General features: G+C 50.8%; 36 protein-coding genes (1 of these 36 only partly in view). 2 read left to right on the top strand and 34 right to left on the bottom strand.

Annotated elements, in window-relative coordinates:
- Positions 1 to 17 precede the first annotated feature (17 nt).
- The 3 genes from VGN67_RS05285 to VGN67_RS05295 form a co-directional block, all read right to left on the bottom strand.
- Positions 18 to 383 carry a hypothetical protein gene (locus VGN67_RS05285; protein WP_327485734.1) on the bottom strand — a complete coding sequence of 122 codons (366 nt, stop codon included), beginning with the start codon at positions 381 to 383 and terminating at the stop codon, positions 18 to 20.
- A gap of 40 nt (positions 384 to 423) precedes the next feature.
- Complete coding sequence (locus VGN67_RS05290; protein ID WP_327485735.1) at positions 424 to 684, bottom strand: Kazal-type serine protease inhibitor domain-containing protein; 261 nt, start codon at positions 682 to 684, stop codon at positions 424 to 426.
- A gap of 202 nt (positions 685 to 886) precedes the next feature.
- The gene (locus tag VGN67_RS05295) at positions 887 to 1321 is read right to left on the bottom strand and encodes a CBS domain-containing protein (protein WP_327485736.1); all 435 of its coding nucleotides are present in this window, start codon (positions 1319 to 1321) and stop codon (positions 887 to 889) included.
- Between the two features lie 142 nt (positions 1322 to 1463).
- On the opposite strand from VGN67_RS05295, the gene VGN67_RS05300 reads away from it, so the two are divergent.
- Complete coding sequence (locus VGN67_RS05300) at positions 1464 to 1679, top strand: hypothetical protein (RefSeq protein WP_327485737.1); 216 nt, start codon at positions 1464 to 1466, stop codon at positions 1677 to 1679.
- 65 nt (positions 1680 to 1744) lie between these two features.
- Here the strand turns inward: VGN67_RS05300 and VGN67_RS05305 are convergent, their stop codons facing one another.
- The 21 genes from VGN67_RS05305 to VGN67_RS05405 form a co-directional block, all read right to left on the bottom strand.
- A complete protein-coding gene (locus VGN67_RS05305) occupies positions 1745 to 2749 on the bottom strand; it encodes an FAD:protein FMN transferase (protein ID WP_327485738.1) in 1005 nt (334 codons plus the stop codon).
- Complete coding sequence (nqrF, locus tag VGN67_RS05310; RefSeq protein ID WP_327485739.1) at positions 2749 to 4053, bottom strand: NADH:ubiquinone reductase (Na(+)-transporting) subunit F; 1305 nt, start codon at positions 4051 to 4053, stop codon at positions 2749 to 2751. Before nqrF ends, VGN67_RS05305 begins: the two co-directional genes overlap by 1 nt.
- 6 nt (positions 4054 to 4059) lie before the next feature.
- Positions 4060 to 4674, bottom strand: a complete 615-nt coding sequence (gene nqrE / locus VGN67_RS05315; RefSeq protein ID WP_327485740.1) for an NADH:ubiquinone reductase (Na(+)-transporting) subunit E — start codon at positions 4672 to 4674, stop codon at positions 4060 to 4062.
- 111 nt (positions 4675 to 4785) lie between these two features.
- On the bottom strand, positions 4786 to 5493 hold the full coding sequence (locus VGN67_RS05320; protein WP_327485741.1) for an NADH:ubiquinone reductase (Na(+)-transporting) subunit D: 708 nt from the start codon (positions 5491 to 5493) through the stop codon (positions 4786 to 4788).
- A gap of 42 nt (positions 5494 to 5535) precedes the next feature.
- Complete coding sequence (nqrC, locus tag VGN67_RS05325) at positions 5536 to 6273, bottom strand: NADH:ubiquinone reductase (Na(+)-transporting) subunit C (protein WP_327485742.1); 738 nt, start codon at positions 6271 to 6273, stop codon at positions 5536 to 5538.
- Positions 6266 to 7423 carry an NADH:ubiquinone reductase (Na(+)-transporting) subunit B gene (locus VGN67_RS05330; protein ID WP_327485743.1) on the bottom strand — a complete coding sequence of 386 codons (1158 nt, stop codon included), beginning with the start codon at positions 7421 to 7423 and terminating at the stop codon, positions 6266 to 6268. The genes nqrC and VGN67_RS05330 overlap by 8 nt, the downstream gene beginning before the upstream one ends.
- Before the next feature lie 193 nt (positions 7424 to 7616).
- Positions 7617 to 8972, bottom strand: coding sequence for a Na(+)-translocating NADH-quinone reductase subunit A (locus VGN67_RS05335; protein ID WP_327485744.1), 1356 nt, complete (start codon positions 8970 to 8972; stop codon positions 7617 to 7619).
- A gap of 376 nt (positions 8973 to 9348) precedes the next feature.
- Positions 9349 to 9636, bottom strand: a complete 288-nt coding sequence (locus VGN67_RS05340) for a hypothetical protein (protein WP_327485745.1) — start codon at positions 9634 to 9636, stop codon at positions 9349 to 9351.
- 122 nt (positions 9637 to 9758) lie between these two features.
- Complete coding sequence (locus VGN67_RS05345; RefSeq protein WP_327485746.1) at positions 9759 to 12191, bottom strand: ABC transporter permease; 2433 nt, start codon at positions 12189 to 12191, stop codon at positions 9759 to 9761.
- 71 nt (positions 12192 to 12262) lie between these two features.
- Positions 12263 to 12499 carry a hypothetical protein gene (locus tag VGN67_RS05350; RefSeq protein WP_327485747.1) on the bottom strand — a complete coding sequence of 79 codons (237 nt, stop codon included), beginning with the start codon at positions 12497 to 12499 and terminating at the stop codon, positions 12263 to 12265.
- 138 nt (positions 12500 to 12637) lie between these two features.
- Positions 12638 to 14971, bottom strand: coding sequence for an ABC transporter permease (locus tag VGN67_RS05355; RefSeq protein WP_327485748.1), 2334 nt, complete (start codon positions 14969 to 14971; stop codon positions 12638 to 12640).
- Between the two features lie 137 nt (positions 14972 to 15108).
- Entirely contained in the window at positions 15109 to 15576 is a 468-nt protein-coding gene (locus VGN67_RS05360; RefSeq protein WP_327485749.1) for a nuclear transport factor 2 family protein, read from the bottom strand.
- A gap of 32 nt (positions 15577 to 15608) precedes the next feature.
- Positions 15609 to 17996 (bottom strand): ABC transporter permease, encoded by a 2388-nt coding sequence (locus tag VGN67_RS05365; RefSeq protein WP_327485750.1) that lies wholly within the window; start codon positions 17994 to 17996, stop codon positions 15609 to 15611.
- Between the two features lie 44 nt (positions 17997 to 18040).
- Entirely contained in the window at positions 18041 to 20485 is a 2445-nt protein-coding gene (locus VGN67_RS05370) for an ABC transporter permease (protein ID WP_327485751.1), read from the bottom strand.
- 183 nt (positions 20486 to 20668) lie between these two features.
- The gene (locus VGN67_RS05375) at positions 20669 to 23071 is read right to left on the bottom strand and encodes an ABC transporter permease (protein ID WP_327485752.1); all 2403 of its coding nucleotides are present in this window, start codon (positions 23069 to 23071) and stop codon (positions 20669 to 20671) included.
- Positions 23072 to 23190: 119 nt separating this feature from the next.
- A complete protein-coding gene (locus VGN67_RS05380; protein ID WP_327485753.1) occupies positions 23191 to 25638 on the bottom strand; it encodes an ABC transporter permease in 2448 nt (815 codons plus the stop codon).
- Between the two features lie 227 nt (positions 25639 to 25865).
- Positions 25866 to 28292, bottom strand: a complete 2427-nt coding sequence (locus VGN67_RS05385; RefSeq protein ID WP_327485754.1) for an ABC transporter permease — start codon at positions 28290 to 28292, stop codon at positions 25866 to 25868.
- A 339-nt stretch (positions 28293 to 28631) separates the two neighbouring features.
- Positions 28632 to 31058 (bottom strand): ABC transporter permease, encoded by a 2427-nt coding sequence (locus VGN67_RS05390; RefSeq protein ID WP_327485755.1) that lies wholly within the window; start codon positions 31056 to 31058, stop codon positions 28632 to 28634.
- A 98-nt stretch (positions 31059 to 31156) separates the two neighbouring features.
- Complete coding sequence (locus VGN67_RS05395) at positions 31157 to 31759, bottom strand: hypothetical protein (RefSeq protein ID WP_327485756.1); 603 nt, start codon at positions 31757 to 31759, stop codon at positions 31157 to 31159.
- Positions 31760 to 31776: 17 nt separating this feature from the next.
- Positions 31777 to 34191, bottom strand: a complete 2415-nt coding sequence (locus VGN67_RS05400; protein WP_327485757.1) for an ABC transporter permease — start codon at positions 34189 to 34191, stop codon at positions 31777 to 31779.
- A gap of 120 nt (positions 34192 to 34311) precedes the next feature.
- The gene (locus VGN67_RS05405) at positions 34312 to 36687 is read right to left on the bottom strand and encodes an ABC transporter permease (protein ID WP_327485758.1); all 2376 of its coding nucleotides are present in this window, start codon (positions 36685 to 36687) and stop codon (positions 34312 to 34314) included.
- A gap of 361 nt (positions 36688 to 37048) precedes the next feature.
- On the opposite strand from VGN67_RS05405, the gene VGN67_RS05410 reads away from it, so the two are divergent.
- The gene (locus VGN67_RS05410; protein WP_327485759.1) at positions 37049 to 38698 is read left to right on the top strand and encodes a hypothetical protein; all 1650 of its coding nucleotides are present in this window, start codon (positions 37049 to 37051) and stop codon (positions 38696 to 38698) included.
- Between the two features lie 17 nt (positions 38699 to 38715).
- Here VGN67_RS05410 and VGN67_RS05415 read toward each other — a convergent pair whose 3' ends face one another.
- From VGN67_RS05415 to VGN67_RS05460, 10 genes are all read right to left on the bottom strand, one after another.
- Positions 38716 to 41148 carry an ABC transporter permease gene (locus VGN67_RS05415; RefSeq protein WP_327485760.1) on the bottom strand — a complete coding sequence of 811 codons (2433 nt, stop codon included), beginning with the start codon at positions 41146 to 41148 and terminating at the stop codon, positions 38716 to 38718.
- A gap of 217 nt (positions 41149 to 41365) precedes the next feature.
- Complete coding sequence (locus VGN67_RS05420; RefSeq protein ID WP_327485761.1) at positions 41366 to 43720, bottom strand: ABC transporter permease; 2355 nt, start codon at positions 43718 to 43720, stop codon at positions 41366 to 41368.
- Between the two features lie 208 nt (positions 43721 to 43928).
- A complete protein-coding gene (locus tag VGN67_RS05425) occupies positions 43929 to 46358 on the bottom strand; it encodes an ABC transporter permease (RefSeq protein WP_327485762.1) in 2430 nt (809 codons plus the stop codon).
- A 256-nt stretch (positions 46359 to 46614) separates the two neighbouring features.
- A complete protein-coding gene (locus VGN67_RS05430) occupies positions 46615 to 49032 on the bottom strand; it encodes an ABC transporter permease (RefSeq protein WP_327485763.1) in 2418 nt (805 codons plus the stop codon).
- A gap of 60 nt (positions 49033 to 49092) precedes the next feature.
- Positions 49093 to 51462: an ABC transporter permease gene (locus VGN67_RS05435; protein ID WP_327485764.1), complete on the bottom strand. Its 2370-nt coding sequence runs from the start codon at positions 51460 to 51462 to the stop codon at positions 49093 to 49095.
- A gap of 227 nt (positions 51463 to 51689) precedes the next feature.
- Complete coding sequence (locus VGN67_RS05440) at positions 51690 to 54161, bottom strand: outer membrane beta-barrel family protein (RefSeq protein WP_327485765.1); 2472 nt, start codon at positions 54159 to 54161, stop codon at positions 51690 to 51692.
- Positions 54162 to 54313: 152 nt separating this feature from the next.
- On the bottom strand, positions 54314 to 54466 hold the full coding sequence (locus VGN67_RS05445; RefSeq protein ID WP_327485766.1) for a hypothetical protein: 153 nt from the start codon (positions 54464 to 54466) through the stop codon (positions 54314 to 54316).
- Positions 54467 to 54558: 92 nt separating this feature from the next.
- Complete coding sequence (locus VGN67_RS05450) at positions 54559 to 55953, bottom strand: serine hydrolase (RefSeq protein ID WP_327485767.1); 1395 nt, start codon at positions 55951 to 55953, stop codon at positions 54559 to 54561.
- 273 nt (positions 55954 to 56226) lie between these two features.
- The gene (locus VGN67_RS05455) at positions 56227 to 57099 is read right to left on the bottom strand and encodes a DUF4097 family beta strand repeat-containing protein (RefSeq protein WP_327485768.1); all 873 of its coding nucleotides are present in this window, start codon (positions 57097 to 57099) and stop codon (positions 56227 to 56229) included.
- A gap of 42 nt (positions 57100 to 57141) precedes the next feature.
- Positions 57142 to 57671 carry the 3' portion of a DUF4097 family beta strand repeat-containing protein gene (locus VGN67_RS05460; protein ID WP_327485769.1) on the bottom strand. 349 nt of this gene lie beyond the right edge of the window, so 530 of the gene's 879 nt are visible here — the last part of the coding sequence; its start codon lies beyond the right edge, outside the window — the gene reads right to left on this strand; the stop codon is at positions 57142 to 57144.

Genomic DNA, 57671 nt, shown 5'->3' on the forward strand with positions numbered 1-57671 from the left:
ACGAACAGTAGTTTCTGCTATTTCTTTTTGATTTCAAGTACTTCAATTTCGGTAAATTCACCCGTTTTTCCCCAGCCGCACTGTACCTTTTGGGTGCCACTGGTGGCGCGGTACTTAATGGTAATGGGCGTAAAGCTGTAGCTGTTCTGGGTTTTCCATTCCGGCACCGCCGCTTTCACTTTACTTTCCGTAGCTTTGGTGGGTACGTAATTTTGAAAATTGGCTTCTTTACCCGGCTGTACTTCAATGTGCCAGTCGCAACCGTCGGCCGCCAGGTTACTAACAATGGTAGCTTCCGTTTCTACCACATTTTCTAAGGGTACTTCATTTTCCTGGCAACTTACCCAGGCCAGCAAACCAAACATAAGAATTAAGACTTTCATCACGGCTATTATTTAAGAGTCAAACATTAGTAAAACAAAACTAATCGGCGGCGGCGCAGGCCCCTTTGGTAAAGCGGGTAATACCTACGGCCAGGGCCTCACAATCGTTTGAATAGGTTTTTCCGTTGCACCCACACACCGGAGCATATATCTGATAACAGATTTCGTCGCCCCGCGGCTTTTCCTGACAATCTGCCACCACCTCCTCTTGTTGACAGCCCAGGAAACTGCCAACCAGCATTAGTACCAATACGCTTATTCTCGAAAACGGCTTCATAGTTTCACCTCCTTTCATTTTCATAGGTTAACCTCCTTTTATTTCTGATTTCTCTAAAGATTCTTGCCAGCTCCCATTGGTTGGAATAGCTGCTAAAAATTTTAAACCAGAAAAGTGGGAAAAGTGGCTTACAAAACAGACCATAGCCAAAAAGGTCACCTGCCGATTAGATGACCTAAATGGAATCAGATACTGAAAGGGAGAAGTAGAGTAATTACGATAAGTCTCAGGCGTGGGTAATGTACTGCTCCAGAAACTGTATGTGCTGCCGCTGTTCGTACATAATGGAGTTAACTATGTCGCCAATGCTCAGTACGCCTACTACCTTTTCCTGATCGACCACGGGCAGGTGCCGGATCTTTTTTTCGCTGAACATTTTCATACACTCCTGAATACCCATGTCGGCCGACACGGTAAATACGTGCGCCGTCATAACCTCGCTGATGGGCGTGCTTTTGGCTTTGCGCCCCTGAATGATTCCTTTGCGGGCGTAGTCGCGCTCGGAAAAAATACCCGCCAGTCTTTCACCGTCCAGTACCACCACGGCCCCGATGTTTTTCTCGGACATGAACAGCAGGGTATCAATGACCGAAGTTTCCGGCGCTACGCTCCATACGACGGAGGTAGGCTTGTCATCCAATAATTTTTTTACTGAAATCATAACAGTTTCATTTTGAGAAGGTAAGGGAGAAGAAGAATCTGCCGAATATAGGCAATGGCTACATATAATCCAAATAGTTATAGGATAATTATTAAATTTTTATTTAAGGCAAATAGCTTTATATTTACTAAAAAAGAAAGCTATGGTTCCTGTCCTCATTGTATCGGTGGTGCTGGTGCTGATCGGATTTTTCCTGTTCAGTCTGCGCCTGCTCTTTGTCAAGAATGGGGAGTTCAGGGGTACCTGCGCCAACAACAATCCCTACCTCCGGAAAGATGGCGCTGCCTGCGGGGTATGCGGGCGAAAAGCGGGGGAAGCCTGCGAGAAGCAGGAGGATCTGGTGAAAAGCGAAGAGTGAAAAGCGAAGGCTGCACTGTCTCATTTTCCTCATCCCTCGTCCGAAGCCAATTCAGCATTCTACACTCACTCCTTCTCCTCCACGAATCCCGGCGTACTGTAGGTCTGTAAGGTACCTTCATCTCCTTCGTAAATTCCGTAAAGTTCCAGATTACGCGCTTTGGCAATCGGCAGGGCTTTTTCCAGTCCCATCACCAGAAAGGCCGTAGCGTAGGCGTCGGCGGTCATGCAGTCGTCGGCAATAACCGAGATACTTAATAAGCGGTGGGTAATGGGGTAGCCCGTGTGCGGGTCAATAGCGTGGCTGTACCGGCGGCCGTCGCGCTCAACGAACTTGCGGTAGCTGCCCGAAGTAGCCAGTGCACGCCCGCTGAGGGGTACTACCGTCTGTAGAGGACGACCCGCCTCGCCCTTATCGGTGGGCTTGTCGATGCCGATGTGCCAGGTTTCGCCGCGTTCGTTCTCACCCTCGGCCCGTACTTCACCCCCCACCTCGACCAGGTAGTTTTTGATGCCTTTGCTTTTGAAAAACCCGGCGATAACGTCTACCGTATAGCCCTGGGCGATGGCGTTGAAATCAATTTCTATTCCGGAAATATCTTTCAGCAACCTGCCCTCTTCCAGCCGTGTCCTCTGGTATCCTACCCATCGGAGCAGACTATCTACCCGGGCCGAGTCGGGTTGGGGCAGGCCTTTTTTGTAGCTAAATCCCCACGCTTTTACCAGCGGCCCCACGGTAGGGTCGAAGTACCCTTCGGTGTCGGCTGCTACTTCCTGCGCCCGCCGGAACACAGTTGTAAAATGCGGATCAGCGCGTACATAGGAGCGGTTGGCATTGAAGCCACTAATGACGGAAGTACTATCCCAGAGCGACATACTGTGGTCAATCACCCGAAAAAGGCTGTCCACAGCATGCGAATAGTCTCTGGCTAACGAATCGTTATAAACGATCCGGAAGGTAGTACCCTGGGCCTGCCCTTCGAGGTGCGTATAGTTCTTCCGGGTAGACTGGCACCCTGCCAGCAACCCCGCCCAGATTACTATTATAACACAGATAAACTTTAACTTCATTAACCACCAAAATCATCAAAGGCCACGTTCTCGGAAGGGATACCCCAGTCGTCCGCCATTTTGAGTACTGACTGGTTCATCATGGGCGGACCGCAGAAGTACACTTCCAGGTCTTCGGGGGCCGGATGCTTCGCCAGGAATTCTTTGATAACCACATTGTGCACAAACCCGATAAAGCCGTCGCCTTCCGGATCATCAATATCTTTTTTGACGGTCCAGTTATCTTCCGGCAAGGGGCCGTCCAGCGCTACTACAAACTTGAAATTAGGAAATTCTTTTTCAATCTGCCGAAACTCATCAATGTAGAACAGCTCTTTACGGGTACGGCCGCCGTAAAAGAACGTTACCTTCCGTTTGGTCCGGAGCGTATGGAACAGGTGGAACAAGTGCGAGCGCATGGGTGCCATACCCGCGCCTCCGCCCACGTACAGCATTTCGCGGTCGGTTTCTTTGATAAAAAATTCACCGTAGGGTCCCGAAATCGTTACCTTGTCGCCGGGTTTCAGATTGAAAATATAGGAGGAAGCTACCCCCGGGTTTACGTCCATCCACCCATTGCGGGCGCGGTCGAAGGGCGGCGTGGCAATCCGGACGGTCAGCTTTACGATGTTGCCTTCGGCGGGGTGGTTGGCCATGGAGTAGGCCCGGAAGAGCGGTTCGTCGTTGACCATGCGGAGGGGCCACAAGCCAAATTTGTCCCAGTCTTCCTTGAACTTCGTGGGCGAATCGTGGTAGAGCGGGTGGGCCGTAATGTCCATATTTTTGTAATCCACGGCCGTTTCCGGAACGTCAATCTGAATATAGCCGCCGGCTTCAAAGTCCAGGTGTTCGCCCTCGGGCAGCTTTACCTCAAATTCTTTGATGAAAGTAGCCACGTTGTAGTTGGAGGAAACGGTACATTCCAGTTTTTTTACTCCGAATACTTCATCCGGTACCCTGATGGTCATATCGTCCTTCACCTTTACCTGACAGGCCAGCCGGATATGGTCCTGAACCTGCCGCCGGTTGAGGTGGTTGGTTTCGGTGGGAAGTACCTCCCCGCCTCCTTCGTAAATCTGGCACTTGCACATGGCGCAGGTACCTCCCCCACCGCAGGCCGAAGCCAGGAATATTTTCTGGTCGGCCAGGGTAGACAGCAGCGTCGCACCGGGCTTGACGATGATAGGCGTTTCCTGATTTCCGTTAATGACAATAGCCACGTCCCCCTGAGGTAGCAGCCGTTCCTTGGCCACCAGAATCATAAAGGCCAGAACCAGAATGATGAGGATAAATACGATAACACTGGATGAAAGAACTGGTAGCATAGGGGATCAAAGTTGAATTCCGGAAAAACTTAAGAAAGCCATACCCATCAGCGCCGTAATAATCATGGCGATACCCAGCCCCTGCAGGGGCTCCGGAATGTTGGAATAGCGAAGCCGCTCCCGGATACCCGCCAGCAGTACAATGGCCAGAAAAAACCCGATACCGGCCCCGAGCGAAAACACGGTCGTTTCCAGGAAGGTATACTGCCGCTCCTGCATAAACAGCGAAGTACCCAGGATGGAGCAGTTAACGGTAATGAGCGGGAGAAAAATACCCAGCGACGCGTACAGGACCGGCACAAACTTCTCCACGGACATCTCGACCAGTTGCACGGCACCCGCGATGGTAGATATAAACAGGATAAAGGCCAGGAAGGTCAGGTCGACTGAGGCCAGCGACGGATGTACCCACGCCAGGGCACCTTCACCCAACATATAAGTCAGGATAAGGTAGTTGAGCGGGGTAGTCAGCAGCATCACGAAAATAACCGCCAGCCCCAGCCCGAAGGCGGTTTTGATTTTTTTGGATACGGCCAGGAACGAACACATCCCCAGAAAAAAGGCGAAGATGACATTCTCAATAAAAATAGCCCGGATGAAAATATTGATTAGCTCTTTCATAGTAGCTGTTAGAAGTTAGCCAGGTAGCCCATAGCTTAGTTGAAAATTTGACAAACTGAGCAGCTACTCTGCCCAGGTACTTACCAGCAATCAGGCAATAGTAGTAGCCTGTCAGGACACATTCACGAGCTTGGGTTTTCGGCTGCGCTGCCACCAGATATAGATCCCGATCACAAACAGCGCCGCCGGGGGCAGTACCATCAGGCCGTTGTTGACGTAGCCCATATCGTACACCCACTGCGGTATTACCTTGTAGCCAAACAAGGTACCTGCCCCGAATAACTCCCGGAAAAACGCGACCATAATCAGGATTAGTCCGTAGCCAAGGCCGTTGCCGACCCCGTCCAGAAACGAAGGCCAGGGTTTCTGCCCCAGGGCAAAAGCTTCCAGTCGTCCCATTACAATGCAGTTGGTAATGATGAGTCCGACAAATACCGACAACTTTTTACTGATGTCGAACATGAAGGCTTTCAGCAACTGGTCCACAATAGTCACGAGCAACGCCACTACTATTAACTGCACAATTATCCGGATCCGGTTGGGTATGGTACGGCGGAGCAGGGAAATAATGAGATTGGAAAAGGCAACGACAAAAATAACTCCGAGCGTCATGATCAGCGCCGGCTTTACCTGCACCGTTACGGCCAGGGCCGAGCAGATACCCAGTACCTGTACGGTTACCGGATTGGTGTCGTCCAGTGGGTCCCGCAGGGTCTGGATATTTTTTTTGGAAAAAAGCGCCTCTTTCTTCTTCACCGGAACCGCCAGCGGCGGGGCCGCCTCTTCCCTCAGGGTGGTTAGTTCTTCTTCTTCGTTCATAGTCAATTACATAATTAGCTTATACATAACTTACTGACTCTCTTACTTAGGTTGATTGGCACTCACCAGAGCACCGGAACTCTTTATTTTTTCAAAATAGGTCAGGTAGGGAGCCAGTCCATCTTTGATCATCTGGTCTGTGCCGCGCGAGGTAATGGTCCCGCCCGAAATGGCATCTACCCGGTACATTTGGCCGTATTCGAGTTTGTCGGTTTTCTTGATTACGCTCACCGACACAAACTGCCCGTCGTCCGTCATGATCTTTTTACCTCTGAACTGGTCCTGAAAGGCCTTTTCGGAAATCTCAGCGCCCAAACCGGGGGTTTCGCCTTTGTGGTCAAAGAAGGCACCGTAGATGGTATTGAAGTCGCTTTCGAGCGAAAGGTACCCCCAGATAGGCCCCCAAAGCCCCACGCCACGCACCGGAACAATGAAGTACTTCTCCTGGTTTTCGCCGGTATAGATGTACAGCGGCAGCCGGCGTTCTTTCCAGTCTTTATCGTTTTCTTCTTTCATGTCAATGGAAGTAGCCGCTACGTTTTCCAGCTTTTCACCGGAGGCATTAAGTACCAACTCTTCAATGCGGCTTGAATACGTTTGCTCAATCTCCTGCCGCTCCGACAGGTCGAGCCGGACGGCTTTCAGAATATTAGACTTGGTATCCAGCGCGACGTTGATTTCCTGGGCGGGCCGCAGGCCCTCGGCGGTTACGGCCAGAATCACCGCCGTTACTATTGACAGTACGGCGGCATATATAAGGGTATATTGGTTGCTATGCACGTTTGAGGCGTTTTTTGATGTGTTGTTCCACTACTACATGATCGATCAGGGGCGCGAATACATTCATCAGCAGAATAGCCAGCATCACCCCTTCCGGATAAGCTGGATTGAATACCCGCAGTACCACCGTAAATGCTCCGATCAGGATTCCGTATACCCACTTACCCTTTTCGGTATGCGCCGCACTCACGGGATCAGTCGCCATGTACACGGCCCCAAACGCGAAGCCGCCCATGAGCAGGTGGTAATAGGCCGGGGTGTGCATGGCGTGGGTAGGTACATCAACCGGCGCCAGGCCGTTCAGCAGTAGCCCCATCCCCAGTACTCCCAGCACGCAGGATACTATGATTTTCCAGCTCCCTACCCCTGTTACAATGAGCAGTATTGCCCCCAGCAGACAGGCAAAGGCGCTGGTTTCGCCGATGGAGCCCGCCTCAAAGCCCCAGAACATATTCGCCACCGAGGGGGTATTGGCGTAGTTGGTGTCAAAGGCTACCAGGCTGGTAGCGCCGGAGTAGGCGTCAACCAGGGCATAGCCGGGCTCGGGCGAAAGGTCTACCCATACGTCGCCGGTCATGTAGGCCGGGAAGGCAAAAAACAGGAAAGCCCGGGCCAGCAGCGCCGGATTCATGAAATTCATACCCGTACCGCCAAATATTTCCTTGCCCAGTACGGTACAGAAAATAGCCGCCAGGCCTACCATCCAGAGGGGAATGGTGACGGGCAGGGTCAGCGGAATCAGCAGGCCCGTCACCAGGTACCCTTCGCTTACCTGATGCCCCCGCAGCACCGCAAAAATAAATTCAACCCCCAGCCCCACGGCGTAGGATACAATAACAATGGGAAGTACCTTCTGAGCGCCGAAGAGAAAATTGTCCAGAAAGGAAACCTGCATGCCGTAGGCCAGGTAGTGCTGGTTGCCTACGTTCCACATACCGAACAGCAGCGTAGGTATCATGGCCACCACCACTGTAAACATGGTGCGTTTCAGGTCCATGGCGTCGCGGATGTGTACCCCGTTGTCGCTGGTATGACCGGGTACAAACAGGAAGGTTTCCAGAGCATCAAAAGCCGGATGAAGCTTTTCGAGGCGACCACCTTCTTTGAAGTGTGGCTTTACGGTGTCGACTAGGGTACGGATTTGTTTCACGGGCACAGGCAGTCTTTGGGTTTCAAATAGGTCATAGTACCGTCAGGGGACCAATTGTCCCGGCGGGTTACGCGAATTCTGGCAATCTGGTAAGCTATATACCCAGGGTCTTCTCCCGTCAGGGATCAGGCTATGAGTTACCGATTCAGATAATTCCTATCAAAATACTGCTGTACGTTACAATCAGGGTCTGTTACCCTTCGAGGCGGACGTACTCCAGCCCCTCAGCGATGATACGCTGTACATCAATCTTGGAGGTACACACAAATTCGCACAGCGCGAAATCTTCCTCCGATACTTCATAAATCCCCAGCTGCTCCATGCGCTCAATATCGCGGGCCAGAATGGCTTTCAGCAGCATTACGGGCAGGATATCCATGGGTAGTACCTTGTCGTACTGCCCGGTCATCACAAAGGCCCGCTCCTCCCCGTGCATGTTGGTGTCGAGCTCATAATTACGCTTGGGAAACAACCACGATAAGTACGTCCGCGACAGGCTCAGCTTATTGACGCCCGGCAACAGCCATCCCAGAAATTCCGGCTGATCGCCTTCGGGTACCACCGTGATCTGGTTCGCATAATGCGACAGAAAATCTTCGTTTGACGAAGTAGCGCCGGTCAGTATGTTTCCCTGAATGATACGTACGCGCTCTCCTTTCAGGCGATTTTCCAGGATAGCGCTGAGCCGTTGTCCGCTTATTACTCTAAAGTATTGGGGGTCCTCTACACAGCTACCCGTCAGGGCTACTATGCGGTCGGCGCGGTAGCGTCCTTCGCTGAACAGCCGCCCTATGATGACGACATCCTGCGGATGCACGTACCAGGCTACTTCATCTTTACGGATGGGCGACAGGTGGTGAATCTGTACGCCAACGTTGCCGGCCGGGTGCGGCCCCTGGAAGTAATGGATGTTTTCAGAAGGTACGCCGGCCAGTTCTTTTTCCGTCAGCTTTTCGTTGGGCCTCAGGCTCAGGTGCAGCTTGCCGGAAGCCAGCTGCGCCAGCACCGCCAGGCCCGTATTAAAATTATCACTTTCCTGCTGCAGTACGTACCCCAGGTCGGGTGCCAGCGGAGCGGTGTCAAAGCACGAAACAAATATACCTTTCGGATGGCCTTCGGGGCTGGCAATCAGGTCGTAAGGGCGCTGCCGGAGGTAGCTCCAGCAGCCACTTTCCAGCAATCGTTCTATGATGGCTTCACGGGAAAGTTCTATTGGATTAGCGGGAGTAAAATTAACGTAACGACGTTCATCCTGGTCCGGCATAATCCGTATTTCCATGATGCGCCGCTTGGCTCCGCGAACTACTTCCACGACCTCCCCACTTACGGGAGAAACCACCTTTATGGCAGGGTTATTTTTATCAAAAAATACGGGCTGGCCTGCCAATACCTCATCCCCCACCTCCACCATAAGCTTCGGAACAACTGACTTAAAATCAGTTGGTTTGACGGCAATAATAGCTAAGTCTGGCTGTGGTGTGAGGGTATAAGCGGCCTTACCGATAAGATTAATATCGTAGCCTTTTCGTAGGGTAACTGTTTTACTCATAATGCTACAAAATCTTTTAATAATTCAATGATAAGATTTTCTAACCTATTTCCTACTGTATAAATAAAACATTTTTCATTATTTTCAGGTAACCTTTCCGGCAACAGCTACCTATCCCCTTGCTTGCTTCCTATTTCCTTGAAATCAGGCACTTTCATGCTTCTTTCTAAAGTACCATTCGTAAAAAAACCCATAGTTCCAGCCGCATTTTTTCATCCCTACCCTTCCTGTCCCTGTCCGGCTCCTGACAATAAAAAAAGTGCTCATAAATGAGCACTTTTAGAAACAGATAAATAATCCTGCGCGACAAAAAGCTCCAACTGGCCCTTAGGTACTTGCCCCGGTTCCGGTCCCCAGCATAATAGCCGGGAGTTTTTTAAGCCGTTGCCCCCTGCAAATACCGCCGGCTCTCTTTCTTGACAAAGGTAATGGGCACAAATTCATCGGTTGGTGCCCCGATATAGTATACCGTCCAGTCGGGATCGTGGTGCGACAACATCTCGCTGATGCAGTCGGCGCGGTGGCCCTGGGGATTGCTACAGTCGTCCCAGTAAAACAGCTCCACGCGGTAGTGCAGCTGATGCTTCTGACCATTGATCGTAACTTCAACTTCAATCTCCTGCTTGCCTGGAAGCGGAGGAATGGGGATAGCTATGTGGCTCATACGTGTTAATTATTAAAAGGTTAAGTATAAATTAATTTAAAGGTTAAAAGGTGGCCTCCCAGAAGAGCGCCTCCCGGAGGAGCGCCTCCCGGAGGAGCGCTCCGCTTTTCATTTTTAACTTTTCACTCGCTCCGCAGCGACTTCACCGGATTCGTCAGGGCAGCCTTTATACTTTGGAAACTTACCGTCAGCAGCGCAATGGCGGCAGTAAGTACTCCTGCTGCCAGGAACACCCACCAGGACAGGGTAATCCGGTAGGCAAAGTCCTGCAGCCACTGGTCCATCACGTACCAGGCCATTGGTGTAGCTACCACTATGGCTATTAAGACCAATACCAGGAAATCACGGGAAAGCAGGGCTATAATACTCTTTACCGACGCCCCAAGTACCTTCCGGATGCCAATCTCCTTCGTACGTTGCTCGGCTGTAAAGGCAGCCAGACCAAACAATCCAAGACAAGCCACCAGTACCGCCAGTCCCGTAAACAGACTGAACAGCCAGCTAAACCGGCGTTCGGCACGGTACTGCTCGTCGAACTTCTGGTCCAGAAAAAAGTACTCAAAAGGACTGTCGGGATAGAGCTGCTTCCACAGGCTACCAAGCTGGTCGATACTACGGCTATACTGCCGGGTGTCGAGTTTCAGCGAGAAGTAAGACATCTGGCTCGACGGAGCGCACAGGTACAGCGTGGGGCGGGTGGGTTGTTTGAGCGATTCAATGTGGAAATCTTCCACTACCCCCACAATCTGCTTATCATTCTCCCGGCTGGCTTCGCTTCCTCCGAATACCAAAGCCTCGCCCACGGCGGCCTCGGGCGAAGAAAAGCCCATGGCCTTCAGCGCCGCCCGGTTGATGATGTACCGGCTCCGCCACTGAGGACTTTGCCCTCTGAATGACTCTCCGGCCAACCGTTTTACGCCGTAGGTATCCATAAAATGTTCATCCACGTTGACGAAGTAAAAGGTCTGTTTCTGGTCGGTGATATTTTTCTTCCAGTACACCCCTTCGCTGGTACCACCAATCTGGTTGATGCCGTCGCCGGGTACCACCGACGACGTCGCCATCTGTTGCACGCCCGGCAGTTGCTCCGCCTCCGCCCGGAATATATCAAACCGGGTCTGGTAGATAGAGTCCTCACGGTAGTCGTGCAGGGGCGCTTTTACCACCAGCATCTGGTCGGTTGTGAGGCCCAGGTCGTGGTGCTCTATGTAGATTAATTGCCGGTAAATGGTCATCGTCGCTACCAGCATCACGACCGTACACACCAACTGAACCACCACGAGTACCCGCCGCAACGCTACCCCCTGCCCCGAGCGGGCAAAGCTGCCTTGCAGCATAGAGAGCGGCCGGTAGCCCGACAAGACCAGCGCCGGATAGGTACCTGACCCCAGCACGCTCAGCACAAAAAGACTTACAAGTACTCCTGCATAGAATGGGGTTTGGGCAAAGCCACTTCCTGACAGGGGTCGCCCCGTCAGTTCATCGAAGGTCGCCCCGAAGCTTTGCGTGAGCAGAATTGCCCCTCCTACCGCCAGCGCATTAATGAGAAATGCCTCGGCCAGGAACTGCCCGATGAGCTGGCTTCGTCCGGCACCGATGGTTTTGCGCAGACCAACCTCTTTGGCCCGGGTTAGCGAGCGGGCCGTGGTGAGATTGCTGTAGTTAATCCAGGCAATCAGCAGGATGACCACCGCCAGCAATACCAGAAAGTAAACAATACGGGCGCTGCCGTTGGGCTCGTGCTCGTAGGTCAGGTCCGAGTGGAGGTGGATGTTTGTCAGGGGCTGCATCTGGAGCCGAAGACTGCTTTTGCTCAGGTACTTCTCATTGAGTTCAGCCAGTTTAGCCTGTACCCGTTCCGAATTAGCGTCGGGACGGAGTTGAAAGTAGTTATAGTCCCAGTAGTTATCCCAGTTGTCCTCGTGGCCCGCGCTGTAGAGCGTCTGGTACGACAGCAGCATCTCAAACTTGAAGTGCGTGTTGGGTGGCACGTCCTCTACCACGGCCGTTACGGTGTGCAGGCCGGTGAACCAGCCCCCGGCCAGGCGCAGCGTCTGACCCACCGGATTGCGGTTGCCGAAGTACCGCCGGGCCGTTGATTCAGTAAGTAATATGGTATTAGGCTTTGTCAGCGCCCCTTCTGCCCGGCCATAGATAGTCCGGTACGGAAACATCCGCAGGAAGCCTTCGTCTACGGCGTAGGCGCTTTTCTGGAGCAGCGGTGTCGTGCCCCGGAAGGCGGCCAGGTCACGGGCGCTGTAAATACGGGTATAATCCACTACCTCCGGTACCTCAGCCTTTAGGGCTGGCCCGATGGCGCTGTGCGAGTTGGCATCGCGGCTCTCTACGGTACCGTTGGTGTAGTTCTCGGTGTAGATACGCCAGATGTCGTTCGCATAAGGACTTTGCCGGTCGTAGCTCTTCTCAAACCACACGTACTGCATAATCAGCAAACAGGCCGCTAGACCAATAGCCAGCCCCCCCACGGTAATGACCGTGAACCCCCGGTGTCGCCACAGATTTCTAAGCGCTATTTTCAGGTAGTTTGTTAACATGAGCTGTAGGCTGTATGCGTTAGGCTTTATGCTTTTTTGTGTCTCTGCGTTGGGTATTATCCCTCCCCGGGCTACTGCCGGGGCTGCTGTGAAAACTTGGGCGGCGACTGCGCGTTGGTACGGTTGCCGTCCTTGTTCCATACTTTGGCCAGACTAATCAGCGCCGGAAACGGCATTTCCAGCTGTCTGGAGTAACTGTTGTCCGTTTGTGTTTCTGCAGTGGTGCGCTTCCGAAGCCGCGTCCTGTCCCACGAAACCAAACGTAGAACGGAGATAAAAAACTTATAGCTTACACCTCGCCGCACCATTGCAGAAACATTTTGTTAGCAACATGTGCCCTTCTTCTCGCAACTTGTAGCCGGTCGTTACATTGTCGTCATGGTGTCACGGAATAGAATTAATTGTCTCGCCATCGTCACAGCCTGCCAAAGAATGTTCTACCTTTTTTACTCTGCTTTTAAAACTTTCACAGGTTCAATTTGCCCCGCTCGAATGGTTTGGGAGAGGACAGTCAGTAGCCCGACTAGGGCAACCAAACCAAAGCCCAGGCTCAAATTTATAAAACCCAAATCAAGCTCACTGCCCATTTCTTGTCTTAATAAATCACCGCAAAACAAGCCCAATGGAGCGCCAATCAGCCCGGCAATTAGCATAAGTATGCCAAATTTTCTGGTAACTATCCACACCAATTTTAGGTTATTTGCTCCCATTACTTTTCGTATACCCAACTCTTTGGTGCGTGTTTCTACGGAATAACTTGCTATGCCTAAAATACCCAAAGCAGCGATTATCATGACAATCAGGGCAGCGCCTCCAAAAATTTCCATTTCTCCACTGATTTCTCCTGAATAACGGTGCTCTTTTAAGTTATAAAGATTTGCTGTTTTTTCAGGAAAATTATTTTTCCATAAGGACTGAATGGCTTTGGTCACTTCCAAATCTGTATTTGGCTTTATTTTAATGGTCAAGGTGGCTATTTCATTTGGTAAATACCGATACATCAAAGGGGTTACTTGACCAATTGTTTCATTGGGCATAATGCCAATAACTTGTACATAGGCAGAGTCCAGTACTAGATTTTGCCCCACTAAATTCTCCGATTTAGATTCGAATAATTTTGCGGCAGCTTCATTCACCAACACATATTGCTCCGTACTTTGGGGCATATTTTCAGGAAAATTTTGACCGGATTTTAAGCTGATACCTTCCGTTTCAATTGTTTTTGGATCAATACTTACGTAATTTATTTCCAGAGTTTTATCGTTTAATCTTACAGAATCTTTGCCCATTTTAATCGGTTCGTAATACCAGTTAGTTGCCAAAGCCGTTTCTACCTGACTTAACTGACTTATTTCGTTTTGGAGATTGTCATATTTTTCACCTTTTAAATCCAGTGTCAGAACATTGGATGGCACGGTTGAGCTAATGGTTGCATTGTTTTTTATATCATAATCGGCTACTATGACAACCAATATCATAAACAGGATGGTCACTGAAAATTGTACAACAATCAACGCTTTGTAGACTTCAACACCCCGGAACAGCTTTATATTCTTCATTTTACGCAAAGTCTGTATGGGCTGAAACGCTGATAATAGCCATGAAGGAAATGCCCCAGCGACTAAACCTGTGATAACTGCGTAGGTTAAAAGGGCTAAAATTAAGATTGGATCCCAGGAAAACCTCACATCATCCATATCGGGTATATAGTGGGCTAAAATAGTAACACATGGCACTGTAAACAACAAAGCAAATAGGGCAACAATGGTCGATTCCAGTAGAAATTGACCAATAATTTGTCTTCTTTTAGCACCTATCGTTTTGCGAATACCTACTTCCTGCGCCCGGGAGAAGGCACGCGCCAATGCCAAACTGATGTAGTTGAAAGCAGCAAAAACGGTCAAGGCTAGAATTAATAATAGCTGTGTGTTTATGCCATCCCAATCTGTGCCTGCATTGCGGTCATTTTTAATGTCCTTGTTTCCAGGGGTAATATCTTCTATGGGTTGTGCCAAAAATTGAAGATTGCTCTTATCCAATTTCCGATTATAGTTTTGGAGCGTTGTATTGAGCTGCTTTACATTATCTTCTGATTTTAAACGTGCGTAAATTGCTGAACTCTTGAAGTCTCCCCAATTTTGTGAAATAGTACTAATTGCTCCTTTTTTTTCAAGAATTTCAGCAGAACTGATAGATAACATTGCCTCAATGCGTAGATGTGTTTCCAAAGGCGGGTCCTGGATAATTCCCTCAACGGTATAAGAACCTAAATTTTCAAATTGAACAGTTTGTCCTAAAACATTGGTGCTGCCAAATATTTTTTCTGCTGTTTTTTCATTTAAAAAAAGAGAAGTGTTGTTATTGGTAAGGCTTTGTGCATTACCTGACAATAATTTAAAGCCAAAAACTTCAAAAAAAGAAGGCTCTGAAAATTTTATGTCAACAGGTACATCACCCTTGTCTGTTTGCAAGTTATATTTTCCTGCCAGACGAACTTTTACCGTTTGTTCAACCAGAGAGATGCTTTCGATTTGAGTCGCCAATGGCAATGGAGCTGTTGCCCATTTGGTTTGCTCACCCTCATTTGTTTCCTGCGTTAGTATTCGCACTATTTGATTTAATTTTGGATGAAAATGGTCTGTATCAAAAGTGGCTTGTAGGCCTGTAAAAAGAATAACACCTACCGCCATACTCAATGACAAGCTCAGTATATTGACTACTGAAAAAAGTTTGTTTTTCCAGAGTATCCGTGAAGCGATTTTTAGATTGTTCTTTATCATGGCTGCGTTAGGTGGTTAGGCGTTAGCTATTAGCTGTTAGCTGTTAGTTCTTTTTTCTGATATCTTGGGCCCAAGTTTCTTCACCGTGACCTGTATCCCTACGAGTCACGGTGAAGAAACGCAGGGTTTTTGCGTCTCTACTGCCGGGGCTGCTGCGTAAACTTGGGCGGCGACTGCCACAGCACATTTACAATGTACCAGGTACCATTCTCCTTCATGAGGTGGATGTAGTCAATGCCCCACACGGCCTTTACCCTGGCTGATGCCGTCTTGTCGGCTATCTCGAATACTTCCACCTCCCGCGGCGACTGCGCGTTGGTACGGTTGCCGTCTTTGTTCCACACTTTGGCCAGGCTAATCAGCGCCGGAAACGGCATTTCCAGCTGTCTGGAGTAATTATTTTCCTTCGTGCTATACGAGAAGCCCCGCTTCTGCAGGCTCGGGTGAATACTCTGGTACGCCAGCGTGGTGTCTACTTTATAAAAAGCATCAATATAGTTGAAGCAGGCCTGCTTGACGGCCACCAGGTCTTCGGTTTGGTTGTTTTGAGCATAAGCAGCGGAAAAGGCCGCGGCAAACAGGATAGTTGTCAGTAGTTTTTTCATGGCAAGTGATATAGATAAGTTCATGACTAAAATTATTCTGAACGTAAATTATTGACTGGATTAGCGGTAGCGGCCCGATATACTCTTGACCCAATGATCAGGCTGCCACTGAGCAGGACAATCAGGAAGGTGGCAATGTATGCTTCGGGACCAATGTCCGGATGGTACTTGTAGATGAAATTAAAAATAAGTTTGCTGGTAAAGAGGTATCCCAGCGATGAACCCAGCACAAACGCCACCAGCAGGATTCGCCCGAACTCCCGGTTGATTAGTACCACAATCTGCCATACCGACGCGCCCAGTATCTTTCGCATACCAATTTCTTTGCTCCGCTTGTCAATATTCAAGGAAATCAGGGCGAACAAACCCGAAGCAGACAGCAGTAAGGTGACAATCGCCAGGAAAAAGGCAATTGATTTAAAGCCCTGCGTCAGCCGTACTTCCTTCTCAATCATTTCGGATTGTAAGAAACCCTTGTAGGGTACATTGGGTACGGCCTTGCGCCAGGCTGCCTGCAAAAAGCTGGCAACCTGAGGCAGTTCCTTCTCGTTGGACCGCACCACCATCAGCTTATACTCCTCGGGCCGGGCCAGACGTAGTACACAGGGAGGTACCAGCCCGTGCAAACCGTATTCTTTGTAGTCTTTCACTACTCCCACTATGTTGTAGTAGGTACTGTCCAACTGGATACGCTGCCCTAGTGGCTGCGTCAGGTTCAGTTGTTTCAGAAAGGTTTCGTTCACCAGAATGGACTCCTCCGCATCGGCTCCGGATTCGTAGAAGTGACGGCCCTGCGCCAGGCGTACACCCATGCTGTTCAGGTACGCTTCGCCCCCCACATGGGCGACCTGGGCTTGTATGTGCCGGTCCGGCAGAGCGGCCTTAGCGGTATACGAGCCATCGCCAATCTGGTGGGTGGTTCCGGCTACACCGGCTACCTGCGGGTGGTGCAAAATCGCCTGTCGGAAAGCTGTATACTCCTGCGGGCTGTTGACTTCAACCACGGCTACCTCCTGGATAGCGTACCCAAAATCCACTTCCTTTTGAAAGGATGCATTTTGGGTCATGACAATACCGACAATCAGCGCAAAACAGGAAAGACCAAACTGGGCAATTAGCAGGAAGCGGGAGAATCGGTTGGTCGAGCCAAAAGTTGTTTTTCCTTTAAGAATCTTGACCGGTTGGAAAGAACTGATGTAGAGGGCGGGATAGAGGCCCGAAAATACAGCACTGACAAGGGGCAACAGCAGCAGAAACAGCCACAGCTTATAGTTATGGCTAAAGTCCATGGTCAGATTTAGCTCAGTGGCCTGATTCAGAACCGGCAGTAGCATCCCAACGAAAAGCAGGGCTATCAGGGATGCCAGCACACACAGAATGATATTTTCGGTCAGGAATTGCCGAATGAGCTGTACTTTAAGGCCACCCACTACTTTACGAATTCCTATTTCCTTTAACCGGCCACTGGAAAACGCGATGGAGATATTGGTAAAATTAAAGCAGGTAATAAGCAGGATAAACAATGACATCAGCGCCGGTACAATCACCAGTACTCCGCGGGGATTGGTCGTGAGTTGTCGGCCATGTACATAGCCCGGCATATCTACATCCGAACTGGTAGCCAGTTCCCGAAACGGCTGCAGATAAAAGTTAGCCACCTGCCAGTCGGACCGGTTTCGGTTATGGATAGCGACGTAGGGCTGCGTAGCCGCCATACTCTTATGGGCAATCTGCTCGTCTTTTACCTCCACAAACGTAGTAATCAGCGTCGGATTGGCCCAATCGTTAGGATCGCCCCCTGCGGACCTCAGTCCGTTCTCAAATGAAGTAATCAGGTCAAACTGAATGCTGGAATTATCCGGAATCTTCTGAGCCACGGCTGCCACCGTATATACTCTTTCGCTCTGGTCGGACTGTACCACCGTCAGTGATTTCCCGACCGGTACCTGACCAGGAAAGTACTTAGCGGCCAGCGTTTCACTGATGACTACCTGGTTGGGCAGGCCAAAGCCGGAAAGATTACCAGACTTGAGCGGAAAGGTAAAAAACTCAAACAGAGCCTTGTCGCTGTAATGGATGCGCTCTTCAAAGGTATGCTCTCCCCGCTTTACTATGACGCTAGCACTATGTAGTCGGGCAATCCGGTCAATACCAGCTAAGTTCTTCTGCACGGCCTCGCCCAGGGGCACCGGCGAAACGCCCCAGGGCTGCTGATTTCCTTCAACTATCCGGGTGCTGTTGAGCCGGTATATCCTCTCGGTCCGCTCATGATTCCGGTTAAATTCAGCGCGGTAGTTGTAGTTGAGGTACGCCAGCAGACAGCAGGCGATGGCAAAGCCCATCCCGACCAGGTTGACGACAACATATATCTTGTTACGCCAAAGAATGCGGAATGCAATTTTTAAGTAGGTCGTTAGCATGGGCTTTTCAGGATATTATATAGTGTTATTTATACGCTTTTTTATTACTCAGACCGCAAACTCTTCACCGGATTCATCAGCGCGGCCTTAATACTCTGATAGCTCACCGTGGCCAAAGAAATGACAATGGCTGTCAAGCCCGCCAAAGCAAACACCCACCACGAAATAGTGATATGGTAGGCAAAATCGGCCAGCCATTGTTCCATGAAGTACCAGGCAATCGGACTGGCGATTACCAAAGCAATCAACACTAGCAGCACGAAGTCTTTGGACAACATCCCGGCGATACTGGCAATACTCGCCCCCAGTACCTTGCGGACGCCGATTTCCTTAGTTCGCTGGAAAGCCGTAAGCGTGGCCAGACCAAACAATCCCAGACAGCTGATGAGGATGGCGATGCCCGTGGAGAGATTGATGATCTGAGTCATCCGGCGCTCGGATTCATAGTACTGCGCGATCATGTCGTCGTAGAACTTGTACTCGAAGGGCGCATCGGGGTAGGTCTGCTTCCACAAGGCTTCCATTTTTCGGATACCCGCCTGCCAGTCGGACGGTTTGTTGGAAGCTAGCTTTATGTTGAAGGAGGCTCCGATATCTTTTTGAGTATAAAATGCCAGCGGGTCGATTTTTCGGTCAAAAGTGGACGAATGAAAATCGGCCATGACTCCCACAATTGGGGTAGGTATAGAACTTCCGATAAATTTACCCACCGCATCCTGCGGGGTTCGAAAACCAAATTCCCGCATAGCCGTTTCGTTAATGATATATTCCCGCACGGTGTCGCTGGGTAGGATATTTCGGCCGGCCAAGAGTTGTATACCGTACGTCTGCAGGAAATCGACATCCCCAATTTTGAGATACACATTGCGCTCTACCTTGCCTTTAGAGCCTTCGTAAATCATCGTCGAACTAGCAAAACCTTGGCTGAACGGTGCGTTGCCCAGGCTCACTTTACCTACCTCAGGAAGGTTTTTGATCTCCTCCTTTAGAACAAAATGCTTGTTGCGGTAGGCTTCTTTTTCTGCCAATTCATAAGGAACGCGAAAGGTAAGCACGGCTTCCCGATCGAAGCCCAGGTCCGACTCAAGTACAAAATGCAGTTGCTGGTTCACAACAATAGCTCCGATTACAAAGGCTTGTGCAATCACAAACTGAAAAACAATCAAACTTTTGCGCAGTGAAAAGCTGTTTTTGCCGATTCTTACGTCGGCCTGTCCGCGTAGCACCTGAGTGGGCTGAAAACGGGTAATGAGCAAGCTTGGATACCAGCCCGCCAGGATGCTTACCGCGACAATTAACAATGCCATAAAAAATAGCGTTTGCCCGATGTTGGGATAAAGATCCATTCCTTCCGGAAACAAATCACCCAGGCTGTTGCGGAAGGTCATCGTCCAGACATACGCGAAGCCACAAGCCAGGAGCGTAGTCAGCAACGTCTCGCCCAGAAAATGCCCTACCAAGCCACTCCGCGAGCTACCCAGGGTTTTACGGATGCCGATTTCGCGGGCCCGCTGTGGAATTTGCGCCGTAGTGAGGTTGATGTAATTGACTACCGCTAACGCCAGCAGGAATGCCGCCAGCCCCATGAGGGCAATTAGTACTTTTTTGTCAACTACCCGGTTCTGAGCTTCATAAAACGTGTTAAAATGCTCTTCCGCCAAGGGAATTAGTTCATACGTTGCCGATGTTCCGCCTGATTTTTCGATTATTGCTTTGGCTTTTTTAGAAACCAATGCGTTAATCTTAGCGGCTAATCTTGTTGCGTCAGTACTCTGGGCTCGCAACACATATACCTGGTCATTGGAGCCTGTACCGGACCAGCCTTCTTCAAAATCCCTACTCCATTGCCCTTGCTGGATAGTAGGCAACGATAGAAACTCCTTGCCCGTAAACGAAGTCGAGCGCCCCAAATCCGCCACTACGCCCGTTACTTTCACTGCCAGCGTGTCCCAGTACAAAATCGTTTTACCCAGCATCTGCTCGGGCGTAAGGCTGGGGAAATATTTTTCGGCACTTGATTGGGTAAGTACTACTTCATTGGGTTCTGTTAAGTTTTTGGCAGGTGTCCCCGCCAGCCATTCATAGGGCACCAGTTGAAAGTACTCGGCGTTGGTAGCCAGCACCCCTTCTACGCCCGAAAATAGTAGGGGCTTACCTGAAGGCTGTGGCACCTGTAAACTCTGCACCCATTGGCCGTACAGTCCGACAACCATGTCCACGCCGCCGATTTCCTGCCGAATGGCAGCGGCCATCGGCTTGGGTACCCCCGCATTGCCGCTTTCCTTACCATCGAACGAAAAACGCGAAACGACTTTATAAATCCGGTCACGGTGGGGCTGGTCGGCATCGAAGCTGAACTCGTAGTTGACCAGTTGGAAAATCATCCAGCAAGCCGCCAAACCAATGGAAAGGCCCAGCACGTTGAGCGCAGTGAACAGACGGTTGCGCCACAGTTGTCGGAAGGCGAGTTTGAGGTAGTTGGGGAGCATGGTTTTCTATTGATTTGAGTTTCGGGTTAATGGGCAACGGGTAATCGCAAAACGGCATTTTATATAAACTTTATGGATCATTCTTGATAAAGAGAAAATCGGGAAACGTCGTTTGTCCGGTTGACGCCTCGGGGTACCCCGCGCTAACGTTTTGACCCAAAATGAACTGGCGTATATCGGGTGTCATTCGCTTCTTAACGATTTCACCGGATTCATCAAGGCGGCTTTGATGCTTTGCGAACTAACCGTCGCTAGCGCAATCAGTACCGTAAAAAGAGCGGCACCCAGTAGCAGCCCTGCACTCAGGTCTACGTGCAATGGGTACAGGTCGAGCCAGCGGTTCAGCGACCACCAGGCCACCGGCAGAGCGATGAGCAAAGCCAGGACAATCAGCCACAACAGGTCGCGGGAAAGCAGCGTCGCTATTTCGGCTACCGAAGCTCCCATGACTTTACGAACCCCGATTTCCTTGGTACGTCGCTCAGCAGAAAAGGTAGCGATGCCGAATAAGCCGAGACACGAGATAAACAGGCATATACCCGCGGCCAGGGTAATAATCTCCCGCAGGCGCGTTTCCAGCTCGTACTGCCGGGCCAGCACCGAATCCAGGTACTGGTAGTGGTAGTAGTGGTTGGGTACTATAGACCGGTATGTCCGGTCCAGCAGGGCTATTGTCTGAGCCTGGTTTTCGGGTTTGATTTTGACCCATACTTCACCAAAGGTCATATCGGCGTCGCCTACAAATACCTGTGGCTTTATCTTTTCGTGCAGCGATGAGAAATGGTAATCCCGCACCACCCCAACAACCGTATAGCTTTTGTTGCTGCGCTCGGGGAAAAAGACCTGCTGCCCCAGTGGGTTTTGCCAGCCCGCTTCCCGCACAAAAGCTTCGTTGACCAGCGCGTTGTGGAGGGTATCGGAGGCGTAGGTATTAGAAAAATTACGCCCCTGGGCCAGCTTTATCCCCAACGTAGGCAGGTAGTTTTCGTCAATACGTACGCAGTTGATGTCCAGCTCTTTGTCATTGCCCCGCACACTGGTGTAGTTATCGAGGTAGTCTTTGGTGGCTACACCTTCAATACCGGGTTGATTGGCGAGCTTTTGTCTGAAAAGCCGGGCGGACTGGTCGTTGCCGGGGCGCAGTGCAGGTAGTTCTATACGAACCAGGTTTTCGGGATTGTACCCCAGGTCTTTGGTCGTGAGGAAATCAAACTGGGCAAACACCGTGATTGTCGCGGCAATGAGAAAAACCGACAAGGCAAACTGCACCACGATCAGCCCCTGGCTAAGGTAGTTTTTGCCCCCAAACCCAACGCGGCCGTACAAGACCCGCGCCGGATTAAACCGCGCCAGCACAAAGGCCGGGTAGGAGCCCGCCAGCAGGGTTATGACCACCAAGAGCCCCGCGTATACCAGTACTAGTTGGGCGTCGAACAGGTACGACAGACTAAGGCTTGTGCCAGAAAGGGCATTGAAGTAGGGTAAAACGAGCTGAGCCGCTACCACCGCCAGTGCAAAGGCGAAGAGACTTAACAGCAGTGATTCAGCCAGAAACTGAACCATAAGCTGCCCCCGCTTCCCCCCGATTACCTTCCGGACGCCTACCTCCCGGGCGCGTCGCAGCGAGCGGGCCACGGTCAGATTGACAAAGTTGATGCAGGCAATAAGGAGAATAAATGCGGCTATGCCTCCCAGCAGGTACAGAATCATGGGGCTGGTGGGCATGGCCAGTTCGTTGCCCCCTCCGTAGTCCAGCGTGAGGTGGATGTCGGTCAGTGGCTGGAGGCCAAACTTCCGCTGCTCCTGGTAACCGCGCGCTTCGGCGGCCTTAGCTACCTGCTCCCGCCCCAAAACGGCAAACACCCGGGCCATTTTTTTCTCTACTACTGCCGGGGAGGCGTCGGGGCGTAACACAAAAAAGGTAGCAAGGTACTGGTTAAGCCAGTCCTGATCTTTGAACTTGCTTTCGTGATGCTTGTACGACAGCAGCATTTCAAACTGCAGCGAAGAGTTAGGGACCGGATTACGCGCTACGCCTGTCACCACAAAAGGCTCAAATTGCCCGTTCATTTCCAGACCGAGGGTCTGCCCGAGTACGTGGGTACTGCCAAAGTACTTCATAGCCCCCGCTTCCGTCAGAACAAGGGAGTTAACCCCAGCCAGGGCCGACCGGGAAGTACCTTCCAGGAGAGGGAGCGAAAAGGTTTCAAAGAAGTTATCATCGACGTAATGGGCATCCTGATAAAAACCTTCGTTGTCCCGCCGGACGTTGAAAAACACACCCTGCATTCTGGTTACCGACTCAATCTCGGGAATGGCCGAAGCAAACTCTGGTCCCTGGATGGCTCCGGTGTTGCCCGTCCGGCTCCTGATTTCGGTACCCTCAGCATTGGTGGTAGTATTGGTCAGTCGGTAAATCCGGTCGGCCTTATCATGAAAATTGTCGAAGGTCAGTTCATTCTTGAGGTACAGTGTAATGACCAGCGTACACATAATCCCCAGGCTTAATCCGGCCAGATTAAGCAAGCTGTACACCCGCTGATTAACAGTATTCCGCCAGGCTATCTTAAGATAATTTCTGAGCATGGGTGCTTTAGGTGGTTAGGCTATTAGCTGTTAGCCATTAGCTTTTATGGTTTGTAGAGACGCAAGATATTGCGTCTCTACGTCTGGATTTCTTCTTATACTATATCCTCAATTCTCTCTTACTCCGAGCGTAGCGACTTCACCGGGTTCATCAGCGCGGCCTTGATACTTTGAAAGCTGATGGTGATAAAGGCAATGACTACCGCCAGCAGGCCCGATACCACAAATACCCACCACGGAATATGGATCTTGTACGCGAAGTCAGCCAGCCACTGATTCATGGCGTACCAGGCAATGGGCGAAGCAATGACGATGGCAATGAGTACCAGTTTGAGAAAGTCTTTTGAAAGCAGTAGTACAATGCTGCTCACCGAAGCTCCCATAACCTTCCGCACACCTATTTCCTTGGTCCGTTGTTGTGCCGCGAATGCCGCCAACCCGAACAGGCCCAGACAGGAAATCAGGATAGAAATAAGGGTGAAGTAGCTGACGATACTCGAGGTACGGGCTTCGGCCTCGTAGTTCTTCTGAAAATCCTCATTCAGGAAGGTATATTCAAAGGGCTCATCGGGCCGCAGGGTTTTCCATTTCTGCTCCATAAACCCGAGCACGTTCTGCATGTTATCGGTATTGACGTGCACAATGAGGTAGTTGAATCCGGCCTGGTTTTTCAGCAGGAACGCGTAGGGCTGGATGGTCTGGTGCAGGTTTTCGTAATGAAAATCTTTCACCACCCCCACAATCTCAAACGGATAACTGACGCCTTCCCAGTCGAAGCTCAGCCGCTGGCCAATGGCCTTATCCGCCGGAATTTGAAATTCCTTCAACAGTGCTTCGTTCACCACCATCCGGTCGTTGGTATCGCCCGGAAACCCGCGGGAGAACATCCGCCCCTGCTTCAGCTCAAATCCCATCGTCTGCATGTATTCGTAGTCGACGCGGTTGATTTTGATGTCGTGTCCCTGGTCTTGTGACTGGTCGGGGCGGTGCATCACCAGGTCGGACCCATTGAAGATGCCGGGGTAGGACTGCGCACCTCCTGCTGCTACGACCTGGTTGCTGGAGAGTATTTCGTTTCGGAAGGCGGTGTAAGCAGCACGTGATTCACCTGACCGGAAAGGAATGGCTATCTGCTGGTCCTGTGTAAAGCCCAGTGAGGTATTGCGCAGGTACTTCATCTGCTCCTGAATAACGAACGTAGCCAGTACCAACCCCACCGACACCACAAACTGGAATACCACCAGGCTGCGACGCAAGGCCACCGCCGAAAGGGTATTGGTAAACTTACCTTTGAGTACAAGTGCCGGGTTGAACAGCGACAAATAGAAGGCCGGATAGCTACCCGCTACGAATCCCGTCAGCAGGGCCAGCCCCAGGAACGTCAGCAGGATAGACGGCTCGAGGAGTTCAGTAAAATAGAGCTGTTTGCTGGTCAGTTGGTTAAAAACCGGCAGCAGCAGTACCACCAGTACCAGGGCTATCACCAGCGCCAGCAGCGTTAGTACCATCGACTCACCCAGGAATTGCCGCACCAGCGCAAACTTCTGAGCCCCCATCACCTTACGTACTCCTACTTCCGCCGCCCGCCGGGCCGAGCGCGCCGTGGACAGATTCATAAAGTTGATACAGGCAATCAAGAGCGTAAAAATGGCGATGGAAGCCAGTATGTACAGGTAGGTAGTAGTATTAGTGGGAGTAACGACACTCTGAAACTGGTCGTACAGGTGCAGGTCTTTTATTGATATCAATTGCAAATCCACATCAAAGCCATACTGCTTCAGGTCGGCCCGGGCGTACTTCTCCACAAAGGCCGGTAGCTTCTGCATCAGTTGTCCGGGCTCGGTACCCGGCCGCAACCGCAGGTAGGTAAAGAACATGTTGTTATTGGCAAAATCCAGCCGCCCCTCCCGCAGGAAATTACCAATGCCGCCAGCGTAGATGGGGACAAAGAACCGACCGTCAATATGGGAATGAGCGCTGGCATCGCGGTACACGCCGGTCACTTTGAAATCTTCGCCTAAGCCCAGATCACCACTGATGCGGACCATTTTGTCAAGTGCCGGACTGTTCCCAAACAATTTCTGAGCTACCTCCTCCGACAGTACTACCGAGTTGCGGTCAGCCAGCGCATTGGCAGCACTACCTTCCACAAACTCATAGGAGAACATGTTGAAAAAATTGGAGTCAACCTGATAGCCTTTGCTCTCGTAAAACGAAAGTACCTGTTTTCCCTGCTCGCGTACCTGGATCAGAGCTTTGTTTTCGGGAGCAAACAGGCGGGTACTTTCCTCAATCTCGGGGTACTCCGACTTCAGCGTCGGGGCGTACGGGGCCGGAGAGGTAGCGAACTCCCTACCCGCCGACTGCCCAATCACCGATTTGAGGCCCAGCAGGTACAGGTTGTCGGCATGCTCGTGGTGCTTGTCGTACGATAGTTCGCTTCGGATGTACAGCAGCAGGAGCATACAGCAGGTCAGCCCCACCGACAGCCCCAGAATATTGATGGCAGAGAAAGTCTTGTTACGGATAATATTCCGCCAGGCGATTTTGAGGTAGTTCTTGATCATGGCATTTTTCTTAAAGGATAAAAGGTGAGAAAGCAGGAAGGGAGGAAGGGTACTTTTGGAGGTAGCTGATGCTTTCTCCCTTATGTAATTCACTTATTTCTGACTCTATATTCTTTTATATATTTCATCTTTTGTCAATGTTTCTGTACCGGGAGGCAGCTTTCAACGACTAAATACTTCTTATTTAACTTCACTTTCCTCCCTTTCTCCTTTCATTCTTTCCTGCATCACTCCGAGCGCAGCGACCTGACCGGGTTCATTAAGGCGGCTTTGATACTCTGAAAGCTCACGGTTAGTACGGCGATGGCGATGGCCAGCAGGGCCGCCAGGGCAAATACCCACCATTCAATCGCTACCCGGTTGGCAAAGTTCTGTAGCCACTGCTCCATCGCGTACCACGCTATGGGCGAAGCAATTAGGATAGCCACCACGACCAGCTTCAGAAAATCTTTGGAAAGTAACGCCACAATACCACCCACACTGGCTCCCAATACTTTACGGACTCCAATCTCGCGGGTACGTTGCTCTACCGTAAAGGTTACCAATCCGAAAAGCCCCATACAACCAATCAGAATAGCCCACAGGGACGCTGTGGTAAACAGGTTCCCGAATTGCTGCTCGGAAGTATACTGCTTGTTGAAATTGTCGTCTACAAAAAAGAACTCGAAAGGATTACCCGGAAAAGTAGTTTTATACAGCCGCTCCACGGCCGCTATTTTGTCGGGTACTTCACCCGCGGTGAGCCGGAGGGTATAAAAGGCGTTGTTTTGCTGCGGATAAAAGATAATGGGGTCAATGGCCCGTTGCACGCCCGTGTGGTGGTAGTCCTGCACTACCCCGATAATTTCAAGCTGCCGCTCGTCCCACATGATGCGCGTACGAACCGCCTCTTCGGGTGTTGCAAAGCCCAGCTGCCCGATGGCGCGCTCGTTCATAAGTACCTTGCTGTTCTCATTCCAGGGTACTTTACATTCTTCGGGCGTAAAGTTACGACCGGCCTTCAGCGTCATACCGTAGGTAGCCAGGTAGCGGTCGTCCACAATGGCGAAGGAGTAGGCTTTGAACTCGTCGCCCGGTCTAAAGTCAGGTCTGGTAAATCCATTGGTAATAAAATTAAACCAGCCGCTGGGTACGCTGCCCGATACACAGTAGTCGCTGATAAAGCTCTGCTGGGTTATTTCATTGATAAAACCCGTTTGCCGGTTGCCGTAGGTACTGTCCTTGCCTACGTCCGGGCCCTTCACTACCAGGAGCTGAGCGGTGTCTATGCCCAGATTCTTATTTTTCATGTAGCGTAGCTGGCTGTAAATCACAATGGTGGCCAGTATCATTACAATAGAAATGGTGAATTGCACTACCACCAATGACTTACGCAGAAGTACCCCGTTCGCTGAGGTAGTCAGCTTCCCTTTCAGCGTTTCGACTGGACTGTAACCCGACAAACGGAACGCGGTAAAGGCGCCGGCCGCCAAAGAACCCAGTACCAGTACCGCCAGGCCGGTAGCCCAGGCCGACGTATAGCCCAGCATGGCCAGGGAAAGTTCCTGGCCAATCAGCTCATTAAAAAGGGGCTGGAGCAGCTGAATCAAGACTAATGCCGCTCCCAGAGCCAATACCGTAATCAGAATTGATTCGCCCAGAAACTGACTGATGAGCATCTGCCGGGTGGCCCCTATTACCTTCCTGACACCTACTTCCCCGGCCCGCTTAAGCGCGTGCGCCGTGGAGAGATTGATGTAGTTGAACCAGGCAATCAGAATAATCAGGACGGCAATTATCCCCAGCATGTACACGTACTTCAGATTGCCGGTGGTATGGTAGGTATCCGAGAGCGACTCGGCCAGATGCGTATAGGCGAATGGTTGCAGCACAAATCGGGCACCATCGTTTTCCTTACTCAGTTCGTTACGAAATTTGGTGATTCTTTTTGCAAATGATTGGGGATTAACGCCCTCATTCAGCAAAAAGAAAGTGTTGATATACTGCGAATCATTATCCAGCGCCTCCCAGTCGTCTCCCTGCGCGTAGCCTTTGCTTTTCAGCGTGGCCAGCGAAAACACCATGTCGTAGCGGATGTCCGAGTTCAGCGGGATGTCTTTATAAATACCTTCTACCGTAAAAGCAGCCGACCCAAACTGATTGGATAACATCAGGGCTTCTCCCAGGGGATTCTGGTTACCGAAGTACTTTCGGGCGGCCGATTCGGACATAAACACCACATGCGGCCTGGCCAGCGCTTTAGCCTGACCGGCCAGAAGAGGAAAGCTAAAAAATCCGAAAAAATTCTCCTCCACAAAGCCAATGTTCTTCTCCCGGAAGGGTTCCTCATTGCTGTGGGCGGTTTTTACTACGCCCTGCGATACCCCAAACTCAAAGCGGCAGTAGTCCCGGACTTCCGGAAAACGCTCCTTGATGCGGGGTGCCCAGCCCGGCTCAATCTCCGGCCAGGTTTGCCCTTTTACGTCCTCATTCAGCAGCCGCACCATGTGGGGCAACTCTTTGTGAAACTGGTCGAAGCTCCGCTCGAAGCTGACGTATTCAAGAATCAAAAGAAAAGCTGTAATGCCCAGAGCCAGCCCTGACACATTTATAAAGCTATATACCTTGTTGCGAACGAGGTTCCGCCAGGCGATTTTGAAGTAGTTTTGGAACATGACAGTATCCGGGATAGTAGTCTGTGGAGAATATAGTTTTACTCTCTATTCTTTCCATATGATAACAAGGTCGTGCCAGCAACTAAAAGCAACTGATTAACAATATGTTATACCTATGTAACCAAACAAAACTGTTCGAAAACGGACAGTTTTGTTCAAGTGCGAACGCTGGCGGATAGCCTCTGCTTTCTGGTTCTACTTATTCCATTTTGGTTTTATGTTCTGTCACATACTTCCCGACATAAGAGAAATAGACTTACCAACTATATACAGGTACCTCTCCCCTTCCTGCTTTTATTCTTTCCTCCCTTCCTCCGCGCGGTGACCACATTTTCTGGCTTACTCCGTTTTCAAGGACCTCACCGGGTCCATCAGGGCAGCTCTCAGGCTTTGCAGACTTACCGTCACGAAGGCCACCAGTACGGCCAGTACCCCCGCCAGCATAAACACCCACCACTGCACGTCAATGCGGTAGGCAAAGTCCTGTAGCCATTTTTCCAGGGCGTACCAGGCCGGCGGCGAGGCAATGACAATACCGATAAGTACCAGTAGCAGAAAGTCCTTCGAAAGCAGCCCCACAATACCCGATACCGAGGCACCCAGTACCTTCCGGATACCGATTTCCTTGGTGCGGCGCGCCACGGCCAGCGTAGCCAGACCGAACAGCCCCAGGCAGGCAATCAGGATAGAAATCAGAGAAGCCACCGTTACGATGCGGCTCAGGCGCGCTTCCGCCTCGTACTGCCGCTGCAGATTATCGTCCAGGAAAGTAAAGTTAAAGGGCTCACCCGGCGCCACCTCTTTCCACGTCTGCTCAAGCCGGGCTACCTGCTCCGAGAGTTGTCCCGGCGCCAGCCGCACCGACAGGTCCAGCGCGGTGGAAGAGCCGAAATTAACATTTTCGGAGTACTTGAAGAGCGAGTCCGGCCGCATTGCCAGCACCAGGGGTTCTACCCGGGAGTGCAGCGAGGCGTAGTGAAAATCTTCGGTGACGCCAATGATGCGGTGGTCGTGGAAGCGGCCGGGTATCTTTTCGTTCAGCGGGTCCTTCAGGCCAAAGTACTTCACAAAAGCCTGGTTGACGATAATGCCCCCGTAGGTATCGGCGGTGTTGGCCGGGTCGAAGTTACGGCCCTGCACCAGCTTTATGCCGTAGGTAGGTACGAACTGCGGATCCACCGCGTTGAACTGAAACTCCCGGTACACCTTCTTGTTGTCGGTAAAGCCCAGCGTGCCCCAGCTACCCCGGGCTTCTTCGGCAAACGGAAAGGCCGAAGCGGCCACACTCCGTACATCTTTCTGACCGGCGAGCGCGTTCTGGTACCTCTCGGCCAGTTGTCGTCCCTCCGGACCTCCTACGCCCACGGGTATAATAACGGTTTGGTCGGACTGGTACCCCAGGGAAGTACCCTGCAGAAAGTCCAGTTGTTGATTAAGTACTATGGTACCTGCAATCAGGAAAATAGACAGGCTGAACTGCACCACCACCAACGCCCGGCGGAACAGGCTGACGTCGCCCTTCAGACTGATTTTGCCTTTCAGTACCTCCACCGGCCGGAACCCCGACAGTACCAGCGACGGGTAGCTTCCCGCCACCAGCCCTACCACCACCACCAGCCCCAGCAGAAACAGCGCCATGGTAGTATCAAAGCGGAAGGTAAGTACCTGATTGGCCAGTGTACTAAAGGTAGGTGTCAGCACAAAGGCCAGCACCACGCCCAGCGTTACCGCAAAAACCGTCATGAGCAAAGCCTCGCTCCAGAATTGGTACATGAGCTGTCCGCGCAGTGCACCCATGGCCTTGCGTACACCTACCTCCTGCGCCCGACTGATCGACCGCCCCAGCGACAGGGTCATGAAATTGATACAGGCAATCAGCAGGATAAATAAAGCGATAATACCCAAAATGTACGAGTAAGCCGGATTACTGGTGGGTTCGATCCCGTCCGTTAGCTCGGTATTGAGGTGAATATCTTCAATAGGCTGTAGGTTAATGATGTAGTTATCGTCCTTATAATTGTCGCCTATCGCCGTCTTCAGCAGAGCCGGAAACTTTGCCTTCAGCTTCTCCGCATCCGCTCCCTCGCGCAGCAACACGTAGGTTTCGGGATCAATCATAAACCAGCTTTTCAGCATACGGTCCGAGCGGTACGGTAGTACATTTTCCATCGGAATGACTATCCCAAAACGAATGCTCGAATGGGTAGGTACATCTTTGGCAACGGCCGTAACGGTATAGGCTTCCATGGCGCTGTCGAGCTGCATGAAAAGCTGCTTACCAATGGGATTTTCGTCACCGAAGTACTTCTTTGCTGTTTCCTCGGTCAATACCACCGAGTACAGGTCCTGCACCGGATTGCCGCCCGTGGAGCTGACCAATTCAAAGTCGAACATCCGGAAGAAGTCTTTGTCTACCTCATGCACCCGCTCGCTCAGTACCTCGCTGCCCTTCTTCACATTGAGGGTACTTGTCCTCACGCGGGTCATGGCTTCTACTTCCGGATAGGTTTCTTTCAGCGTCGGCCCCAGTACATAGGGAGTGACGGTATTGGTAAATATTTCTCCTTTATATACCTCCCTCGTCCAGGAGCGGTACAGGCGGTCGGTTTTGGAATGAAAGCGGTCAAAGCTCCACTCGTGCCGCACGTACATCCCCAGTAGCAAACAGCAGGTAATAGCCAGTGTCAGCCCACCCAGGTTAATGAATGAGTATACTTTATGCTTCGCAAAGTTGCGCAGCGCTATTTTTAAGTAGTTTCTGAACATGGCTGGATTAGGTAATTAGCTATTAGCCATTAGTTTTTAGTTTTTTGATTGGAGATGACATAGGGTACATCTCTAAGCTTTTCCCTCTCAAAGAGGCTCTACATACTTTTCTGGGTCAGGCCAAGGCTCTTTTCGGTTTCCTCGAGGAGCTTTTTGATTTCCCGTTCGGAACGACCTTCGGTGTTGATGGTGCGCTCGAAGATGTGCTCTTCGCCGTCCTCGAAGTACTCATAGCGTACCTTTATGCGCTTTGCCTCGGTATCTTCCTCAATGGATTTCTGGAACGGTACCTGTTTCTCCATGGCCGGAGCAGCAGAAGCGGTAGCTTCACCCGCCGCGGTTGTCCAGGTCGTTGGTGCGTCTTTATGAGCTACGGTACTCTTTGCTTCCGCGCAATCCGCCGATAGAGCGGATTTGGGAGTTTTGGCGGAGCGGGGCGTATTCACCATACTACGTTCTTCCTGCGCCTTCCGGCCCTTCACCGACTCAAGCGTACGCGACACCAGTTCTTCTTTTTCTTCCTTGCTCATGCCGCTTACGTTGAAGGTATTGGCGTAGTGCACCGACCGCCCTTTTTCCTCAATATCCACTTTTATCTTAAGTCGCTTGCCGTCGTCGTGTACCTCTTCGTGAAAAGAGTACTGCTGCGCTACGGCGGTGAGGCTTATCGCCATCAGGAAGAGTGTTGCTACTGTTTTCATAGTATTAGGTTGATTGGTTATTCGGATCGTAATGATTTAACAGGATTCATTAAGGCCGCTTTGACGGCCTGGAAGCTGATGGTAAACAGGGCAATGAGTATGGCCACGATACCGGCCAGGGCGAATACCCACCACTGGATATCGGTACGGTAGGCAAAGTCTTCCAGCCATTTATCCATGGCGTACCAGGCGATGGGGCTGGCAATGACAATGGCGATGAGTACCAGTTTCAGGAAGTCCTTCGAGAGCAGGGTCACCACGTTCCCCACCGAAGCGCCCAGTACCTTGCGGACGCCAATCTCCTTGGTACGCTGCTCGGCCATGAACATGGACAAGCCCAGCAGCCCCAGGCAGGAGATAAATATGGCAATACCGGCAAAGACGCCGAAGAGTACCTGCTGGGTCTGTTCCCGGGCGTAGAGGCGGCCGAAGCGCTGGTCCAGAAACTCGTAGCTGTACGGCCGGTCGGGGAAGTGCTTCTTCCAGGTAGCCTCGATATGGCTCAGCGCCTGCTGCACATTTCCACCGGAAATATGCACGGATGTCCAGTTGAGCCGTTGGGGTTCCAGAAACAGGGCAATGGGTGCTACCGTTTGGTGCAGCGACTCGAAGTGGTAGTCTTTGGTCACGCCAATAATTTGTCCCCTATCACGGCCGTAGCCGAAGCCTTTCCCGACGGCCTCGTTGGGGTCCTTCCAGCCCAGCATTTTCACAGCTGTTTCATTCAGGATAAAACCGGCGGAGTCGTCGGTGGTGAATTGACGGGAGAAGTTACGCCCGGCGGCCATTTGGATCTGGTAAGCCGGAATAAAATCATGGTCTACCGTCAGGGCCTTTATACCTATATCCGCTGGAGCCATGGAGTCGCCCTTCGTAACGTACGCATCCCAGGAGTCAAGCAATCGGCCCGAGGGTATGCGCGACGAGCGGCCTACTTCTATGACTCCGCTGCTTTGCATTAGCTCCTGCCTGATGGTTTCGTAATTGGTACTGGTATCATTTCCCATGCGCAGCAGCACCATCTGATCTTTTGAGTACCCCAGCTTGTAGTCCTGGATGTACCGCATCTGATTGTACACCACCGCCGTACTGATAATGAGCGCCACGGCAATGGCAAACTGCGCTACAACCAGCGTCTGCCGGAGTTTTCCGTTTCGCATGGCCGAGGCTACCTTACCTTTCAGGACACTGGTGGGCTGGAAGGAAGTCAGGAAGAAGGCGGGGTAACTACCCGCGGCCAGGCCGGTCAGGAGGGTAATGGCCAGAATAATAGCCAGGAATACCGGGTCCAGCAGTACCCCGAAGGATAGCTGCTTCTGTGTAAACTCATTCAGTATGGGCAGAAACAGTACCACCAGTCCCAGCGCCAGGATGACCGACACCGTCACCAGCAGCAGCGATTCGCTCAGGAACTGGCTCATGAGCTGGTTGCGCACGGCCCCTACTACCTTGCGCATCCCTACTTCCTTGGCGCGGGAAGAAGAACGGGCCGTGGCCAGATTCATGTAGTTGATGCAGGCAATGAGCAGGATAAACAGCGCAATGGCTGAAAACAGGTACACGTACTTAATATCGCCGTTGGCTTCTATCTCGGAGTCGAGCTGTGAGTGCAGGTGAATATCCGTGAGCTTCATCAGGTTCAGGACAGAGTAGGAAGAAGCTTTGCCCCCATTGTCCTGTGGTAAGTGCCGGTCCTGAAACGCCGGGAAGGCTGCTTCCAGCTTCTGAGGGTCGGTACCTTTGGCTAGCAGCAGGAAAGTTGAGAAAGAATTATTGCCCCAGTTGGTACGCAGCCTTTCGGCACCATAGACACGCTCGTCGTTCAGGGTCGAAAACGACAGCAGAAATTCGGGGTGAAAGTGCGACTGGGCGGGGAATGGTTCAAACACGCCCGTAACGGTAAAGTCAAACTGGTTGTCCAGCCGGATGGTCTTGCCCACGGGGTTTTCCTTGCCAAAGTACTTCTCCGCCATGGGCCGGGAGAACATGATGGAGAAAGGATTTTCCAGCGCCTTATCCGGATTACCACTTAGTACATTAAAGCTAAATACCTTGAAGACATTCGCCTCCGCCATGAAGGCATTCTCTTCGTTGAATACTTTGTCCCCGTGCCGAACCAGCCAGCTCGTTTCCAGCAGCCTGACTACCTCCTCCACCTCGGGGAAGTCCTGCTTCACTAGCGGCCCAAAGGGCGGCGCGGCGTGTCCCAGCCGCAGCGACTCGGTACCATCCTTGGACAGGAACGTCCGCGACAGGCGGTAGATTTGGTCGGCGTTGGCATGGTGGCGGTCGTAGCTCAGCTCATCCTTGACGTATAGGGCCAGGAGCAGAAAACAGGCCAGGCCAATGGCTACGCCTATGATGTTGATAAAGCTGAACGCTTTGTGCTTTACCAGGTTTCTGAGGGCGATTTTGAAGTAGTTCTTTATCATGGCTTTGTTAGGTTGTTAGCTATCAGGAATTAGCTATTAGCTTTATATAATTTTCAGAAATATAGAAAGCTAACTTTTTGTATATAAGTCAATTATACATTATTAATTCTTAATTATACATTACTCGCTCCGTAAGCTTTCGGTTGGATTGGACAGGGCGGCCCGGTAGGTTTTAAACCCAATGGTCGCACTACCTAATACCAGCAGTACCCCTACGCACAACCCCAGGGTTTCGAAACCAATAGAGACGTGGTAGGCAAAATTGATCAGGAAGGCGTAGCCCGCCAGGTATCCCAGCGGCAGGGCTATCAGAGCCGCAATGCCCAGCAGTTTCACAAAGTCACGGGAGAGTAGCCATACTAGCTGAATGACCTCCGCGCCCATTACTTTCCGTACGCCTACTTCCTTGGTGCGGGTCTGGGTGTTGTAGGTGACCATGCCCAGCAACCCCAGGCAGGCAATGGAAAAGGCGAGCCCAATCAGCAGGAGCATAAAATTGGTGTCTGCCGTATGCGAGTGCCGCTGGTACAGGAAGTCGTCGTACCACTGTCCTTCGAAGGGCGCGTAGGGTGCCAGCCGCTTCCATATCTGCTGTACATCGGCCAGTACTGCGGCTTCGGTTCCGGGTGTTACCCGTATAGTGAGGTAGCGGTATTGGCTGGGTTGATTGAGCAGAACCAGTGGCTTGATATCCCATTTAAAAGTGGTAAACCGGAAGTCTTTGACTACCCCGGCTACCTGTACTTCGGTGCTGTCGTTCAGGCGGAGCTGCTGGCCCACGGCTTCGGCCGCCGTACCCAGGTGGAAGGCCTTGACGGCTTGTTCGTTAATTAGTATAAAGTGGGAAACCGAATCCTGACCGGAAAGAGTTGAAGTACCCGATGGAAGGCCCTGACCGGCTATAATGTCCAGGTCGAAAGTAGAAGCAAACTGCGGATCCACCGAAAACAGGAACGTGGCAGCCGAGTCACTGCCAATCCGGACCAGGCCGTAGCCCCCTCCATTATGGCCAAAAAGATCCGAAGTGGCCGCTACCTGCTCTACTCCCGCCAGCCCATCCAGCTCATTGATCAGGCGGTGGGCAGGTACTTCGTTCAGGGGAATATTCAGGATGCCTTCCCGGCGGAAGCCGTAGTCAGCCGTAGCCATGTAGTTCATTTGCCGCACCATGGACAACAGGCCAATCATAGCAATGAGTGAAATGGCAAACTGTACTACAATTAATGATTTACGCAACGAGATGCCCCGGATTACCCGTAGCCCGGTCTGACTTCGGAGTACCTGGGCGGGCTCAAACGCGGACAGTACCCGCGCCGGAATCAGCCCCGCCAGCAGACCGGCTATGATACTGAACAAGACAAATACGGCCCATAAAGTCCAGTCCCACTCGACGCCTCCCACCAGCCATTGCTGCACAAAAGCCATGGGTTTGACCAGTTCCAGCATAACGATAGCCAGCCCCAGGGCCAGCAGCGACAGCACTACCGACTCGGCCATAAACTGACCTACTACCTGCCAGCGTACCGCACCGGATACTTTACGAATACCTACTTCACGGGCCCGGCTCAGCGAGCGGGCCAGGGTAAGGTTAATGTAGTTGAATGCGGCCAGCAGCAGGGTAATCAGGCCTACGCTCATTTCAACCAGCAATCCTCCGATTTGAGGTTCGTAGGTACCATGTACCAGGTCTTCGTAGGAAGGAGAAAAATCAGCCAGTCGCTGAGCCCGGAAACTATACCCCTTCTCCGCTGAAAAAGCCAGCCCCTTGGTCACGCGGCTTTGTACGATAGGTAGTACCTTATTCAGCGTTTCGGCCGTAGTACCCGGTTTTAGCAGTACGTAGGTATAGCCGGTTTGGTACTGCCGCCAGTCTTCAAAAGCAGCCCGGTGTTCTGCCTTGTAAGGCGTCTGTAGCGACAGCAGCATATCGAACCGCAGATGCGAGCGGGCGGACTGCTCGGCTAATACCCCCGTGACGGTAAAGATACCGAGGTCTTTGTCCTCTACGGTTTTACCAATGGGGTTAGTAGTACCAAAGAACTTTTCGGCCGTTTCACGGGTGAGTACTACTGTGTTGGGTTCGGTAGCGGGCTGCCCCTGCGCCAGTTTGTACCCAAATATCTGAAAGAAAGCCGGGTCCACGGCGAAGCACAGCAGGGAAAGCTGCTTGTGATTACCCGAAAACTCCCCGTAGGTCTTCACAACCCGGGCCGCCTCTTCCACAAAGGTATATTCCAGCTCTAAAAGCGCCCCCAGCGGCATGGGCGAGGTGGCGTATTTGGTTACATCGTTATTCTTACCTACTACATCGGTTAGTATCCGGTACGTACGTTCCCGGTTCGTATGGAAATTATCGTGGTCAAAGGCTCCCTTTATATGCGCGATGGCCAACAGACATACCGTTAAGCCCGACGCCAGACCAAATACATTGATAAGCGAAAACAACCGGTGTTTCCACAGGTTCCGCCAGGCTATTTTGAAATAGTTGGTTATCATGCTCGTATATAGTTCGGGTCCGGAGTTCCCTGAGAAATCTGATACTAGCCCAGGCGTCCGTACGCGAAGTATTAAAAAGCTATGCCAAAATTATAACTATCTGGCTATTAGTTAATTAATTAAGTTTATTTATAAATAAATGTTCATTATCGGACAGTTTAAAGCCATTTGCGGACAGTCCTATAATGAGCTGCCGGTAGATACGCATTTTCAAAATGAATCGCTTTCTATTCAGACAAAGTACCCCCCTCCTTTGCCGTTGGATAAATTTCTACTTCTCTCCTTTTATTTGGACCTGATACTCAGTAGATTTACTGAGTATCAATTGCTTGCTTGATCCAGATTTTAAATCCTGTATCCCATGAGCTATAAACAACTACTCTGGTTAGGCCTGGTCTGGCTGATTGCCGGCCTGACCATAGCGTGTCAGCCCCAACAAAAAACGGGTGACAGCACGTCCATTGCCCAGATTATTTGCCGTACCGAGCCCATTGATCAGGCCTGGTACGCTTCCGGTAATAAAGCGCCTCTTTTTGATAGTTTAGGAGATCTGCATTTTTCCATCAGTACTCAAAATCCGGAAGTACAGCGCTACTTTGATCAGGGAATGATGCTGGCCGTTGGTTTCAATCATGCCGAGGCAGCACGTTCGTTTCATGAGGCAGCCCGGCTGGACTCAACCTGCGCCATGGCTCATTGGGGCTTTGCCTACGTGCTGGGCCCGAACTACAACGCCGGCATGGAGCCCGATAACTACCAACGAGCTTACGCTGCCGTACAACGGGCCCTAAAACATTCGTCAACCGCCACGGAAAAGGAGAAAGCCCTGATCATGGCACTGGCTAAACGCTACCCCGCTCAACCCATCGAAGACCGCACACCCTATGATGAAGCCTATTCCAAAGCATTGAGAGAAGTTTATACACGCTACCCGGACGACGTGACGATTGGAGCGCTCTTTGTCGAATCCATTATGGATATGCACCCCTGGGACCTGTGGGGCAAAGACGGCAGCCCCCAGCCCTGGACTCCTGAAATTGTCTCCACACTGGAAAAGATGATCGGGCAAAATCCCGACCACATCGCCCCGCACCACTTTTACATTCATGCTGTAGAGGCCTCTACCACCCCGGAACGGGGCCTGAAAAGTGCCTCGGTACTTGGTCGGCTAGCTCCGGGAGCCAGCCACCTGGTACACATGCCCTCGCATATATACATTCGTACGGGAGATTATCATGAAGGTACCCAAGCCAATCAGCAGGCCGTATTGGCCGATAGCTCGTACCTTACTTCCTGTCACGCACAGGGGGCATTTCCACTGGCCTACTTTCCTCATAATTACCATTTCATGGCAGCCACTGCCACCATGGAAGGCGATAGTCAGGCAGCTATGCTGGCAGCCCGTAAAGTAGCCGAATTTACCAATAAAAAACTCCTGGGCGAGCCCGGATGGGGTACGCTCCAGCACTACTATACGATCCCCTATCACGTAGCGCTCAAATTTTCATTGTGGGATGAAGTTCTTCGCATGGCCCAGGCCGATACGCTACGCCTGAAATACCCGGTTGCTATCCGCCATTATGCCCGTGGCCTGGCTCTACTGGAAAAAGGACAGACAGATCAGGCCAAAGCAGCACTGACACAGCTCGAAAAATTAACGGCTGACCCGGAAATAGCCTCCCTGACTATTTGGGATATTAATACAATGACCTCCATTCTGGATATTGCCCGTAGGGTACTAAAAGCCGAAATCATGGCCCGCGAGGGGCGCTATGATACCAGTATCAGCCTGCTTCGCGAGGCGGTAGCACTGGAAGACCAGTTGAATTACAACGAGCCACCCGATTGGTTCTTTTCGGTGCGTCATGCCCTGGGAAACGTTCTGCTGAAAGCCAACCGACAGGCCGAAGCCGAAGCAGTTTACAAGAAAGATCTGGAAATATTCCCCCGCAATGTGTGGGCATTGAAGGGCCTTCAGGCAGCCCGCAAAGATCGTATTACCAGGCGCTGACGGCAAGGCAGGTTTACTCACTCCGTTTTCAATGACTTCACCGGATTGACCAGGGCGGCCTTAACCGCCTGAAAACTGACCGTCAGGAACGCTACCGTCAGAGCCAGCAGGGCGGCTACCACAAACACCCACCACTCAATACCAACCTGGTACTTAAAGTCTTCCATCCAGGCCTGCATCAGGTACCAGGCTACGGGCGTGGCAATGACAATGGCGATGACAACCAGTTTCAGAAAATCATTGGATAGCAGCGTTACCAGGCTGGGAACCGACGCGCCCAGTACTTTGCGGACACCGATTTCTTTGGTACGTTGTTCGGCGGTAAAAGCGGCCAGTCCGAACAGGCCCAGGCAGGCTATGAATACCGTAAGTCCCGCAAAGGTGCGGTACAGCAGCCCCATCTGCGTTTCGGCCCGGTAGTAGTTTTGGATGCTCTCTTCGTAAAAAGTACCATTGAAGGGTACTTCAGGAAAAACTTTCTCATAGGTTGCTTTCACCTGGTCTACCGTCTGGGACAGGTTTTTGGACTGGATCTTGATCCCTCCCGCCCAGTAGAATTTCTCATCGGTAGTAATCAAGATAGGATCAATGTCTTCCTTGGCCGAACTGGTATGAAAATTCTTTACCACCCCCACAATGGGAGCCGGTTTCCAGTTACCTACCCGCATCTCTTTACCAATGACCGAGCCGGGATCTTTGATACCCAGTTTTTTGAGGAGCGTTTCGTTCACTACAAACTTTCTGAGGGTATCGCTGGCCGCGTAGGGCCCGCCCGCCAGGAACTGGAGACCGTAGGTAGCAAAGTAATCGCCGTCGGCCATTTTCATAGAAATACTAAAATCCTCATCCTCCGAAATCTTCGTGAAGGCAAAATTACTCTGCCATTTATTTCCCGAAGAGGGCTGATCGGACGAAAAGGACACCGAACTAACGCCCGGTATCTGTACTACTTCGTTACGTAACGACTGGTACCGCTGGCGGTACTCGGTATCCATGGTAAAATTGTACACGCCTTCCTTTACAAAGCCCAGGTCCAGTTTACTGAGGTACTCCATCTGCCGCAGGTTGATCACCGTACCAATGATGAGTACCAGGGCCGTGGCAAACTGGAAAACGATTAGACTCTGGCGCACCGATAGTCCGCCCATCCAGCTTTTGGAAATGTGTTTACGGAAAATATCGAGCGGCGAAAACGAGGAAAGGATCAGGGAGGGATACACGCCGGAAAGCAAGGTAATGACCAGCAGGAATCCCACTAAGGCCAGCCCGAGCTCGGGAGTGAAATACAGAGCCGGATTGGCCGGTACATTAAATATCTTTTCCAGTAGCGGCAAAGCCGAATACGCTGCCACGATACCCACGACCATCGAAAAAGCCACCACCAGAAAGGTCTCCGTCAGAAACTGTGCGACCAGCTGGCTTTTATGGCTTCCCAGTACTTTACGTACCCCTACTTCTTTGGCGCGTCTGGAGGCCAGCGCGGAGTAAATGTTGATGAAGTTGATGCAGGCCATCAGCAGCAGCAACGCCCCGACCGTGGCTATATTCCAGATGCGCTGCCGGGGTACTACCTTATTCTTATAATTGTCAAGCCGCTCGTCGTGGTGTACATCCGCCAATGGACTTAGGAGGTGGGTCTTGATATCATTATCCTTTCGCTTATCGTAGTGCTTACGCGAGAATTTTTCGAGCAGGGTATTCGCGGTGGCTACCGTGACCTTTTCGGGTAAGAGCACAAATATCTGATCGTTGCTGCTGGTGCTTCCCCAGCTATCAAACTGTCCAAACCCAAACAGTTCCGGCTTGGCCCGCTTGGATTCGTACGAGAGTACCAGGTTGAGCGGAAAGTCCGTCGTGGCGGGAGCATCTTCCAGTACGCCCGCTACGCGCATGGTGATAAGGTTGTTGATTTTCAGGTACTGTCCCACTGCTTTCTGATACTCTTTAAAGTACTTCCCGGCGTACTTCCGCGAAAGCACCACCACATTGGGCTGGGCAAGTACCTGGGGGCTACCCACCAGCCACTTGTAATCAAACATTTCAAAGAACTCCGGACCAACCAGCAGGCCCTCGTCGTCTTCGATGAATTTGGTGCTGACATCCGCGGAGTTGGGGTCACTGCCCAGCACGGTCACCTGCGGATCGAAGGTACCAAACACGGGTACCACTTTTTCAAATTGAGGTATATCCGTTTTCAGGGCAGCTATGGCCGGCAGTGGATTACCCGGTGAGAGGCTCTCCTGCCCACTCGCATACACCTGCTTTCTCACTACCCGATAAATCCGGTCGTAGTCGGTATGGAATTTGTCAAAGCTCAGCTCGTACCGAACCACCATGAACAGCAGCAGCGAGGCCGCCACGCCTACACTGAGTCCCAGTACATTGAGAATCGTAAATCCCCGGTGCCGGGACAGGTTTCTGAGGGCAATTTTGAAGTAGTTCCTGATCATGGGATTGTTAAGGCTGTATGCTTTTGGCTATAGGCTTTTTTATGTCTTTTGTAGAGACGCAAAATTTTGCGTCTCTACGGTAAGGTATCGCTCCTACGGAGCTTGGCGTCATTCTTCTTATTTATTGCTTTCTACTGAGGTTTCGCCCCTAATGGGGCTAATTCCTATGGCTTCTCTATCCCTTTATCATTATTAATTATACATTTTACGTTATTCATTATTCAGAGCGCAGCGACTTCACCGGATTCATTCGGGCGGCTTTGACAGCCTGAAAACTTACTGTTAGCAGGGCGACAAGTATGGCCAGCAGGCCGGAAAAGAAAAAGACCCAGCCGGGTATTTCGATGCGGTAGGTATAGTTCTGAAGCCAGCCCTGCAGAAAGTACCAGGCTATAGGCGAGGCAACGAGGGAGGCTATCCCGATCAGATATACATATTCTTTAGAAAGCATGATGACGATGCTTGACAGATCAGCGCCCAGTACTTTGCGTACCCCGATTTCCTTGGTCCGGCGCTCAGCCGTATAGGCCGCCAGCCCGAATAAACCGAGGCAGGAAATAAAAATGGTCAGCAGAGCAAAAGCATTGATAAGGTTTCCAATGCGCTCTTCGGTGGCGAATTTTTTGGCATATTCTTCGTCAACAAACTGGTAGGCAAACGGATAGGCCGGTGCCAGACCTTCAACTATCTTTTTGGTACCGGCCAAAGCCTCCTGCATTTTCACACCATCCCGGAAGCGTAGGTTAATGATGTTGCGGCTTTCTTTTTTCAAGAAAACTCCCGTTGGGCGAACATGGTCATAGGGTGAATCCATAAGTACATCTTCGATTACCCCGACTACGTGGTAGTTCTTCCCCCCGTACTCGATTTCTTCGCCTATGGGGTCCGTAAGATTCATTTCCTTTACCGCTGACTCATTCAGCAACACGGCCGAACTGTCGGTCGCGAACTCGCGGGAGAAGTCCCGTCCGGCTTTCAAACGGATACCGAAGGTCTTCAGGTAGTCATAGTCGGAGCTTACTGTTACAAGAGAAGTACTTTTGTCGTCGCCATAGCCCACCCCGTTCGTATTCCTGATTTCGGTCATAGGAGCCTGTGTAGCCGATACTGCACTTATGTAGCCGGAGTTCAGCAATTCATTTCTCAGTACCTCTTCGTTCTGTTTTAGTTCTTCTGTGAAGTCCGCCATGATAAGGTTGTTCCGATCGTACCCCACCGAGCGGTCTTTGGTGTAGTCCAGCTGCTTACTGATAACTACCACGCTAATGATGAGCAATATCGAAATTGTAAACTGCAACCCAACCAGTACCTTGCGGGGAATACTGGCATTTTTGCCCAATCGGACCGTACCTTTTAAAACCCTGACCGGCTGGAAAGACGACAGGTAAAAAGCCGGATAAAAGCCCGCCGCCATGCCGGTAATCAGGGTAATACCCAGTCCGATGAGCCAGTACACGGGACTGGTATAAGGAATCTGGATGCTCTTATCCGTAAGCTCATTAAACCACGGAAGAATTAAACTCACCAGCATAACCGCCAGTACAAAAGCGAAGAACGCCAGCCAGTTTGATTCGCCCAGAAAATGCAAAATCAACCGTCCACGCGATGAACCGATCGCTTTCCGGATACCCACTTCTTTGGCGCGTTTTTCAGACCTTGCCGTAGCCAGATTCATGAAATTGATGCAGGCAATGAGCAGTACAAACCCGGCTACCCACAAAAAGATACGGACATAGTCGATCAGACCTCCGGCTATTTTTCCATTCTCAAAGGTATTGCGCAAATGCCAGTCGGGCATGGCGTGCAGCATCAGGGTTTGTTTGACCGTTTCGTCGTGGGAAGTCAGGAAATGCTCAATTTTGGCCTCCGTTTGCGCTGCTGTTACGTTGGGTTGGAGCTGGATATAAGTTCTGACTACATTATTACCCCAAACGTTATCCAGCGTCAGAAACCAGGGGTCCATAACAGCTTTGAGGCTATATGGAAACAGACAATCAAACTGGAATGATGAATTAGCCGGTATCCCGGCCAGTACACCCGTTACTTTTACATCCACCTCGTTGTTGAACCGGATGATTTGCCCCACTGCGTTCTCTTTTCCGAACAGAGCTTCCGCCGTTTTTTGACTTAATACAACGGAACGAGGATCGGATAAAACCGAGCTGGTTGAGCCTTCGGTTAAGGCGAAGGTGAATATGTTCAGAAAGTCAGGGTCAGCAAAAATCACTTCCCGGTACACCATCTTCTCCCCCGCGGTCAGTAGTCGGGCATCGTCCCGATCTACCCGAGTGGCGTATTCAATATCAGGATAGGTTTGCTTTAAGGCGGTTGCCAGCGGATAAGGAGTGTTCTGACTTACAAAGATCTGCCCGTCCCGCTCCGAGTTCCGATTAACCTGATAGATAGATCTAAAATTTTCATGAAACTGGTCGTAAGTCAACTCATCATACGCCCACAGGGCCGCCAGAAAACTACAGGCCATACCCAGCGCTAACCCAACTATGTTCAGGGTTGTGTATCCTTTATTCTTCCAAAGGCTTCTAAAGGCTATTCTAAAATAGTATTTAAACATGGCTGTTTTCTTTTTAAAGGAGGAAAGAATGAAGGGAGAAAAGGCACTTTTGGAGGTAGCTGACACTATCAACATTATGTATTTTCCTCTTTTCTAACCTTCTATTATTTCCAATTATTTAATTTATCTCTTATCAGTGTTTCCGCACCAGGAGGGGACGGCAACGACTAACTGATTTTACTTTTCTGCTTTCATTCCTTTCATTCCATTACTCCGACTTTAACGACTTCACCGGATTCATAAGAGCTGCTTTGATACTCTGAAAACTGACGGTGAACAGCGCGATACCTACGGCCAGCATACCGGCTACTACGAATACCCACCACTGAATATCTACCTTGTAGGCAAAGTCACCCAGCCACTTGTCCATGGCGTACCAGGCAATAGGTGAGGCTATGACGATGGCGATAAGTACCAGTTTCAGGAAGTCACGCGAGAGCATGGTTACGATATCTCCTATAGAGGCACCAAGTACCTTACGCACTCCGATTTCCTTGGTACGGCGCTCGGCGGTAAAGGCCGCCAGGCCGAACAGACCCAGACAGCCTATAAGGATGGAGAGCAAGGCGAACGTGACGAAGATTTGTCCGACGCGATTTTCGGCGCGGTACTCACTGTCAAAATCATCGTTCATAAAGCGGTACTCAAACGGCTGCCCCGGAGCCATCCGCTTCCAGAGTTGCTCAACCCTAGCCATACTGGCCATTACATCGTCTGTTTTTAGTTTCAGAGCGATAATACCCGGACTACGGCCCAATACCATACTCACCGGCCCTATATTCTTCCGCAGGGACTCGTAGTGGAAGTTCTTTATTACGCCTACAATGGTATAGGCTACTCGATCTTCCGGATTGGGCCCGTTGAGGGTCATTACCTTTTTTCCGATGGGGTTGTCCGTAAAGCCCAGCAGCTTTACCGCCGACTCATTGACCAGCATCCCGAGTGAATCTGACGGAAAGTCCCGGCTAAAATCACGCCCCGCTACTATCTCAAGGTTCAGGGTCGTGACGTAGTCGTGGTCGACGGGCCAGTTCTGCATGGTCATGCCTTTGTCCTCCTGTTGCCCTTCCGGGTAGAAGGTGTTGTCGCTGCGGGAGGAGGGCGTAGGCATATTATACGAAATAGTGCTACTCTCTACCTGCGGCAGGTTAAGTACCTCCTGTTTGAAGGCCTCCGTCTGGGTCCCGAGGGCATAGGCGTTGTCAATCAGCAGGACCTGATCTTTATTGAATCCCAGTGCTTTGGTCTGGATGTAGTTGAGCTGCCGGAAAATAACGATGGTACCGATAATCAGCATCACCGATATCATGAACTGGAACACCACCAGCGTATTACGTAGCTGGCCGCCCCGGCCCTCTGCGGCCAGGGTACCTTTAAGTACTTTGATCGTCTTAAAACCAGACAGGAAGAAAGCCGGATAACTACCCGCCAGCATACCTACAGCAGTACCGGTCACTCCTAATATGACCCAGAAGGACAGGCTCATGGTAGGTACTTGCAGCTGCTTGCTGGCCAGCTGGTTAAACAGCGGCATAGCCAGGTAGGCAATAATCAGCGCCAGCCCCAGCGAAATAAAGCTCAGCAGCAGGGCCTCCGTCAGGAACTGCGCTACCAACGAAGAGCGCTCCGACCCCAGGGCCTTGCGTACCCCTACCTCCCGCGCCCGGTTAGACGAGCGGGCCGTAGCCAGATTCATGAAGTTGACACAGGCAATCAGCAGCAGGAACAGGGCTACTACCCCAAATATGTACACGTACTGTAAATTACTATTTACGCTCAACTCCGCCATTCGGTCGGAGTGCAGGTGAATGTCAGTAATGGATATAAGTGAATAGCGGATGTAGTTGCCGGACTTTTTCAAATCATCCAGCGTAGCCCCTAGGAAGCCCTTTACCCACGGACCAACATACTTCTCTAAAATAGTCTCAAAGTTCTTTTCAAACTGAGCCGCCTCTACCCCCTCCCGCAGTACCAGGTAGGTAACGAAGTTATGGCCGCCCCAGTTGTTCTGCCGGCTTTCGGCTCGCGAAGCCATCGACAGCAACATATTAAGCTCCGACAGGTGGGAATTGGCCGGTATATTGGCCATGACGCCTGTCACACGGTATGAATGCTCATTATCCAGTAGAAGTGTCTTTCCAAGGGGGCTTTCGCTGCCAAAGTACTTCTTTGCAGCCCGCTCCGAAATCACGAGTGTATTAGGTTCGGTCAGGGCCGTTTTAGGATCACCAGCCACCATGGGTATTGAGAATACGTCGAAGAAGGTAGAGTCCGCAAACGTTACTTTATCTTCCTTGATGTTTTCGGCTTTCTCAGCACGTCTGACCAGATAGCTTCCGTTCTCACGCAGGCGCGTAGCGGCCTCTACCTGCGGGTAGTCTTTCTGTAAGGTAAAAGCCATCGGATCGGAGGCTACGGCCAGCTTCATCTCCGGTCCGCCAAAGCGTATATCCGCATCCACGCGGTAAATGCGGTCGGCTTTGTCATAAAAACGGTCGTAGCTCAGCTCGTCCATGACGTACAGGGTAATGAGCAGGCAACTTGCCAACCCGAGCGACAGTCCGAAGATGTTCAGAAAAGAGTAGAACCGGTGCTTCCGCAGGTTCCGCCAGGCTATTTTGAGGTAGTTTTGGAGCATAGCTTTAAAAGGGAAAAGGATAAAAGGAGGAAAGTTGGGAATACAGATTAATTCCTTTCGGGACGTTTTTCATTTCCGACCTTTATTACCTATTATACCCTTCACAGCCTACCAACCCTATGCCAGCCAAGTATAGTATCTGACAATCAGACTATTATGACAGCGTACTTGAACAAAACTGTCCGAAATCGGACAGTTTTGTTCAAGTACGGACGCTGGGAGCAAAACCTGCTTAGCTTAGTACCTGGTCAGGCCGCTACTCCGACCGTAAACTCTTCACCGGATTCATAAGGGCAGCTTTGATACTCTGGAAGCTTACCGTCAGCAGGGCAATGCCTATGGCTGTGGCACCCGCCAGAACAAAGGTCCACCAGGGCACCCCAATGTGGTAGGCAAAGTCGAGTAGCCAGCGGTTCATGGCAAACCAGGCAATGGGTGAGGCTATGATGATGGCTACCAGTACAAGTTTCAGAAAATCCCGGGAAAGCAGTTCTACCAGGCTAGGAACGCTGGCTCCCAGTACCTTCCGGATGCCAATTTCCTTGGTACGTTGCTTGGCCATGAATGTTGTCAGCGCAAACAAACCCAGACAGGCAATAAAAATAGCCAGACAGGCGAAAAGCGTACACACGCGCCCAAATTGTTGCTCCGCTTTGTACTGCTCGTTGAAAAAAGAATCCAGGAAAAAATAATCAAAAGGATTGCCAGGGAAAAATTCCGCGTAGGTAGCCTTGACTTTCGCCAGCTGCTGGTCCAGCTGATCGTAAGAATTCAGTTGTAACGAAAAGTAGTTGGCATTATCGGGCAGGAGCCGTATCATCATAGGCGAGTGGCCTTTTTGCAAACCCTGCTGGTGGTAGTCCTTCACTACGCCCACCACCGTGAGGGTATCCCAAGTCCGGATTTTCTTACCCAGCGCCTCTTCCGGATTGTTGAAATTTAATAGTTTCGCGGCAGTTTCGTTCAGCAACACGCCCTTACGGTCTTCCCCAAACGACCGGGAAAAATTCCGGCCAGCCGCCATTTCAATTCCATAGGCTTCAACAAAATCATAATCGTAGGAAGTGAAATAGAAAATATTGCCGGGCGCGTCGGGCAGATCCAGCCGCCGGGCGCCGTTGGTCCACAAAATCTCGATACCCGGCACATAGGCCGAGCCGGTGGCTTTTTGCACCACGTTGGTGCGCACCAGTTCCTGCTTGAAGGCATTTGCCCGGGCTTCATAGGTAGAATCGCGAATCCCAGCTCCGCGTACAATCAGTTTTTGCGCTATCTGGAAGCCCAAATCCTGCTCCTGCATGTACTGCAGCTGCCGGTATACGGTAAGGGTTCCTATGATGAGAATGACCGACGCTGCAAACTGGAAAACGATCAGGCTTTGCCGTAACGATGCCCCACCCACCAAGCTTCTGAGACGGGATAACGGGCGAGTGGCCACGGTGCCGTTTCCTTTCAGCACCGCAATCGGCTGAAAACCCGACAAAAGAAAGGCCGGATACAATCCCGTCAGGAAAGTACCCAGCGAAAAAACGGCCACGGCTGGTAGCCACAGATCGTGCTGGAACCATTGCTGCAACGATAAGGGACGCCCCGTCAGTTGATTGAAATAAGGCGCACTGACCAGAACAATAACCACGGCCAGTACCGCCGCCAGCAGGTTAAGAAGAAACGATTCCAGCAAAAACTGACGGATCAGCTGTGGTCGCTCGGCTCCAACCACCTTCCGGACCCCTACTTCTTTGGCGCGATCCATCGACCGGGCTGTGGCCAGATTGATGTAGTTGATCCAGGCAATGACCAGGATGAACAGCGCAATAATGGATAGCACCGTTACGGCTTTTCCGTTTCCGTTAGCCTCTGCTTCCTGATTGAGTTGCGAGCTCAGGTGAATATCCCGGACGGGTTGCAGCAGAAGCTCATCGCGATTGCCGGGCGTTTTGAACCGATCGGGATTATACTGCCTGACCAGATTCAAGATCTTGGCCTGAAACTGATCCACCTTAGTACCCGGCCGGAGTTTGACGTAAGTGAAGAAGTCGTACCATCCCCAGCTGGTCTGGGCATCCGGCTCGGTACGGTACGAAAAAAGCAGGTCGAGTTCGAGGTGGGAGTTTTTAGGATAGTCTGCAAATATCCCTTTTACCAGGTACGGTTCCTGGCCCAGCTTAATGGTTTTGCCAAGGGGATCTTCTTTGCCAAAGTACCGGCTGGCCACGGTTTCTGACAACACCACCGTATTTTTTTCCGTAAGGGCGTTTTTAGGATCGCCACTCAGGAAATCTATTTTGAAAAAATCGAATACCGAATTGTCGGCAAAGTAAAAGTTGTCTTCCCGGAAGTTGATGTTATTATAGGTAATTACCTCGCTGTTGGCATCGTACAGCCGGGCTGTTTCCACTACTTCTGGAAAATCCTTTTTCAAGGTAGGGGCAATGGCCGGATAGGACGTCGCCGACCGAAACGCCAGTTTGCCGTTCTGGTAGCTGTCCAACTCAATGCGATAGATATTGTCGATATCAGGATGAAAGGCGTCGTAACTCCGCTCGAACGTAACATATTGCAAAATGAGCAGACAGGCAGCAATCCCAATGGCCAGTCCCAGCGTGTTGATTAAGAAGAAGGGCTTGTTACGAAGCAGGTTCCGTACCGCGATTTTAAGGTTGTTCCTGAGCATGATAGTAAAGGTTTTTAAGCGCAGACCACCCATTCAAACGCTGTCTGCATTAGGTTATAACTACTCGCTCCGCAGCGACCTCACCGGATTCATCAGCGCGGCTTTGATACTCTGGAAGCTGATGGTCAACAGGGCAATGCCCATAGCCAGCAGACCGGCTCCTGCCAGCATCCACCACTCTATGGCTATTTTATATTCATAGTTGGCCAGCCACTGGTTCATGAAGTACCAGGCGATGGGGCAGGCCAGGACAATGGCGACTAAAACCAGTTTCAGGAAATCGCGGGAGAGCAGTACCACCACGCTACCCAGGCTGGCCCCCAGTACCTTCCGGACGCCAATCTCCCGGGTACGTTGCTCGGCCATGAAGGCCGACAGTCCCAATAAGCCCAGGCAGGAAATAAAAATGGCCAGGAAGGCAAAGTAGTTAGCCAGACTACCCAGTACCGTTTCGGTACGGTACAGGTGCTGGTAGGCTTCATCGGCAAAACGGTAGGAAAACGGAAACTCCGGATTCAGCTGCCGGGTCAGGGCTTCCAGACTGGCCAGGGCTTCCTTCGTCTGGCCGGGTCCGGTGCGTACCAGTATGTTTTTACGGTCCGGGTCAGGGTCCAGCCGGGCAATCATCGGTTCGATTTGTTGGTGCAGTGAGCCGGTATGGTAGTCCTCAATGACACCCACGATGGTACCCGGCTTACCCCACATGGTCAGGGGCTTACCTAGGGGATCGTCGTAGCCAATGCGGCGGGCGGCGGTTTCATTAATCAGAAAATTAGTCGAATCCTGCCCGAATTCCTTTGAAAAGTCCCGGCCTGTTACCTTTACTTTCAGGGTTTTGGTAAAATCGTAGTCCACCGTCGAAAACATGAACTCTATGCTGGCGTTGGGGTCTTTGCCCGGCCACTGCACATTGCCCGTACTGCCGTAGCGTTCGGTGGGGGTACCATTCATGTAGGTTACACTCTGAATACCCGGCCTGGCGAGGAGCTCCTGCTTAAAAGTCTCGTACTTGCCGACCAGTTCGCCCTCGGCGGATAGGTAGATCAGGTTCTCCCGGTCGTAGCCCAGGTTTTTGGTCTGGATGTAGTCCATCTGGCGGTACACGACCAGCGTACCTACTATGAGCAACACCGACAACATAAACTGAACAACCACCAGCCCCTGTCGGAACTGCCGGGCCCCGGAGCCAAACCGTACGGTGCCTTTGAGTACCCGAAGCGGATGGAGCGACGACAGGAACAAGGCCGGATAGCTACCCGCTACCAGCCCCGTAAGGAGCGTTATGCCCAGCAGTAGCAGCCAAAAACGCGACTGCGTTACCTGTAGCAGAATTTGTTTCTCGGTCAGATTGTTAAAAGTGGGCAGCAGCAGCCACACCACCACCAGGGCCACTGTCAGCGCCAGAAAGGTCAACAGCAGGGCTTCACCGATAAACTGCCCTACCAGCAGGCTGCGCACCGCCCCTACTACCTTGCGTACACCGACCTCCCGCGCCCGCTTGACCGAACGGGCCGTGGCCAGATTCATAAAGTTGATGCAGGCAATCAGCAGGATAAATACGGCAACGATACTGAACAGCCGTACGTACTCGATACGGCCTCCGTCCTGAAATCCATGCTTAAAGTTAGAGTAGAGGTAGGCGTCCTGGTAGGGTTGCAGAAACAGTTGAATGTCGAAGGTACCTGCCTTGAGCTCAGGATTATATTTTTTCAAAAATGGTTTTAACCTGGCCTCCAGCTGGCTGACATCGGCTTCTGCATGGAGCTGAATCCGGGTCTGAGGCGCGTTGTTCCCCCAATCCTTCACCCATTCGTTCCGTTTGAGGAAGTCCTGCCAGTTGAGCAGGTAGTCGTAGGCTTCGGAGCTATTGGCCGGCATGTTTTCGAAAACAGCCGTCACCTGATAGTCGGCTTTGCTGTCGATGCGTATACTTTGGCCAATGGCCGCAGCCGGACTACCGTAGAAATGCTCGGCCATTTTGCGGGAGATAGCAATCCCGTTAGGAGCCGTCAGCGCCGATCCGGCGGTCCCTTCCAGCAGCGGGAAGCTGTACATGCTGAACCAGTCAGCGCCCGCAAAGCGTCCTTTTTCCTTATTTACCTTGTTTTTTACGGCAAAGGTGTGCTGCTCCTCCCACGATAGTGCGGCGGCGTGCTTCACCTCCGGAAATTCCTTTTTCAGCTCGTCGGCCAGCAATCCCGGCGTACCAGTACCCGCTTCCACCCGTCCGTCATACATCTGCCGCTCCATGACATTGTACAGGTAGGGGCCGTTGGCGTGGTAGGCATCCACGTTCAGCTCATCCTGTATCCAGAGGAATATGAGCAGACTGCTCGCCATGCCCAGAGCCAGTCCCAGCACGTTAATAGTAGAGAATGTTTTATTGCGGACGATGTTTCGCCAGGCAATTTTGAAGTAATTCTGTATCATGGCTTTTTTGGTTAAAGGAGAATTGGAGGAAAGGTAAGAAGGGAGGAAAGGGTAATTCGAACAAAAAAACTTTTCTGCTTTCCTTGTTCCTTTAACCTACTACACACCGTTCGCTGTACCAACCTCGTGCCAGCACCTACTACCATTTGATAATCAGATATTTATATAGCCTTATAACACAAAAACTGTCCGAAATCGGACAGTTTTTGTACGGCTGCGAACAGAGACTACGTACGGTTCATTTCTTCCAAACTGTTGTTTCTCCGCTTTATATCCACCTTCTGGCCTCTGCTGAAATTGTAGCGGAGGGTAGCACCCACGCTGCGCCAGCGGAAGTACTGGTCAAACTCGTTGACGTTGCCGCCGATGTCGGTGGTCCAGTAGTAGCGAAAGCCCCTAAACAAGTCGTTGGCGTTGAGCGTCAGGTCCAGCTTTTTCTTCATGAAGCTCCGCTTGAAGGCCACGTCTACCCGGTGCATGGGCGCCATGTGGTACAGGCCCGAAGCCGCCGGACCACGGTACAGCAGGTTCAGCTCCATGCGCACCTCCAGCGGCAACTGGATAGTATGGTTGGACTGCAGCATGAAGAATACCTGGTCGTTCACCAGCGGCCCCTCGGTAGACATCATTGAAAACTTGCTGTACGAAAGTACCGACGTATTCTGCGTATCCCACCACTTCGCAATTTTGAGCGGGGCTACCGCGGTAAATCCGATGTCATACCCGTTGTTGACATTGCCCGTGGTATAAATAGTGGTGGCGTTGGCAACATCCAGAATGGGTATTTCGGCCATGACATCGCGGTTGTAGTTGTAAAAGAAGTTCAGGTTATAGATTTTCTTAAACGTCTGATTGAGGCCAAACGATTGGGTATACTGCGGCCGCAGGTACGGGTTTCCCTCAGTGTAGGTATACGGGTCGCGGTACGAGCGGAAGGGGTTGAGGTTGCCGTAGTTGGGGCGCGTCAGGCGGCGGCTGTAGCTGTAGCTGACCTGGTAGTCCTCCCGGACCTTTTGCTGCAAAAACAAACTGGGGAAGAAGTTGAGGTAGTTGCGCTCGGTCACCTGCCCTGTTGTATAGGAGTTACCCAGTGACTGCGTATTCTCGGCCCGCAGGCCCGCCTGCATTGTAAACTTGTTACTGAGCTTGCCGTTCCAGTTGAGGTAGGCGGCGTAGATGCTCTCCCGGTAGTTGAAGTGGTTGGTCCGCAGCGGGTCCAGCCGTAGCCCTTCGTTGTTGAAGTAAAACCGAAAGTCATTATCCGATACCACCCGACTGACCTTGCCTCCCGCCTCCAGTTTGTGCCCTGGCTTTAACGGACGGGTATAGTCTACCTTGGCCGAATAGATGTTATAACCGTTGGGAGTACTGGTATACAGGAAGTCCCGCGTTTGTGTGTTCCGGGTCAGATCCGTAAAGTAGTTGTAAAAGTTGGCCTCGCCCCGGTTGCTGATGCGGGCGAAGTCCAGGTCCATCGAGAGCAAGGTACCCAGGGTATCCAGCTTGCCGGTATAGTGCAGATTGCTGGTAAAGCTGTTGAAGGTATTGCTACTGATATTATCGGCGTCAATAAACTGCGACGGCGTGGCGGGCGTGTTACCAATGTAGGTCTCCGTTAGGAAATCTGACTCGGCGTGGTTGGTGACGTAGTAGGACGTAAAACCCACGCTGTGCCGGTCGTTGAAGCTGTAATCCGTGCCCAGACGTACCGACGGCGGGCCTTCGACGGTAAAATTGCCCGTAGCTACCTGGTCGAAGTAGGTGGTGCGGTCCTGGCCGTAAAAGATGCGGGTGAAGGTAGCTTCGCGGCCTCCCACGCGGCGGGCGGCATCCAGATTCAGAAACGAATTCCAGCGGCCGCTCCTGTGGTTGATGTTGCCCCCGAACGTATAGCCGTATTGCTGAAAGTTGTTGGTATAGCCCGCGTACACGCTGCCGTTAATGCCCCGCTGGGTGTTTTTTTTCAGGTTAATATTCAGGATGCCCGAGGTACCTTCGGCATCGTACTTAGCCGATGGATTGGTGATAATTTCTATATTCTTGATATTCTCCGCTGACATGCCTTCCAGCATGGCCCGCAGGTCACGAGCTGAAAGGTAAGTGAGCCTCCCGTCTATCATGACGGTGACGCCACTGCGGCCGTTGAGCTGAATATTGCCCTCAGCGTCGACAAATACCCCCGGCGAACGGGCCAGTACCGTAAAGGCCGTGTTACCCGCCGCCATGGCGGTACCTTCCACATTGACCACCATGCGGTCGGCTTCCTGCGTAATGGTGGGCCGCATGGCCTGCACGTTGACTTCCTTCAAATTAGTAGCCGTCATCCTTAGCTGTATGGTACCTACCTCTACGTTGGGCCTATGTTCGGTGATGGCTATACCGCTAATGGTTTTGGTCGAATAGCCGATCAGGCTAACCGCCAGGTCGTATGAGCCTTTCTCAACTCCGGTAAACGAGTACTGCCCCTGACTATCGGTTATGGTGCCGGCCATGGGTTGTGTTTTGCCCTTTGGCAGCAGAGCGACGGTCACAAACTCAATGGGCTTGCTGGTAAGTGAATCAACAAGTACTCCGCGTAGTGTACCAGTCCCGTTAGTAGTTCGGGCAGGCGAAGAAACCGAATTCTGGGCGTATAAGGGTACCGCCAGTAGAAAACTCAGGCATAGTTGTCCCAGCCAGATGAGTAGACTTTTTTTCATAGCTAATAAATAGAAGTAGGTTGATTATGGAATCATTGGGAGCCAACAGCTATGCTCAAAGACACCGGAAGGCGCGTAGGGTTGCATCGCTGCTAGCAAATAGTGGGAGAAAATTGTAAAGCTGGTGTAAAGTGATTGAGTCTCTGTGCTTTTTATTCAGGCTTAATTTTTACTATTTTGTTGTCTCTCATGACAACAAGTTCACTATTTTTCTGCTTCTTAAACTCAATTAGCCTTTCATACACTTTTTCAAGTCCAACCATAATCTTATCTCTAAGCTCATTTTGTTTTTCAACGGTGGTCATAGTACTTTTTTGGGTTGGATTTCATTCGTCAACCCAGCTTTTATAAAGCTGCTGTTGTGCGTTCGTGCTTTTCTTTGGTACTATTTCTCACTCTATTTATTGAAAGCCGGCAATATATACTTACTAATCAATTCGTCAGATGGTGATTGAATATTGTAATTGCCGCCTGTTATAATAGTCACCATATTTTGTTCTTCCCAAATGAATATTTTTTGTCCGCCATTACCTTGAGCTGCCTTTCCAAAATATCTGACTCCATCAGCATCTAAATACTTAATCCACCAAAAATAACCATAATCTACACCTTGAATTACTGAATGCTTAGATAAAGACTGTTTTATCCAATGGGGTGAAATGACCTGCTTGCCATTCCATTGCCCCTTGTTGAGAAACAACAGCCCAAACTTTGCCATGTCTCTTGAATTTAAGAACACCTCACAAATCGTTTCGGTACTTGATTTATCAGGTTTGAAGTTCCAAACATAATTTGTGATTCCTAAATCTTTAAATAGGGTCTGTTCTGCAAATTTAGGTAATGTCATTTTTGTTTGTTTCTCTATGATTCGTCCAGTTAATATGGTATTACCCGAACAATACCTTCCCATCGTGCCTGCACTGTCAATCATAGGCAGGTCAAGCGTAAATTTTACCCAATCATCACTATTGTTCATCTTGTTTTCATGTCCTTCAGATTTCGGATTCGTTATATCACAGTCCAAGCCACTTTGATTAGTAAGCAAGTTTTCAATTGTTATTCTTCTTTTTGCCTCTGAATTATTCTTAATCGAATATTCTGGAAAGAACGAAAGAACAGTCTCGTCTGTACTTTTTATGTAGCCTTTGTCGATGGCAATTCCTGCCAATGCAGAAACAAAGCTCTTAGTTGCAGAACGTAGTTCGTGTAATTTTTCTCTGGTGTATTCATAAAAATATTCTTCAAATACAAGTTTGCCGTCTTTAACAATGAGGACACTATGTACGTTGGCGTACGTTCCATTTATGATTTTTAGCATCATCTCGTTAAGTAAAGATGCGTCTAAACCTGATTTATCTATATTCCCTGACTGCAATCCATCATTACCATCTTTAGGCTGTTCATAATTGTATTCATTCAGGGTGTCTAATCGGGCATACCAGAGTACAATAGGGTACTCAACTTTTTTGCTTAATAACTTAAATTTGGTATCATCTAAAATATAGCCGATTATCTTATTTGACGAATTTCTGAAAAACTGTATTTTCTCCTGGGCTTTACTTATAAATAAATCTTTGCCAATTTGTGTCAGTTCAAATTTTGTATCATTGATGATCGCATACAATAACGTATCTTTTGGAGATGCTGCAATTTTGAAAGGCGATTGATTTCTGTATTCATACAAGCCTTCAAACTCTTTAAGTTGGCGGTATGTATAGATTGAGTATTGCTGTTGTGAAAAAGCTGCTATAGCTGTCAGCCAAAAAGTTATAAGTAGGGTGAACTTCTTCATTTAATTGCGTTTTAGAGTGTTTTATTGGCATAATGCACAACTCGTAAATATACGAACCTTTTGTAGTATTTTCCTCTTAACGATTATTAGAATAAATTTGGACAAAATCATGTACAACAGCACATAAACCAAGCCAATTGGATATCTATTACAACTATTTAAATAGCTCGCCCTTCAAACAATACAAGGTGCGTACTTCGCATTATGTATTGCTATGATTCAACAATACAAAATACGCATCTTGCAAGCAGAGAAGGCAAGGGCAAAGCAGCCTTACTTTGCCCCCGCCTTCCTCACATAAATATTCCCCTGCATGCTTTTCATCATAATCTCGGGGCCACCGCCGTTGATCTTGCCGTTTACCCAATTCTCAACGGCCACCCGGTACATACCCGACTGATTGGAGCGGGTCGCCTGGGGCTGACTCCGGTCAATATCCATGTCGAAATCGCTGAAAATATCGCCCCGGTCCGTCTTCATTTTGAAATTGGCCTTAGCCGCGGCCGGAAACGTGACGTCAATGCGGCCATTCAGGGTCGAAAAGGCCATGGGAGCGTCTGAATTGACATTGGTAAAAGTAGCTTTGATAGCCCCATTGATGGTATTAGCCACCGCCGAACCACCCACGTTCGTCAGCTCAATGGGACCGTTCACATTGTTAATTTCCAGCTCTCCGTTAACATTCTCTATGCTGATGGTACCATTGTTAATGGTACTTACTTTCAGCGAAAACTTCTGAGGTACTTTTATCGTCAGATTCACGGTTCGCGTAAAACTATTGGATTCAATCTTCACGCGGTTTCCCTTTTCCTCGGCGGTCAGCTCAAATCCGTTAGTAGGAGTAATGCGCCGCATGCCAGCCGAACTGGCCTCAGCAGATGAAGTACCTTCCCCTTTGGTCTTTACCTTTTCCTTCACTTTGTCGCTGCCGTCTTTATCCGAACCGGCTACCGCCTCTATAAGTACCTCTTTGCCATTATATCCCACTATTTGAATAGAACCATTGATAAGCCCTACCTCCAGGGTACCTGGCTTGTTGGGGTCGCTCAGGGGTACAGTGAGTTGTTCTTTAGCGTCAGTCTGGGCCATAAGGGGTATAGCGCCCGACAGGAGTAACAGGATGAGCAGGTTTACTATATTTTTCATGATTGGTTTGTTTAAAAGTCGTAGTTTTTAGAAAAGAAGTACTTAGGATTTTTTCTTGATGTACACGTTGCCGTTGAAGGTTTCAAAGCGTAGGTTCTTACCCCCGTTTCCAATCCGGACGGAGGTGTTCCGGTTGAGCTTGTACATCGTCTTGCCTTCCCGCTGCTCCTGGTTTTTGACTACCTTGGTGGGTAGTACTTCGGTCTGAGGATAGTCAGTGTAAAATTCACCTTGGAACGTTTTGAACTGCAGGTCTGCCGAAAGATTGGCCGGGTAGCTCACCTTGATGTCGCCGTTGAGCGTGTAGTAGGAGGAGGCGTCGGCGGGTGCGGTGGCGTAGGTAGCTTCCAGGTTGCCGTTAATGGTATGCGCGTCGGTTACGCCCACCGGGTTTGTCAGCTCTATGCCCCCGTTGATATTGCGTACCCGCAGGGCCCCCGCCACATCCTTCACCACCACGTCACCCCGGTTAATGGTTGATACGTTCAGGTTCATTTGTTGGGGTACTTTTACCGTAAAGTTCAGCGTGAAGTCGTAGTCGAGTTTGCCGCGGTCCCAGTTGCGCCGCTCCC

It is taken from the genome of Telluribacter sp. (genome assembly GCF_035998675.1).
Taxonomy (GTDB): Bacteria; Bacteroidota; Bacteroidia; order Cytophagales; family Spirosomataceae; genus Telluribacter.

What these genes read in the sequence shown, in the direction of transcription:
- VGN67_RS05285 (WP_327485734.1), bottom strand. Translation starts at nt 383, where the DNA reads ATGAAAGTCTTAATTCTTATGTTTGGTTTGCTGGCCTGGGTAAGTTGC.
- VGN67_RS05290 (WP_327485735.1), bottom strand. Translation starts at nt 684, where the DNA reads ATGAAAATGAAAGGAGGTGAAACTATGAAGCCGTTTTCGAGAATAAGC.
- VGN67_RS05295 (WP_327485736.1), bottom strand. Translation starts at nt 1,321, where the DNA reads ATGATTTCAGTAAAAAAATTATTGGATGACAAGCCTACCTCCGTCGTA.
- VGN67_RS05300 (WP_327485737.1), top strand. Translation starts at nt 1,464, where the DNA reads ATGGTTCCTGTCCTCATTGTATCGGTGGTGCTGGTGCTGATCGGATTT.
- VGN67_RS05305 (WP_327485738.1), bottom strand. Translation starts at nt 2,749, where the DNA reads ATGAAGTTAAAGTTTATCTGTGTTATAATAGTAATCTGGGCGGGGTTG.
- nqrF (WP_327485739.1), bottom strand. Translation starts at nt 4,053, where the DNA reads ATGCTACCAGTTCTTTCATCCAGTGTTATCGTATTTATCCTCATCATT.
- nqrE (WP_327485740.1), bottom strand. Translation starts at nt 4,674, where the DNA reads ATGAAAGAGCTAATCAATATTTTCATCCGGGCTATTTTTATTGAGAAT.
- VGN67_RS05320 (WP_327485741.1), bottom strand. Translation starts at nt 5,493, where the DNA reads ATGAACGAAGAAGAAGAACTAACCACCCTGAGGGAAGAGGCGGCCCCG.
- VGN67_RS05335 (WP_327485744.1), bottom strand. Translation starts at nt 8,972, where the DNA reads ATGAGTAAAACAGTTACCCTACGAAAAGGCTACGATATTAATCTTATC.
- VGN67_RS05340 (WP_327485745.1), bottom strand. Translation starts at nt 9,636, where the DNA reads ATGAGCCACATAGCTATCCCCATTCCTCCGCTTCCAGGCAAGCAGGAG.
- VGN67_RS05345 (WP_327485746.1), bottom strand. Translation starts at nt 12,191, where the DNA reads ATGTTAACAAACTACCTGAAAATAGCGCTTAGAAATCTGTGGCGACAC.
- VGN67_RS05350 (WP_327485747.1), bottom strand. Translation starts at nt 12,499, where the DNA reads ATGGTGCGGCGAGGTGTAAGCTATAAGTTTTTTATCTCCGTTCTACGT.
- VGN67_RS05355 (WP_327485748.1), bottom strand. Translation starts at nt 14,971, where the DNA reads ATGATAAAGAACAATCTAAAAATCGCTTCACGGATACTCTGGAAAAAC.
- VGN67_RS05360 (WP_327485749.1), bottom strand. Translation starts at nt 15,576, where the DNA reads ATGAAAAAACTACTGACAACTATCCTGTTTGCCGCGGCCTTTTCCGCT.
- VGN67_RS05365 (WP_327485750.1), bottom strand. Translation starts at nt 17,996, where the DNA reads ATGCTAACGACCTACTTAAAAATTGCATTCCGCATTCTTTGGCGTAAC.
- VGN67_RS05370 (WP_327485751.1), bottom strand. Translation starts at nt 20,485, where the DNA reads ATGCTCCCCAACTACCTCAAACTCGCCTTCCGACAACTGTGGCGCAAC.
- VGN67_RS05375 (WP_327485752.1), bottom strand. Translation starts at nt 23,071, where the DNA reads ATGCTCAGAAATTATCTTAAGATAGCCTGGCGGAATACTGTTAATCAG.
- VGN67_RS05380 (WP_327485753.1), bottom strand. Translation starts at nt 25,638, where the DNA reads ATGATCAAGAACTACCTCAAAATCGCCTGGCGGAATATTATCCGTAAC.
- VGN67_RS05385 (WP_327485754.1), bottom strand. Translation starts at nt 28,292, where the DNA reads ATGTTCCAAAACTACTTCAAAATCGCCTGGCGGAACCTCGTTCGCAAC.
- VGN67_RS05390 (WP_327485755.1), bottom strand. Translation starts at nt 31,058, where the DNA reads ATGTTCAGAAACTACTTAAAAATAGCGCTGCGCAACTTTGCGAAGCAT.
- VGN67_RS05395 (WP_327485756.1), bottom strand. Translation starts at nt 31,759, where the DNA reads ATGAAAACAGTAGCAACACTCTTCCTGATGGCGATAAGCCTCACCGCC.
- VGN67_RS05400 (WP_327485757.1), bottom strand. Translation starts at nt 34,191, where the DNA reads ATGATAAAGAACTACTTCAAAATCGCCCTCAGAAACCTGGTAAAGCAC.
- VGN67_RS05405 (WP_327485758.1), bottom strand. Translation starts at nt 36,687, where the DNA reads ATGATAACCAACTATTTCAAAATAGCCTGGCGGAACCTGTGGAAACAC.
- VGN67_RS05410 (WP_327485759.1), top strand. Translation starts at nt 37,049, where the DNA reads ATGAGCTATAAACAACTACTCTGGTTAGGCCTGGTCTGGCTGATTGCC.
- VGN67_RS05415 (WP_327485760.1), bottom strand. Translation starts at nt 41,148, where the DNA reads ATGATCAGGAACTACTTCAAAATTGCCCTCAGAAACCTGTCCCGGCAC.
- VGN67_RS05420 (WP_327485761.1), bottom strand. Translation starts at nt 43,720, where the DNA reads ATGTTTAAATACTATTTTAGAATAGCCTTTAGAAGCCTTTGGAAGAAT.
- VGN67_RS05425 (WP_327485762.1), bottom strand. Translation starts at nt 46,358, where the DNA reads ATGCTCCAAAACTACCTCAAAATAGCCTGGCGGAACCTGCGGAAGCAC.
- VGN67_RS05430 (WP_327485763.1), bottom strand. Translation starts at nt 49,032, where the DNA reads ATGCTCAGGAACAACCTTAAAATCGCGGTACGGAACCTGCTTCGTAAC.
- VGN67_RS05435 (WP_327485764.1), bottom strand. Translation starts at nt 51,462, where the DNA reads ATGATACAGAATTACTTCAAAATTGCCTGGCGAAACATCGTCCGCAAT.
- VGN67_RS05440 (WP_327485765.1), bottom strand. Translation starts at nt 54,161, where the DNA reads ATGAAAAAAAGTCTACTCATCTGGCTGGGACAACTATGCCTGAGTTTT.
- VGN67_RS05445 (WP_327485766.1), bottom strand. Translation starts at nt 54,466, where the DNA reads ATGACCACCGTTGAAAAACAAAATGAGCTTAGAGATAAGATTATGGTT.
- VGN67_RS05450 (WP_327485767.1), bottom strand. Translation starts at nt 55,953, where the DNA reads ATGAAGAAGTTCACCCTACTTATAACTTTTTGGCTGACAGCTATAGCA.
- VGN67_RS05455 (WP_327485768.1), bottom strand. Translation starts at nt 57,099, where the DNA reads ATGAAAAATATAGTAAACCTGCTCATCCTGTTACTCCTGTCGGGCGCT.